The organism is Pseudomonas sp. P8_229 (genome assembly GCF_034008635.1).
Classification (GTDB): domain Bacteria; phylum Pseudomonadota; class Gammaproteobacteria; order Pseudomonadales; family Pseudomonadaceae; genus Aquipseudomonas.
This window is the reverse complement of record NZ_CP125378.1, coordinates 4,241,587-4,299,257: the sequence shown is the minus strand read 5'-3', so window position 1 is coordinate 4,299,257 and position 57,671 is coordinate 4,241,587. Positions and strand designations below refer to the sequence as shown.

Sequence of the window (57,671 nt, the reverse complement as noted above, 5' to 3'; positions counted from 1 at the left end):
TGAATCCGCGAATCGCTGGCGCACGCCAGGTTTGGCCAATAAGGATCATCTACAGCAAGACTGACCACCAGGCCCTTGAGGCTCGGGTGGTCAAGGAAACAGCCGAGGCTGTGTTCGAGAATTGTGCGTCCGCCCAGTTGCAGGTATTGCTTGGGACGGTCCGCAGCCATTCGGGCACCGACGCCCGCGGCAGGAATCACGGCCCAGAAGGCCGGAAGGGAATTGATCATTGGGCCAACTGGTAAAGGGTTTCGCCGTCTTTGACCATGCCCAACTCGTGACGAGCCCGCTCTTCAACGGTCTCCATGCCCTTTTTCAACTCGCTGACTTCAGCATCCATCACTCGGTTGCGCTCCAGCAAACCTTCGTTCTCGGCGTGTTGATCAGCAATCTGCTGATTCAGCTCGGCGACCTGCGCCAGACTGCCATTGCCCACCCACAGACGGTACTGCAGACCGGCCAGCAGCAAGAGCAAAACGAGAAACAACCAGTAAGGACTGCGCATCGAATATCAGGTATCCAGTGAAAAAAGACAGCCACGCCAAAACTTTGAAACGTCTGATAGCACGAAGCCTGGAAGATCCAGGCTTGTGCATATAAGGCATCAGATTAGTGGCAAATCCATCGCTGTCACGACTTTTCCGACACAATCCGGTGTCTTTTTTACCACGTACTTATCAGCCGCGGAACTCGGAGCGACCGTTGTACTTGGCTTTGCCATTCAACTGCTCTTCGATTCGCAGCAGTTGGTTGTACTTGGAAACGCGGTCGGAACGGCACAGCGAACCGGTCTTGATCTGGCCAGCCGAGGTGCCCACAGCCAGGTCGGCAATGGTCGAATCTTCGGTTTCGCCCGAACGGTGCGAGATCACGGCGGTGTAACCGGCAGCCTTGGCCATCTGGATGGCTTCCAGGGTTTCGGTCAGGGTGCCGATCTGGTTGAACTTGATCAGGATCGAGTTGGCGATCTTTTTATCGATGCCTTCTTTCAGGATCTTGGTGTTGGTCACGAACAGGTCGTCGCCCACCAGTTGAGTCTTCTCGCCGATCTTGTCGGTGAGAATCTTCCAGCCTGCCCAGTCGGACTCGTCCAGACCGTCTTCGATCGAGATGATTGGATAACGCTCGGTCAGACCTTTGAGGTAATCAGCGAAACCTTCAGCGGTGAACACCTGACCTTCGCCGGACAGGTTGTACTTGCCGTCTTCGTAGAATTCGCTCGCTGCGCAGTCCAGTGCCAGGGTCACGTCGGTGCCCAGCTTGTAACCGGCGTTGGCCACAGCTTCGGAGATCACTTTCAGCGCGTCTTCGTTGGACGCCAGGTTCGGTGCGAAACCGCCTTCGTCGCCAACGGCGGTGCTCAGGCCACGAGCCTTCAGCACAGCTTTGAGGTGATGGAAAATCTCGGTGCCCATGCGCAGACCTTCCGAGAAAGACTTGGCGCCAACCGGCTGCACCATGAATTCCTGGATATCGACGTTGTTATCGGCGTGCTCGCCACCGTTGATGATGTTCATCATCGGCACCGGCATCGAGTACACACCCGGGGTGCCGTTCAGGTTGGCGATGTGTGCGTACAACGGCAGATCCTGATCCTGTGCAGCCGCCTTGGCCGCAGCCAGGGACACGGCGAGGATGGCGTTGGCGCCCAGGGTCGCTTTGTTTTCGGTACCGTCGAGCTTGATCATCGCGTGATCCAGCGCCTTCTGGTCGCTTGGGTCGGTGCCCAGCAGCAGATCGCGGATCGGACCGTTGATGTTGGCGACTGCTTTCAATACGCCTTTGCCCAGATAACGGCTCTTGTCGCCATCACGCAGCTCAAGCGCTTCACGCGAGCCAGTGGATGCACCGGACGGCGCGCAAGCGCTGCCGATGATGCCGTTGTCGAGAAGCACGTCCGCTTCCACGGTGGGATTGCCACGGGAGTCGAGGACTTCACGACCTTTGATGTCGACGATTTTTGCCATTGTTGTAAACACTCCAAAGTTGACGAAAACGACGCAGCTAGAGGAAATCTTTTTACCGTCGGCAAGTGGTGTGCAGCGGGCAGCTTGCAGACGACAACGCACATGCCCGAGGGCATGTGCGACAAATCGTGCGGTACTTTACCGGAGAAATGAGCTTTACGCGGTTTCTACCGTCGGAAAACTCTTCACCAGTTCGTCCAAGGCTTTGAGCTGGGCCAGGAATGGCTCCAGTTTGTCCAGACGCAAGGCGCAAGGGCCGTCGCATTTGGCGTTGTCCGGGTCCGGGTGTGCTTCGAGGAACAGCCCCGCCAGCGACTGGCTCATGCCCGCCTTGGCCAGATCGGTGACCTGTGCACGGCGACCGCCGGCGGAGTCGGAACGACCGCCAGGCATTTGCAGCGAATGGGTCACGTCGAAGAATACCGGGTACTCGAACTGCTTCATGATGCCGAAGCCGAGCATGTCCACCACGAGATTGTTGTAGCCGAAGCTCGAACCACGCTCGCAGAGGATCAATTGATCGTTACCCGCTTCCACGCACTTGTTCAGGATATGTTTCATTTCCTGAGGCGCGAGGAACTGGGCTTTCTTGATGTTGATGACTGCATTGGTCTTGGCCATCGCGACGACCAGATCGGTCTGGCGCGACAGGAAGGCCGGCAGCTGGATGATGTCGCAGACTTCAGCGACGACCGCGGCCTGGTCAGGCTCGTGGACGTCGGTGATGATCGGCACGCCGAAGGCTTGTTTGATGTCCTGGAAGATGCGCATGCCCTCTTCCAGGCCAGGACCACGATAAGAGGTCACAGAAGATCGGTTGGCCTTGTCGAAACTGGCCTTGAACACGTAAGGGATACCGAGTTTCTCGGTGACCTTCACGTACTCTTCGCAAACTTGCATGGCCATGTCGCGGCTTTCCAGCACGTTCATGCCGCCGAACAGCACCATGGGCTTGTCGTTGGCGATCTCGATGTTGCCAACGCGGATGATCTTCTGTGCCATCGGGTTACGCCTTCTTCTGGTGTTGTGCCAACGCTGCCTTGACGAAACCGCTGAACAGCGGGTGACCGTCACGTGGCGTCGAGGTGAACTCAGGGTGGAACTGGCAAGCGACGAACCATGGATGATCCGGGGCTTCGACCACTTCAACCAGCGCGGCGTCAGCGGAGCGACCGGAGATTTTCAGGCCGGCTTCGATGATTTGTGGCAGCAGGTTGTTGTTCACTTCGTAGCGGTGACGGTGACGCTCGACAATCACATCCTTGCCGTAGCAATCGTGCACCTTGGAGCCAGCTTCGAGCAGGCATTCCTGAGCACCCAGGCGCATGGTGCCGCCCAGATCGGATGTTTCGGTACGCACTTCAACAGCGCCGGTAGCGTCTTCCCACTCGGTGATCAGACCCACGACCGGGTGACCGCTGGCGCGATCGAACTCGGTGGAGTTGGCGTCTTTCCAGCCCATGACGTTACGAGCGAACTCGATGACCGCCACTTGCATGCCCAGGCAGATACCCAGGTACGGAACCTTGTTTTCGCGAGCGTACTGAACAGCAGTGATCTTGCCTTCAACGCCACGCAGACCGAAGCCGCCCGGTACGAGGATCGCGTCGACACCTTCGAGCAGCGCAGTGCCCTGGTTCTCGATGTCTTCGGAATCGATGTAACGCAGGTTGACCTTGGTGCGGTTGCTGATACCGGCATGACTCATCGCTTCGATCAGCGACTTGTAGGCGTCCAGCAGTTCCATGTACTTGCCGACCATGGCGATGGTCACTTCGTGTTCCGGGTTCAGCTTGGCGTCAACCACTGCTTCCCACTCGGACAGATCAGCGCTGCCGCATTGCAGACCGAAACGCTCGACGACGAAATCGTCCAGACCCTGCGAGTGCAGGATGCCCGGGATCTTGTAGATGGTGTCGGCGTCTTCCAGCGCGATCACCGCACGCTCTTCAACGTTGGTGAACTGAGCGATCTTGCGACGCGACGAGACGTCGATCGGGTGATCGGAACGGCACACCAGCACGTCTGGCTGCAGGCCGATCGAACGCAGCTCTTTTACCGAGTGCTGAGTTGGCTTGGTCTTGGTCTCGCCAGCGGTGGCGATGTAGGGCACCAGCGTCAGGTGCATCAGCATCGCGCGCTTGGCGCCGACTTCGAAACGCAGTTGACGGATGGCTTCGAGGAACGGTTGCGACTCGATGTCACCCACGGTGCCACCGATTTCAACCATCGCCACGTCAGCATCGCCAGCACCCTTGATGATGCGGCGCTTGATTTCGTCAGTGATGTGCGGAATCACCTGGATGGTTGCACCCAGGTAGTCACCACGACGCTCTTTGCGCAGCACGTGCTCGTAGACACGACCGGTGGTGAAGTTGTTGTTCTGGGTCATGGTCGTGCGGATGAACCGCTCGTAGTGGCCCAGGTCCAGGTCGGTTTCGGCGCCGTCGTGGGTGACGAACACTTCACCGTGCTGGAACGGGCTCATGGTGCCCGGGTCGACGTTGATGTACGGATCCAGCTTAAGCATGGTGACCTTAAGCCCCCGCGCCTCCAGGATGGCCGCCAATGAAGCCGAGGCAATGCCTTTCCCCAATGAAGAAACAACACCGCCCGTGACGAATATGTAGCGCGTCATGAAAAACCCTAGAAGTCTGCGTTAAAGCGGTACGAGCCGCCGGGGAAAGCGAAGGAAGGCCGAAGCCCCCGATCACCTGCATTAATCACAGTGCACCTTTCAAAAAAACCGCCGCGTTGGGACAGACCGGCAGATGAAACACCGGTACGTTGCTCGCTACACATTTTTTGGAATCGCCCAGCAAAGACTGCTTGGTAATCGGCAACTCCTGCAATTCAGGCGAATCCACAGAAGTTGTATCAAGAAGGGAGCGTAGTCTACCGGAATGCTCCTTTCAGCTCAAACCTTGATCTTCGCCTGTTGGCTGCCAATGCAAACTCCAGTCGTCCTGCCCATGCCTGTCAAGGCCCGGCAGGTTCGCCACCGCAAGCAATTCTGCACCGCGAAACAGCAGCGGCAATCTGCCACGGACGAAGGCCGGCACCGCGCGTTCATTGAGCAGGCGCTTGAGATCGCGGTGGCCGCGCTCCGCCAGATGCATCACTTCGCCGCCCTGCCGATAACCAATCCGCAACGGCCCGACGGGAGTCTGCCCGCTGAACATGACACGCCCGTTATTCGGCAAGCGTAGCGCTGCCGACGGGTCACGCCAGTCAATGGTGACCGCTGGCGCGTGCAGCCAGTCGCCGCTTAGCCACCATACCCGGCCGGCGCTGCGATGCAGCTCGCCATCGGCCAGACGCCACACTGGGGAAGCATCAATGGCTGCGTCGCAAAGATTTGCCCAACCCGACCAATGGTCAGTGTCCGGCAAACGGGTCAGCGGTTCGAGCCAGTGGCTGAGCGCATTGCGCTGACGTGCAGCAGACAGCGCGGTCAGCGGCGCCAACTCCAGCGACGGCAATCGCAGCCATTGGAAATCATGGGCGGTCGAGGCCTGCGCGAGATCCATCTGCGCCAGTTCATCGAGCAGCCCCTGAGCCTCACGCAGATGCGCTGCGCTACGGGCCATGCTCGCCTGCGCTTGCGGCCAGCGTCCGCTCAGCAGCGGCATGACCTGATGGCGCAGGTAGTTGCGCGAGAACTGCCGGTCCTGGTTTGACGGGTCTTCGATCCAGCGCAACTGGTGAGCCTTTGCGTAACGTTCAAGCTCGGTTCGAGCAACATCCAGCAACGGGCGAATCAGCGTGCCCTGCCCCACCGGACGCTGCTGCGGCATCGCGCCAAGCCCCCTGACACCGGCGCCACGCAACAGGCGAAATAACAGCGTTTCCGCCTGATCATCGCGATGCTGGCCGGTGAGCAGTACGTCATCAGCTTGCGTCAGCGCACTGAACACCGCGTACCGCGCATCCCGCGCCGCCCGCTCAAGGCTCGCCCCCGGTTGCACGCTCACGCGCTCGATCAGCAGCGGCACGCCCAGCGTGTCGCAAACCAACTGGCAATGTTGCGGCCACGCATCAGCCACAGCCTGGAGGCCGTGATGGATATGGATTGCGCTGAGCGCCGGCAGGGAATGGTGTTTGGCGAGATCGGCAAGCAGATGCAGCAGGACGGTGGAGTCCAGGCCACCGGAGAACGCGATATGCCAGGTCCTGGCATTGCGCCAGGCTGCAAGGTTCAGCAGAAGCCGGGTAGGCAGATCACTCACGGACTGACCTCTATCTAACTCTTTGCCCAAATCAAATGTGGGAGCGGGCTTGCTCGCGAAGGCGTTTCAACATTCAACACATCTGTCGACTGTTATACCGCTTTCGCGAGCAAGCCCGCTCCCACATTGGGTATTGCGAGATCTCTTAGAGACCGTAGCTCATCAGTCGATCGTAACGGCGCTTGAGCAGCGCTTCGTTGTCGAACTTTTGCAGCATCGCCAGTTGCGAGCTCAGTTCGGCACGGATCGACGCAGCGGCAGCAGCCGGGTCACGGTGGGCGCCGCCCAGTGGCTCGCCGATGACTTTATCGACGATGCCCAAGCCTTTCAGGCGCTCGGCGGTGATGCCCATCGCCTCAGCAGCGTCCGGCGCTTTTTCTGCGGTTTTCCACAGAATCGAAGCGCAACCTTCAGGCGAGATCACCGCGTAGGTCGAGTACTGCAGCATGTTCAGTTGATCGCACACGCCGATGGCCAGTGCACCGCCGGAACCACCTTCACCGATAACGGTGGCGATGATCGGGGTTTTCAGGCGCGACATCACACGCAGGTTCCAGGCAATCGCTTCGCTCTGGTTGCGCTCTTCGGCGTCGATGCCAGGGTAAGCACCCGGGGTGTCGATGAAGGTCAGGATCGGCATCTTGAAACGCTCGGCCATCTCCATCAGACGGCAGGCCTTGCGGTAGCCTTCCGGACGCGGCATGCCGAAGTTGCGGCGTACCTTCTCGCGCACTTCACGACCCTTCTGGTGACCGATGATCATCACCGGTTGATCATCCAGACGTGCCACACCGCCAACAATGGCCGCATCGTCGGAGAAGTGACGGTCGCCGTGCAGTTCGTCGAACTCGGTGAAGATGTGCTCGATGTAATCCAGGGTGTACGGGCGTTTCGGGTGACGCGCCAGGCGAGCGATCTGCCAGCTGGTCAGCTTGCCGAAGATGTCTTCGGTCAGCGTGCGGCTCTTGTCCTGCAGGCGGGAGATCTCATCGCCGATATTCAGCGAATTGTCATTACCGACCAAGCGCAACTCTTCGATCTTGGCTTGCAGGTCGGCGATCGGCTGTTCGAAATCTAGAAAATTCGGGTTCATAGGCGTCCGTCTTGGGTCGTGTCCCAAGTGAGCTTGGGCCGGCCGGTTGTCTATTCGCGCCCTACCTTAAGGGAGAGGCGCGCTGAGGTCGAGATTAAAAATTCAGGTTGTGGACAAGCGCAATGATGGCACTTGCCGGTCAACGGTATTGGAGGAAGACGTTGTCTCGCCCGAACTGGTCACGCAGGGCTTGAATCAAGGCATCCGCCGGATCGATTCGCCAGGTCTCGCCGAACTGCAGCAAGGTCTTCGCATCGGGGCTGGTGTACTCCATGGTGACCGGACACGCGCCGCGATGACGCTTGAGCAGCTCACCCAACCAGCGTAGCTGATCACCCTTCAGGTCCTGAGTCTGCAGCTTCAGACGCAGGCTTTCGGCCAGGTTGGTCCGGGCGTCTTCCATGCTCATCACGCGCTTGACCCGCAGCTTCAGGCCGCCGGAGAAGTCGTCATTGCTGACCTCGCCTTCGACGACCACCATCGCGTCAGTCTGCAACAGCGACTGCGCCGCATGGAACGACTCGGAAAACAGCGAGGCCTCGATGCGTCCAGAGCGGTCATCCAGGGTGATGAACCCCATCTTGTCGCCCTTCTTGTTCTTCATGACCCGCAGCGCAATGATCATGCCCGCGACGGTCTGGGTATCACGCGCCGGTTTCAGATCAATGATGCGCTGGCGGGCGAAACGACGGATTTCACCTTCGTATTCATCAATCGGGTGACCGGTCAGGTACAGGCCCAGGGTGTCTTTCTCCCCTTTGAGCCGCTCCTTGAGCGTCAACTCCTTGGCCTTGCGATGGTTGGCGTAAACGTCAGCGTCTTCTTCGACGAACAGACCACCGAACAGGTCCGAGTGCCCGCTGTCCTGAGTACGTGCAGTTTGTTCGGCGGCCTTGATCGCCTCTTCCATGGCCGTCAGCAGCACCGCGCGGTTGCGGTCGATGTTGGCCTGGTAGGCTTTTTGCTCATCGTGGAAGTACGGGCCAAGGCGATCCAGAGCGCCGCTGCGGATCAAGCCGTCGAGCGTGCGTTTGTTGATGCGCTTGAGGTCGACCCGGGCGCAGAAATCGAACAGATCCTTGAACGGCCCCGCCAGACGCGCCTCAGTGATCGCCTCAACCGGCCCCTCGCCTACGCCTTTGATCGCGCCCAGGCCATAGATGATCCGGCCCTCATCGTTCACCGTGAACTTGAACTCCGAGGTGTTCACGTCCGGCGCGTCGAGGCGTAGCTTCATCGTGCGCACTTCCTCGATCAAGGTCACGACCTTGTCGGTGTTGTGCATATCCGCCGACAGCACCGCGGCCATGAACGGCGCCGGGTAGTGAGCCTTCAGCCAGGCAGTCTGGTACGACACCAGGCCGTAGGCGGCGGAGTGGGATTTGTTGAAGCCGTAACCGGCGAATTTCTCTACCAGGTCGAAAATGTTACCGGCGAGGTCGGCGTCGATATTGTTGGTCGCGCAACCTTCAATGAAACCGCCGCGCTGCTTGGCCATTTCCTCGGGTTTCTTCTTGCCCATAGCTCGCCGCAGCATGTCCGCACCACCGAGGGTGTAACCGGCCATGACCTGGGCGATCTGCATCACCTGTTCCTGATACAGGATGATGCCGTACGTCGGCGCCAGTACCGGCTTGAGGCCTTCGTACTGGTAGTCGGAGTGCGGGTACGCCAGTTCGGCGCGACCGTGCTTACGGTTGATGAAGTCGTCCACCATGCCCGACTGCAGCGGGCCCGGACGGAACAGCGCCACCAGTGCGATCAAGTCTTCCAGGCAGTCGGGCTTGAGCTTTTTGATCAGCTCTTTCATGCCGCGCGATTCAAGCTGGAACACCGCGGTGGTTTCGGCTTTCTGCAGCAGGCTGTACGTCGGCTTGTCGTCGAGCGGGATAAACGCGATGTCCAGCGGCGGCTCATTGACCTTGGCGCGGTCGCGGTTGATCGTTTTCAGCGCCCAGTCGATGATCGTCAGGGTCCGCAGGCCGAGGAAGTCGAACTTCACCAGACCGGCTGCCTCCACGTCGTCCTTGTCGAACTGGGTTACCAGGCCGTCACCGGCCTCGTCGCAATAGATCGGCGAGAAGTCGGTCAACTTGGTCGGGGCGATCACCACACCACCGGCGTGCTTGCCGACGTTACGCACCACGCCCTCGAGCTTGCGCGCCATCTCCCAGATTTCCGCCGCTTCTTCATCGACCTTGATGAAGTCACGCAGGATTTCTTCCTGCTCGTAGGCTTTTTCCAGGGTCATGCCGACTTCGAACGGAATCATCTTCGACAGACGATCCGCCAGGCCGTAGGACTTGCCCTGCACCCGCGCAACGTCGCGCACCACAGCCTTGGCGGCCATGGAACCGAAAGTGATGATCTGGCTTACCGCGTTGCGACCGTATTTCTCGGCCACGTAGTCGATCACCCGGTCACGACCGTCCATGCAGAAGTCGACGTCGAAGTCGGGCATCGATACCCGTTCCGGGTTAAGGAAACGTTCGAACAGCAGGTCGTATTCCAGCGGATCAAGGTCGGTGATCTTCTGCACATAGGCCACCAGCGAGCCGGCACCCGACCCCCGGCCAGGCCCCACCGGCACGCCGTTATTCTTGGCCCACTGGATAAAGTCCATCACGATCAGGAAGTAACCGGGGAAGCCCATCTGGATGATGATATCCAGCTCGAAATTCAAGCGGTCGACATAGACCTGACGCTTGGCTTCGTAGTCTTCAGTGGTGTCCTTGGGCAGCAGCACCGCGAGGCGTTCTTCGAGACCATCGAAAGAGACTTTGCGGAAGTATTCGTCGATGGTCATGCCATCGGGAATCGGGAAGTTGGGCAGGAAGTGCGTACCCAGCTTCACTTCAATGTTGCAGCGCTTGGCAATCTCGACGGTGTTTTCGATGGCGTCGGGAATGTCGCTGAACAGCTCGGCCATTTCCTCGGCGCTTTTGAGGTATTGCTGGTCGCTGTAATTCTTCGAGCGCCGCGGATCGTCGAGGGCGCGGCCCTCACCGATGCACACGCGGGTTTCGTGGGCTGCGAAATCTTCCTGCTTGATAAAGCGCACATCGTTGGTTGCCACCAGCGGTGCGCCAAGCTTGTCGGCCAGGGCCACGGCGCCGTGCAACTGTTCTTCATCGTTGGGGCGATTGGTGCGCTGGATTTCCAGATAGAAACGGTCCGGGAACACCGCCATCCATTCCCGCGCCAGCGCTTCGGCCTCGGCCGGGTTGCCGCCAATCATGGCCATGCCGATCTCGCCTTCTTTGGCGGCGGACAGCATGATCAGGCCTTCGTTGGCCTCGGCGACCCATTCGCGCTCGATGATGATCATGCCGTTGCGCTGACCGTCGATGAAGCCGCGCGAGATCAGCTCGGTAAGGTTGCGATAGCCCTTGGCGTTCATCACCAACAGGCTGATCCGGCTCAGTGGCGCGTCCGGATCCTTGTTCGACAGCCACAGGTCGGCGCCGCAGATCGGCTTGATGCCTGCGCCCATGGTGTTTTTATAGAATTTGACCAGAGAACACATGTTGTTCTGATCAGTGACCGCCACGGCCGGCATGTTCATGCCGGTCAGCGCCTTGACCAGTGGCTTGATCCGCACCAGCCCGTCGACCAGGGAGTATTCAGTGTGCAGGCGTAGATGAACGAATGAAGCCGGCATAGTGATCCTGTCCAGTTACATAGAGACAACAAGGCCCGGATTGTACCGGGCCTCGAACAAAACATCAGCCTTGCGACTAAACCTGCGTCAGGCCTTCGAGCGCCTCGTAAGCCTGACGCACCGGGGCGAACGAGCGCCGGTGAATCGGTGTCGGCCCGAGCCGTGCCAACGCTTCCAGATGAACGGGCGTCGGGTAGCCTTTGTGGCCACCGATGCCGTAGCCCGGGTAGATCAATTCGAACGCAGCCATTTCACGGTCGCGGCTGACCTTGGCCAGAATCGACGCAGCAGCGATGGCCGGCACCTTGCCGTCGCCCTGTACCACCGCTTCGGCGCGCATCGGCAGTTTCGGGCAGCGGTTGCCATCGATCATCGCCAGTTTCGGCTGCACATGCAGTCCGGCCACCGCACGCTGCATGGCGAGCATGGTCGCGTGCAGGATGTTCAGCTCGTCGATTTCCTCGACTTCGGCACGGGCGATGCACCAGCTCAGGGACTTCTCGATGATCTCGTCGTAGAGCTTCTCACGCTTGGCTTCGGTGAGTTTCTTCGAGTCATTGAGGCCGAGAATCGGCCGGTTCGGATCGAGAATCACCGCCGCCGTCACCACTGCACCGCACAACGGGCCGCGACCGACTTCATCGACACCGGCTACCAGTTCTTCGACTTCGGCGACCAGGGTGAAATCCAGGCCCATCTGCATATCTTTCTTGCTCATCGTGATTGACCGATCAGGTTGAGGACGGCGTCCGCCGCCTGATTGGAGGCGTCCAGCCGCAGCGTGCGATGAATCTCGTCGAAGCCACGGGTCTGCTCTTCGCCACCTTCGATCAGCGGCGACAGGGTCTGCGCCAGGGCCTCGACCGTTGCATCATCCTGCAACAATTCCGGGACCAGCAGACGCTGGGCCAGCAGGTTTGGCAAAGACACATACGGACTCTTGACCATGCGCTTGAGAATCCAGAACGTCAGCGGCGCCAGGCGATACGCGACGACCATTGGCCGCTTGTACAGCAACGCTTCAAGCGTGGCCGTGCCGGAAGCGATCAACACCGCGTTGCACGCCGCTAGGGCCAGATGGGATTTGCCGTCGAGCAGGGTTACCGGCAAGTCGCGACCCGCGAGCAGCTCCTCGAGCTGAGCGCGACGCTCGGCATTGGCGCACGGTATGACAAAGCGCAGTCCCGGACGCATGGCCCGCAGGCGCTCGGCCGTATCGAGGAACAATGCGCCCAGGCGACCAACTTCGCCACCACGACTGCCAGGCATCAATGCCACCAGCGGACCGTCGGGCAAGCCCAGTTCGGCACGCGCAGCGGCGCGATCAGCCTGCAGCGCAATGGTATCGGCCAACGTATGACCGACGAACCGTACCGGCACGCCTTTCTCTTCGTAGAATTTCGCTTCGAACGGCAACAGCGTCAGCATCAGGTCGCAGCCTTCGCGAATCTTCAGCACGCGCTTCTGGCGCCACGCCCACACCGAAGGGCTGACGTAGTGCACGGTCTTGATCCCGGCCTGCCGCAGCTTGAGTTCGATATTGAGATTGAAATCCGGGGCGTCGATGCCGATGAACACATCCGGTTTCTCGGAAATCAACGTGGCGATCAGGTCCTTGCGGCGCTTGAGCAACTCGCGTAGCCGCCCGAGCACTTCCACCAGCCCCATGACCGACAAACGTTCCATGGGGAAGTAGGACGTCAGGCCTTCGGCCTGCATCAACGGACCGCCGACACCGATGAACTCGACCGCCGGATGTTGCGCCTTGAGGGCGCGCATCAGACCGGCGCCCAAAATATCACCGGAAGCCTCGCCCGCCACCAGCGCAATACGCAGATTGGCCATGATCAGCGGGTGATGCCGCGAGTCGATGACTGAATCGAGTCACGAAACAGCGCGACTTCCGGGAACTGCGCAGCAGGTTCGGCCAGTTCGGCCAGCGCCTGTTCCACGGTCAGCCCTTGGCGATACACGGTTTTATAGGCGCGACGCAGGGCGTGAATGGCGTCTTCACTGAAACCGCGACGGCGCATACCTTCGAAGTTCATGCTGCGCGCTTCAGCCGGGTTGCCGAATACGGTCACGAACGCCGGAACGTCCTTGCCGATGGCGGTGCCCATGCCGGAAAAGCTGTGGGCGCCGATGTGGCAATACTGATGAACCAGGGTGAACCCGGAAAGGATCGCCCAGTCGTCGACATGTACATGTCCGGCCAACGCCGTGTTGTTGACCAGAATGCAGTTGTTGCCGATCACACTGTCGTGACCGATGTGGGCATAGGCCATGATCAGGTTGTGGTCGCCCAGCGTTGTTTCGGAGCGATCCTGAACAGTGCCACGGTGAATGGTCACGCCTTCGCGGATGACATTGTGGTCACCAATCACCAGACGGGTTTCTTCACCTTTGTATTTCAGATCGGGCGTATCTTCGCCTACCGAGGAAAACTGGTAGATGCGATTGTGCTTGCCAATCCGGGTCGGGCCTTTGAGGACCACATGCGGCCCGATTACGGTACCCTCGCCGATTTCCACACCTGCGCCGATGATCGACCACGGGCCGACCTCGACGCCGTCAGCCAGAACGGCCGACGGATCGATGATTGCGCGAGGGTCAATCAAACTCATAGCTTGCGTTCCGCACAGATGATTTCAGCGGAGCAGACCGGCTTGCCGTCGACCGAAGCCTGGCACTCGAACTTCCAGATCTGACGCTTGCAACTGATGAACCTGGCCTCAAGGATCAGTTGGTCACCCGGCAGAACCGGCTGACGGAAACGCAGTTTGTCGGAACCGACGAAGTAATACAGCGTGCCGTCGGCAGGCTTCACATCGAGCATTTTGAAACCGAGGATCCCGGCAGCCTGAGCCATCGCTTCGATGATCAACACGCCCGGCATGATTGGATGCGCCGGGAAGTGACCATTGAAGAATGGTTCGTTGATGCTGACATTCTTGTAGGCGCGAATGCGCTTGCCTTCAGTGTCCAGTTCCACCACCCGGTCCACCAGCAGGAACGGGTAACGGTGAGGCAGGTATTCGCGAATCTCGTTGATGTCCATCATTTCGGGGGGAAGCCTATGTAAAGATTGGGAGCGCGACTGACGCGCACTCCTCTAGCAAATCAAGGAGGCAGTCTAGAGGCTGTGCACACTTGATATGGAAATGGTATCAGCCATCAGATGAAGCATTGCCGCCGGGGGTCACTTCCCCAACGCGCTTTTCCAGCTGTTTCAAACGTCGCGCAAGGTCATCGAGCTGACGGATGCGGGCCGCGCTTTTGCGCCATTCGGCCGCCGGTTGCATGGCTGTACCGGAAGAATAGGCACCCGGCTCGGTAATCGAGTGGGTCACCATGGTCATCCCGGTGAGGAAAACGTTGTCGCAAATATCAATGTGACCCACCAGACCGACGCCGCCAGCGAGCATGCAGTGCTTGCCGATCTTGGTGCTGCCGGAGATACCGACGCACGCTGCCATGGCGGTGTGATCACCGACCTGGACGTTGTGCGCAATCTGAATCTGGTTGTCGAGCTTCACGCCATTGCCGATCACGGTATCGGCCAAGGCACCGCGGTCGATAGCGGTATTCACGCCAATCTCCACGTCATCGCCGATGGTCACGCCACCGATCTGGGCGATTTTCTGCCAGATGCCTTTTTCGTTGGCAAAGCCGAAGCCCTCACCGCCGAGCACCGCGCCAGACTGGATCACCACACGCTTGCCGATGCGCACGTCGTGGTACAGCGTCACTCGCGGAGCGAGCCAGCCGCCCTCACCGATTTCACTGCGGGCACCGATGACGCAATGTGCGCCCAGGGTGACCTGCGCGCCGATTCGCACACCGGCCTCGATCACCACGAACGGGCCGATGCTGGCGCTTGGATCAACCACCGCATCCGGCGCAATCACTGCTGTGGGATGAACACCCGCAGTAGCTTTTGGCTTGGGATCGAACAGGTGCGAGATGCGTGCGTAAGCCAGGTAAGGATCCGGCACCACCAGCGCATTGCCGGCAAAACCGTCGGCATCGGCCTCTTTGAGCAATAGCGCAGCCGCCTGGGAACTTGCCAGGTATTTGCGGTATTGAGGATTTGCCAGAAAGCTCAACTGAGCTGGGCCAGCCTCCTGCAAGGTGGCTAGCCCAGTAATTTGCGTCTCGGGGTCGCCACGAAGGGTGGCGCCGAGGAACTCGGCCAACTGGCCGAGCTTGATAGTCACGGTCATGGGTTACTTCAGCTGATTCATGCGCTCGATAACCTGGCGCGTGATGTCGTACTGAGGTTTGACATCGATCACTGCGCCACGCTCGAACACCAGGTCAAAACCACCTTTCTTGATGACTTCTTCCACTGCGCTATCCAGTTTCGGCTTCAGTTGCTTGAGCATTTCGCGGTCGGCAACAGCCTTGGCTTCGTTCAGTTCCTTGGACTGGAACTGGAAGTCACGGGCCTTTTGCTTGAATTCAAGCTCCAGACGCTCACGCTCGCCCTGCTGCATCTTGTCGCCACCGGCCATCAGACGGTCCTGAATGCCCTTGGCGCTGCTTTCCAGCGTCTTGAGTTTGGTCAGTTGCGGACCGAACTTCTTCTCGGCATCCACGGCGTACTTCTTGGCCGCATCGGATTCCAGCAGCGCCATCTGATAGTTCAGAACAGCGATTTTCATGTCGGCGAACGCCGGGCCTGCCACCAGTACGGAGGCCAGGAGAACCAATTGAGTCAACTTACGCACGATGCACTCCTACAAAATCCATTGTCGTTATCTTGGGTCAGACGCTTAGAACGTCTGGCCGAGGGAGAATTGGAACACTTGAGTTTCAGCGTTATCCGGTTTCTTGACCGGCATCGCCAGAGCAAAACTCAGCGGACCCAGTGCGGTGACCCAGGTCACACCCACACCAACGGAACTGGCCATGTTGCTCAGACTGATGTCGTTGCACTTGGTGTTGGACGTCGAGCCATTTGTGTTGGTGGTGTCCTTGCACTGCGAATCGAAAACGTTACCCACGTCCCAGAATACCGAGGTACGCAGGGATCGCTGATCCTTGACGAACGGCAGCGGGAACAGAACCTCCGCACCACCCTGGATCAGTACGTTGCCACCGAACGGCAGCGGATCCTGATCCGGGTCAACGGAGGTACCCGGGTTAGTGCCACGACTCGGAGTACTGCGAGGACCCAAGGTGCTGTCCTTGAAGCCACGAACCGAGTTGAAACCACCAGCATAGTAGTTTTCATAGAACGGCAAGCCGTCGGTCGAACCATAACCATCGCCATAACCCAGCTCAGTGTGCAGACGCAGGGTGTAGTTTTCGGTAATCGGCTGGAACAACTGACCACGATAGTCGAGTTTGTAGAACGACAGGTCGCTGCCCGGAATCGTGGTTTCCAGGGTCAGGCTCTGGGAACGGCCACGGGTCGGCAATACGCCCTTGTTCAGGGTCGACTCGGACCAGCCGGCCGACGCCTTGAAGTTCAGATACTGGTCGCCTTCCTTGTTAACGAAGTCGAAGATCTCGTCAACGGTGTACTGACCGGTCTTGATCTTGTCCTGTTGAGCGGACAGACCGAAGGTCAGACGCGAAGTCTCGCTGATCGGATAGCCAACGTTGACGCCGGCACCCAGGCTGTCTACCGCATAGCTCGCTACGTCGATGTTGAGATCTTTGTAGTCGGTGGTGCGATAGAACGCGTTGTAACCCAGGCTCACGCCATCGGCGGTCCAGTACGGGTCAACGTAGCCGAAGTTGTAGCGGCTCTGGTATTCGCTGCGGGTCAGGCCGACGCTGACGCGGTTACCGGTACCGAGGAAGTTGTTCTGGGTGATCGAACCGCCGAGGATCAGACCGGCACTCTGGGCGAAACCGACACTGGCGGTGATCGAACCGGACGCCTGTTCTTCAACGGCGTAGTTCACGTCTACCTGGTCGTCGACACCCGGAACGGCCGGAGTTTCAACGTTTACTTCTTTAAAGAAGCCCAGACGCTCAAGACGGGTCTTGGACTGGTCGATCAGGTAGGTCGAAGCCCAACCACCTTCCATCTGGCGCATTTCGCGACGCAGCACTTCGTCTTCGGACTTGGTGTTGCCACGGAAGTTGATGCGGTTGACGTAGGCACGCTTGCCCGGATCGACGGCGAACAGGATGTCCACGGTGTGATCGTCGTCATGCGGCTGAGGAACGCCGTTGACGTTGGCGAAGGTATAACCTTCGTTACCCAGGCGACGGGTGATCAGTTCGGACGTGGTGGTCATCAGTTTGCGCGAGAACACCTGGCCTTTCTGCACCAGCAGCAGGGACTTGATCTGGTCTTCAGGGACTTTCAGGTCACCGCTGAGCTTGACGTCACGTACGGTGTACTTCTCGCCTTCGGTGATGTTGACGGTGATGTAGACGTGCTTCTTGTCCGGGGTGATGGACACCTGGGTCGAAGCGATATCCATGTTGATGTAGCCGCGGTCCAGGTAGTAGGAACGCAGACGCTCCAGGTCACCGGAGAGTTTTTCGCGGGCGTACTTGTCATCGTTCTTGAAGAACGACAGCCAGTTGGTAGTTTTGAGCTCGAACAGGTCGATCAGGTCGTCATCAGGGAAGACCGTGTTACCCACCACGTTGATGTGCTGGATCGCAGCCACGGTGCCTTCGTTGATCTTCACTTTCAGCGCAACGCGGTTACGCGGCTGCGACACCACTTCGGTATCGACCGAAGCCGAGTAGCGGCCCTGGGCAACGTACTGGCGTTGCAGCTCGTTACGAACACCTTCAAGGGTGGCGCGCTGGAAGATTTCACCTTCGGACAGACCGGACTGCTTGAGGCCCTTCATCAGGTCTTCGGTGGAGATCGCCTTGTTGCCTTCGATCTCGATACTGGCGACGGACGGACGTTCGACGACCGTGATCACCAGAACGTTGCCTTCGCGGCCCAGCTGGATATCTTGAAAGAAACCGGTTTTGAACAACGCACGAGTGGATTCCACCAGGCGACGATCATCCGCCTGCTCGCCGACGTTCAACGGCAAGGCACCAAAGACGCTACCCGCAGAGACCCGCTGGAGGCCATTGACGCGAATATCAGAGATAGTGAAGGACTCGGCGTGAACTTCGGCGATCATCAATACGGTGAGAACCGCAGTTAGCAGCAGACGTTTCATGAAGTCCTTTCTTATTCCAACTGGCAATAAACAAACTGCCGCAAAATGCGGCAGATTCGCAATTCAGCGAAGCTTTACAGTCGACCCAGATCATTGACCAGAGCAAGCAACATCACTCCGACCACCAAACTGATACCGATCTGCACCCCCCAACCTTGCACCCGATCCGACAAGGGGCGACCACGCACCCACTCAATCAGATAAAACAACAAATGCCCCCCATCCAATACAGGAATGGGCAGCAAATTCAGAACCCCCAGGCTAATACTCAGATAAGCAAGGAAATTCAGGAAATCAGCGACGCCCGACTGGGCAGAAGCGCCCGCCACTTTAGCAATGGTTATCGGTCCACTCAAGTTTTTTACCGAGAGCTCGCCGAACAGCATTTTCTTCAGTGAGTCCAGCGTCAGAACGCTCATGGTCCAGGTACGACGGGCACCCTCGCCAATCGCGGCCAGCGGACCATAGCTGACCTCACGGATCATCTCCGGCGGCCAGTCTACGGCTTTTACACCAGCACCGAGATAACCGCCAGGCGACTTGCTTTCGCCGCGTGCCGCCAAGGTCACCGGGATGTCGATTTGAGCACCGTCGCGCTCGATACGCAGCATGATTTTGGTATCAGGACGCGTACGAACAGTATCGACCACCTGCTGCCAGTCACCCAGCGCCAGGCCGTCAAGCGACAGCAGACGGTCACCGGTTTTCAGACCAGCGGCCTGCGCCGGACCTTTTGGATCAAGTTCCGCCAGCACCGGCGGCAACGCCGGGCGCCATGGGCGAATGCCGAGCGAGCGGATCGGATCGGGCTCGTCGGCTCCTTTGAGCCAATGATCCAGCGCCAGCTCACGAGGCGTGTCGGCGCTGGAGCCCTGCTCGCGCACGAGCAATTGCAGGGAACCACTTTCGCCAAGACGACGCACCAACTGCAAATTGACCGCCGCCCAACCGGAGGTCGGCTCGCCATCGATGGCGACGATTTCCTGGCCAGCACTCAAGCCAGCCTTGGCCGCGAGACTGCCGGACTCGACTGCACCAATGACAGGGCGGATCTGCTCGCTGCCGAGCATGGCCAGCACCCAGAAGAACACCAGGGCCAGCAGGAAGTTGGCAATCGGCCCCGCCGCCACAATGGCGATACGCTGGCGAACCGATTTGCGATTGAAGGACTGATGAAGCTGATCGACCGGCACTTCGCCTTCACGCTCATCGAGCATCTTGACGTAGCCGCCCAACGGAATCGCGGCGATAACAAACTCGGTGCCCTGCTTGTCGTGCCAGCGCAACAGGGGCATGCCGAAGCCCACGGAAAAACGCAAAACCTTGACGCCACAGCGACGAGCGACCCAGAAGTGGCCGAATTCGTGAAAGGTGACCAGCACACCCAATGCGATCAGGGTGCCGGCAATCATATAGAGCGCGCTCATCTACTTTCTCCGCAATCCTGTTCAGTGTCGCGTGACGCCAGGGTCCTGCAACGGCTATCGGCCGTGACGACTCAGCCATCGTTCGGCCAGAATCCGCGCTTTCGCGTCTGCGGTAAACACCGCATCCAGATCTTCCAGCGCAACCACAGGCTCGAGATTCAACACGTCCTCGATGATACTCGCGATTTCCAGATAACCCACGCGTGCGTCGAGAAACGCCGCGACCGCCACTTCGTTGGCCGCATTGAGCATGGCTGGTGCGCTGTTGCCGGCCTCAGCCGCCTGTCGCGCCAGGCGCAGACACGGGAAGCGTTCTTCGTCCGGCGCCTCGAAATCCAGACGCGCAACGGCAAACAGATCCAGCGGCGCCACGCCCGAGTCGATACGCTCAGGCCAGGCCAGCGCATTGGCAATCGGCGTGCGCATGTCGGGATTACCCAACTGCGCCAACACCGAACCATCCACATAGTCGACCAATGAGTGAATCACACTCTGCGGATGGATCACCACCTCGACCTGCGCAGGCTTGGCGTCGAACAACCAGCAAGCCTCGATCAACTCCAGGCCCTTGTTCATCATGCTGGCCGAGTCCACCGAGATCTTGCGCCCCATGGACCAGTTCGGGTGCGCACACGCCTGATCCGGCGAAACATGCGCCAATTCGCTCATCGGCGTTTGCCGGAAAGGACCACCCGACGCCGTGAGCAAAATCCGCCGCACGCCGACGGCGCCCAGCCCACGGGCAAAATCCTGCGGCATGCACTGGAAGATCGCGTTGTGCTCGCTGTCGATCGGCAGCAGCACCGAGCCGCTCTTGTGCACGGCCTCCATGAACAGCGCGCCGGACATCACCAGCGCTTCTTTATTGGCCAGGAGAATCTTCTTGCCAGCCTCCACCGCTGCCAATGTCGGGCGCAAGCCCGCAGCACCGACGATGGCCGCCATCACGGCATCGACTTCTGGCGCGGAAGCGACCTGGCACAGGCCCTCCTCCCCTACCAGCACGCGAGTGGGCAGGCCAGCCGCTCGCAAATCATCCTGCAGACCGCGAGCCGCAGCCACTTCGGGCACCACCGCGAACTGCGGCACATGGCGAATGCACAGGGCCAGCAACTCGCTCAGGCGCGTGAAGCCGCTCAGCGCGAAAACCTGATAACGCTCAGGATGACGAGCGATGACATCCAGGGTACTCAGACCGATCGAGCCGGTAGCCCCCAGAACGGTAATCTGTTGAGGACCGCTCACGGTGCAGCCATCCACAGCAATACAGCGAAAATCGGAATCGCAGCGGTCAGACTGTCGATGCGATCAAGCACACCGCCATGACCGGGCAGCAGGTTGCTGCTGTCCTTGATACCGGACTGGCGCTTGAACATGCTTTCGGTAAGGTCGCCCACCACCGAAATGAAGACGATCAGCGCAGCACCGATCAAGCCTTTGAGCAACTCGCCCACGGTCCAGTCACGAACCAGGCCGACGACAGCGGTAATGACCAGACTCAGCGCCAGACCACCGTAAACGCCTTCCCAGCTTTTACCGGGACTGACTTGCGGCGCCAGTTTGCGCTTGCCGAAGGCACGGCCGGAGAAATAGGCACCGATGTCGGCACCCCAGACCAGCACCATCACCGCCATGATCAGCCAGTTACCCAGCGGGTACTGTTTGATCTGCATCAGCCCTTGCCAGGCCGGCAGCAGGATCAGCAAGCCGATCACCAGTTTGGTGGCCGCCGTGGACCAGTGCTCGCTCGAGCGCGGATACGTCAGCACCAGATACGTCGCCACCGCCCACCACAGCACCGAAGCGCCCAGCACCCAAGGGGCGAGGCTCGGCAGGACGTACATGACGAACAGCATCAGCGCGACGACAGCGGCATAGCCGACACGGAACGACTGCGCGGTAAAGCCCGCCAGACGCGCCCATTCCCAGGCGCCCAGGCTTACGACCAGACCGATGAACAGCGCGAAACCGGAACCCTCGAGCAGGAAAAACCCGCACAGAGCGATCGGTAGCAGGATCAGCGCAGTGATGATTCGTTGTTTAAGCATTAAACCCGGGCTCCAGCTTCGACCTGCTCGCTCGTTTTACCGAAGCGACGCTGACGCGAAGCGAAATCGGCCAGCGCAGTGCGCATGGCTTCGTGTTTGAAGTCCGGCCAGAACAGGTCGGAGAAGTACAACTCGGCGTACGCCAGTTGCCACAGCAAGAAGTTGCTGATGCGGTGCTCGCCACCGGTGCGGATGCACAGGTCCGGCAGCGGCAGGTCACCGGTCGCCAGACACGTTTGCAGCAGATCCGGAGTGATGTCTTCCGGACGCAGATGCCCGGCCTGAACTTCACGCGCCAGACGCTGCGCTGCCTGTGCAATATCCCACTGACCGCCGTAGTTGGCGGCGATCTGCAGAATAAAACGGTTGGCACCGGCCGTCATGGCCTCAGCCTCGCGCATCGCCGCCTGAAGTTCAGGATGGAAGCGCGAGCGATCGCCAATGATGCGCAGGCTGATATTGTTGTCGTTGAGGCGCTTGGCCTCACGACGCAACGCCTTGAAGAACAGATCCATCAAGGCACTGACTTCATCGGCCGGGCGCTGCCAGTTTTCACTGGAAAAGGCGAACAGGGTGAGCACTTCAACCTTGGCCTCAGCGCACACCTCGATTACCGCCCGCACAGCATCCACACCCGCTTTATGACCGGCGACACCCGGCATAAAGCGCTTTTTCGCCCAGCGATTATTGCCATCCATGATGATCGCGACATGGCGCGGCACCGCGGACGGCGCAGACTGCTTGGTCTTGTCCATTTAAAACTCGACCCTTATACGGCCATCAGATCCGCTTCTTTTGCCTTGGTGGCCGCATCGATATCAGCCTCAGCCTTGTCAGTGATTTTCTGAATGTCGGCTGCAGCACGACGCTCTTCGTCTTCGCTGATTTCTTTATCCTTGACCAGCTTCTTCAGCTCGCCCAAGGCGTCACGACGAATGTTGCGCACGGCAACACGAGCGTCTTCGGCGGCACTGCGCGCCTGCTTGGTGAAGCCCTTGCGGGTCTCTTCAGTCAGGGCAGGCATGGAGATCAGCAGCAACTCGCCAAGGTTGGTCGGGTTGAGGTTCAGACCAGCGCTCTGAATGGCCTTGTCGACTGCCGCGAGCATATTGCGCTCGAAGGCAACGACTTGCAGGGTGCGCGAGTCTTTTACAGTGATGTTGGCCACTTGGGTGATGGAGGTGTCTGCGCCGTAGTACGGCACCATCACGCTGCCCAGGATGCTTGGGTGAGCCTTGCCGGTACGAATCTGACCAAATGCATGAGCCAGAGAGTCCAGGGATTTCTGCATGCGCTCTTGAGCGTCTTTCTTGATTTCGTTGATCATTGTTGACCTTCCTCGATCAGGGTGCCTTCAGCGCCGCCATGCACGATGTTCAGCAGGGCGCCCGGCTTGTTCATGTTGAATACGCGCAACGGCATCTTGTGGTCGCGGCACAGGCAAATAGCAGTCAGATCCATTACACCCAGCTTGCGATCCAGCACTTCATCATAAGTCAGATGATCGAACTTCTCGGCATGCGGGTCTTTGAACGGGTCTGCGGTGTAGACGCCATCGACCTTGGTCGCCTTCAGAACAACGTCGGCATCGATTTCGATTGCACGCAGGCAGGCTGCCGAATCCGTGGTGAAGAACGGATTACCGGTACCGGCCGCGAAAATCACGACGTCCTTGGAGTTCAGGTGGCGCATGGCTTTGCGACGATCATAGTGATCAGTAACACCAACCATGGAAATGGCCGACATCACGATGGCCGAGATATTGGCACGTTCCAGCGCATCGCGCATGGCCAGAGCATTCATCACAGTGGCCAGCATGCCCATGTGGTCGCCTGTTACCCGATCCATGCCAGCCTTGCTCAAGGCCTCGCCACGGAACAGGTTGCCACCGCCGATCACCAGACCGACCTGTACGCCGATACCGACCAGTTGGCCGACTTCCAGCGCCATGCGATCCAGTACCTTCGGATCGATCCCGAACTCTTCCGAGCCCATCAGGGCCTCGCCGCTAAGCTTGAGTAGAATGCGTTTATAGCGAGCCTGATAACCACTGCCCTGCTGAGCCATTGCGAATCTCTCCTGCGGCGTATTTAAAAATTCTTTGCGAGCTGTTTACAGCTGGCGTTCACTCTAGCTTGGCGCTGCTTCAGCGCCATCGGAACATGGCTTTGTAAGTCAGTTCCAAGCGGAAACCAATTAAAAATTGGTAACCCCATCTGAAAAGAGGCTGCGCGCGTGAGCGGGCAGCCTCTTTCGGGCGACAGTTGAAAAACCGTCTTATTGCTTGGCGGCAGCCAGCTGGGCAGCAACTTCTTCAGCGAAGTTGTCGACCGGCTTCTCGATGCCTTCGCCTACTTTGTAGTAAGTGAAGGAAACGATTTCTGCGCCGCCTTTCTTGGCCAGCTCGCCAACCTTGATTTCAGGGTTCTTGACGAACGCCTGCTCAACCAGGCTTGCTTCTGCCAGGAACTTGCTGATACGGCCTTTGACCATGTTCTCAACAATGTTTTCTGGCTTGCCTTTGATTTTTTCTTCGTTCAGCTGCAGGAACACAGCTTTTTCACGCTCGATCGCTTCAGCCGAAACTTGCGAAGGCAGCAGGAACTCAGGGTTGCTTGCAGCTACGTGCATCGCGATGTCTTTGGCCAGCTCGACGTCACCGCCTTTCAGAGCCACAACAACACCGATCTTGTTGCCGTGCAGGTACGAACCTACAACGTCACCTTCGATACGGGTCAGACGACGGATGTTGACGTTCTCGCCTACTTTGGCAACCAGTGCTTCGCGAGCGGCTTCTTGAGCAGCGATCAGCGGAGCAGCGTCGGTCAGCTTGTCAGCGAAGGCTTTTTCAACGCTGGCAGCAACAAAGTTTTTGAAGTCGTCTTGCAGGGCCAGGAAGTCGGTCTGCGAGTTCACTTCCAGGATAACGGCAGCTTTACCGTCGTCCTTGATTGCGATTGCGCCTTCAGCGGCAACGTTGCCAGCCTTTTTCGCAGCCTTGATCGCGCCCGAAGCACGCATGTCATCAATGGCTTTTTCGATGTCGCCGTCAGCCTTTTCCAGGGCTTTCTTGCAATCCATCATGCCTTCGCCGGTACGCTCGCGCAGTTCTTTAACCAACGCTGCAGTAATTGCTGCCATTTTCAAATTCCTCTTGGATAGGTTTTCAACCATTCCACCCGATCGAACGGGCGTTCAATTCTTCCCGAATCACCTTGTACCCGCCGCACGTTACAGATGCAGGGGGTGCGCCACCACAAGTGGGCGCCAACAAACGGTTTTCGAGGTGGCAAAAAGGGGGCCAAGCCCCCTTTTTGCTTACTGAGTCAACGCCAGGGCGTCAATTACTCAGCTGCAGCCTGAGTTTCTTCAGCTGCGAATTCAACAGTACCGCCAGCAACGTTGTTGCGACCGCGGATCACTGCGTCAGCCATCGAACCCATGTACAGCTGGATAGCGCGGATTGCGTCATCGTTGCCTGGGATGATGTAGTCAACGCCTTCCGGGCTGCTGTTGGTGTCGACAACGCCGATTACCGGGATGCCCAGCTTGTTGGCTTCGGTGATCGCGATGCGCTCGTGGTCAACGTCGATCACGAACAGTGCGTCAGGCAGACCGCCCATGTCCTTGATGCCGCCCAGGGAGCGATCCAGCTTTTCCAGGTCACGGGAGCGCATCAGCGCTTCTTTCTTGGTCAGCTTGGCGAAGGTACCGTCTTCGGCTTGAACTTCAAGGTCACGCAGACGCTTGATGGAAGCACGAATGGTTTTGAAGTTGGTCAGCATGCCGCCCAACCAGCGGTGATCGACGTACGGCGAACCGCAACGTGCTGCTTCTTCAGCAACGATCTTGCCAGCGGAACGCTTGGTGCCGACGAACAGAATCTTGTTTTTGCCCTGGGCCAGACGCTCTACGAAAGTCAGAGCTTCGTTGAACATTGGCAGGGTTTTTTCAAGGTTGATGATGTGAATCTTGTTACGCGCGCCGAAAATGTACTTACCCATTTTCGGATTCCAGTAACGGGTTTGGTGACCGAAGTGCACACCGGCCTTCAGCATATCGCGCATGTTGACTTGGGACATGATAGTTCCTTAATAAGTCGGGTTTGGCCTCCACGTATCCCAATGACCAACCAGTGGCATAAAGCCAAAAGCACCCAGGTCATCGTGTCGACACGTGTGTGGATTTAAGCTTTTCGGGGTATCCCCGGAAAGCGGCGCATTTTATACCACAGGGTGCGCAGAAACGGAACCCGGAATCTGCAATCGCACCAAGGACATGGGCGCAGCCCCCCTGGAATCGCCTTCAGGCACGCCATTGTATAGAGAGAGACGATGAACGCAGGCGCGGATTTGCTCCTTTCGTCTGTTAGAATCGGGTTTTTCAGGGTCGCAAAAAGAACACTTGCCACCCAATCCGTATCAGCAAGCGCCGCCGAGCGCAGAGAGAGCCTGTATGACCGTCAACCTCAAAACCCCCGAGGACATCGCTGGCATGCGTGTCGCCGGCAAACTGGCCGCCGATGTGCTGGAAATGATTGCCGAACACGTCAAACCGGGCGTGACCACCGATCAACTGAACCAGATCTGCCATGACTACATCGTCGACGTGCAGCAGGCCATCCCTGCCCCGCTCAACTACAAGGGCTACCCGAAGTCGATCTGCACTTCGATCAACCATGTGGTGTGCCACGGCATCCCGAACGACAAGCCGCTGAAAAACGGCGACACCCTGAACATCGACGTCACCGTGATCAAGGACGGCTACCACGGTGACACCAGCCGCATGTTCCACGTCGGCGAAGTACCGGTCTGGGCCGAGCGCCTGTCGCAGGTCACTCAGGAATGCATGTACAAGGCGATCGAAATCGTCAAACCCGGCTGCCGCCTCGGCGACATTGGCGAAGTGATCCAGAAGCACGCCGAAAAGAACGGCTTCTCGGTGGTTCGCGAGTTCTGCGGCCACGGCATCGGCAAGGTCTTCCACGAAGAACCGCAGATCCTGCACTACGGCCGCGCCGGCACCGGCATGGAACTGAAGGCCGGCATGACCTTCACCATCGAGCCGATGATCAACCAGGGCAAAGCCGACACCAAGGTGCTGGGCGACGGCTGGACCGCCATCACCAAGGACCGCAAGCTCTCGGCACAGTGGGAACACACCCTGCTGGTGACCGATACCGGCTACGAGATCTTCACCCTGCGCGCCGACGACACCATCGCGCGCATCTCGGCCTGATCCCAAGAACGCTCCCAGCCTTATAAAAGGAAAGCCAATCGATGCCGCAGGTGGATCCCGAACTCTTCGACCGCGGCCAGTTCCAGGCTGAACTGGCCCTGAAAGCGAGTCCCATCGCGGCGTTCAAGAAAGCGATCCGCCAGGCTCGCGAGGTCCTCGACACGCGTTTTCGCAATGGCCGCGACATCCGTCGCCTGATCGAAGACCGTGCCTGGTTCGTCGACAACATCCTGCAAAAGGCCTGGGAACAGTTCAACTGGAGCGAAGACGCCGACATTGCGCTGGTCGCGGTCGGTGGCTACGGCCGCGGTGAGTTGCATCCTTATTCCGACATCGACTTGCTGATCCTGCTGGACAGCGCCGATCACGAAGTTTTCCGCGATTCCATCGAGCGTTTCCTGACGCTGCTGTGGGACATCGGCCTGGAAGTCGGCCAGAGCGTGCGCTCGGTCGACGAATGCGCCGAGGAAGCGCGGGCCGACCTGACGGTGGTCACCAACCTGATGGAAAGCCGCACCATCTGCGGCCCCGAGCGCCTGCGCCAGCGCATGCTCGATGTCACCAGCACAGCACACATGTGGCCGGCCAAGGAGTTCTTCCTGGCCAAACGCGCCGAGCAGAAGGCCCGTCACCACAAGTACAACGACACCGAATACAACCTGGAACCCAACGTCAAAGGCTCGCCCGGCGGCCTGCGGGATATCCAGACGATTTTGTGGGTAGCCCGTCGTCAATACGGCACCCTGAACCTGCGCGCCCTGGCCGGCGAGGGCTTTCTGGTCGAGAGCGAAAACGCACTGCTGGCCTCTTCCCAGGAGTTTCTGTGGAAAGTGCGCTACGCCCTGCATATGCTCGCCGGCCGCTCCGAAGATCGCTTGCTGTTCGATCATCAACGGACCATTGCCGGCCTGCTGGGGTTTGAAGGTGACGACGCCAAACAGGCGGTCGAAAACTTCATGCAACAGTATTTCCGCGTGGTGATGAGCATCGCCCAGCTCAGCGACCTGATCATTCAGCATTTCGAGGAAGTCATCCTCGCCCCGGAAGACGAAGCGCCGCCGCAGCCGATCAACTCGCGCTTCCAACTGCATGACGGTTATATCGAAGCACGCAACGACAACGTATTCCGCCGCACGCCGTTCGCCATGCTCGAAATCTTCGTGCTGATGGCCCAGCAGCCGGAAATCAAAGGCGTGCGCGCCGACACCATTCGTCTACTGCGGGAAAACCGTCACCTGATCGACGACAACTTCCGCAACGACATCCGCAACACCAGCCTGTTCATCGAGCTGTTCAAGTGCAAGATCGGCGTCCACCGCAACCTGCGGCGGATGAACCGCTACGGCATCCTCGGGCGTTACCTGCCGGAGTTCGGTTTCATCGTCGGGCAGATGCAGCACGACCTGTTCCACATCTATACAGTCGATGCGCACACACTGAACCTGATCAAGCACCTGCGTAAGTTGCAGTACACCCAGGTATCGGAAAAATTTCCGTTGGCTGCCAAGCTCATGGCCAAACTGCCCAAGCCCGAGCTCATCTACATGGCGGGTCTGTACCACGACATCGGCAAGGGCCGGCATGGCGATCACTCGGACATCGGCGCGGTCGATGCCGAAGCGTTCTGCCAGCGCCATCAGTTGCCGCTGTGGGACAGCCGCCTGATCGTCTGGCTGGTGCAAAACCATCTGGTGATGTCGACCACTGCGCAGCGCAAGGATCTGTCCGATCCGCAGGTGATCCACGATTTCGCCCAGACCGTCGGCGACGAAACCCGTCTGGACTACCTGTACGTGCTGACCGTGGCCGACATCAACGCGACCAACCCGACCCTGTGGAACTCGTGGCGCGCCAGCCTGTTGCGCCAGCTCTACACCGAGACCAAGCGCGCCCTGCGCCGAGGTCTGGAAAACCCGGTGGATCGCGAAGAGCAGATTCGCCAGACCCAGAGCGCGGCGCTGGATATTCTGGTGCGCGGCGGCACCGACCCGGACGACGTCGAGCAGTTGTGGGCACAGTTGGGCGATGACTATTTCCTGCGCCACACCGCAGGCGACGTGGCCTGGCACAGTGACGCGATCCTGCAGCAGCCGGCCGATGGCGGCCCACTGGTGCTGATCAAGGAAACCACCCAGCGCGAGTTCGAGGGCGGCACGCAGATCTTCATTTATGCCCCGGATCAGCACGACTTCTTCGCCGTGACCGTGGCCGCGATGGACCAGCTCAACCTGAACATTCACGACGCCCGGGTCATCACCTCGAGCAGCCAGTTCACCCTCGACACCTACATCGTGCTCGACAACGACGGTGAATCCATCGGTGACAACCCGGCACGGATCAAGCAGATCCGCGACGGCCTGACCGAAGCCCTGCGCAACCCGGACGATTACCCGACGATCATCCAGCGCCGGGTGCCGCGCCAGCTCAAGCACTTCGCCTTTGCGCCGCAGGTGACGATCCACAACGACGCCCAGCGCCCGGTGACGGTGCTGGAACTGACGGCACCGGATCGCCCGGGCCTGCTGGCGCGGATCGGCGGGATCTTCCTCGAATTCGACCTATCGCTGCAGAACGCCAAGATTGCGACCCTGGGCGAACGGGTGGAAGACGTGTTCTTCATCACCGACGCCCACAACCAGCCGCTCTCCGACCCGCTGCTGTGCAGCCGCTTGCAGGATGCAATCGTCGAACAACTGAGCGTCAATCAGGAACCGGATATCAAGCTTTCGCGTATCAGTATCTGAATTAACAAACTATCCCTGTGGAGGCAGATATAGCTGTCCGGGGCTTTAGTGGTGAGGGGATTGATCCCCGATGGGTTGCGAAGCGGCCCCAAAAACCTGCAATCGCGGTGTATTCGCTACACCGCACGCGATGGTTTTGCGACTGCTGCGCAGCCGATCGGGGATAAATCCCCTCGCCACGGAGTTCTCTCCACATTGAACGAGGCATCCATGAACAACGCTCTGAACCAGCTCCAGCCCTACCCGTTCGAAAAGCTCCGCGCCCTGCTCGGCACCGTGACCCCGAACCCGGACAAACGCCCGATCGCCCTGTCGATCGGTGAGCCGAAACATCGCTCGCCAAGCTTTGTCGCCGAAGCGCTGGCGAACAATCTGGATCAGATGGCGGTATACCCAACCACCCTCGGCATCCCGGCCCTGCGCGAAGCGATCGCTGGCTGGTGCGAGCGTCGTTTCGGCGTGCCGAGCGGCTGGATTGACCCGGCGCGCAACGTGCTGCCGGTCAACGGCACTCGCGAAGCGCTGTTCGCCTTCACCCAGACCGTGGTCAACCGTGGCGACGACGCCCTGGTGGTCAGCCCCAACCCGTTCTATCAGATCTACGAAGGCGCAGCGTTCCTCGCTGGCGCCAAGCCGCACTACCTGCCTTGCCTGGACGAAAACGGCTTCAACCCGGATTTCGACGCGGTATCACCAGACATCTGGAAGCGCTGCCAGATCCTGTTCCTGTGCTCGCCGGGCAACCCGACTGGCGCGCTGATCCCGGTAGATGTGCTGAAAAAACTGATCGCTCTGGCTGACGAACACGACTTCGTGATCGCCGCCGATGAGTGCTACAGCGAGCTGTACTTCGACGAACAGACTCCGCCGCCAGGCCTGCTCAGTGCCTGCGTCGAACTGGGCCGCAAGGACTTCAAGCGCTGCGTGGTGTTCCACAGCCTGTCCAAGCGCTCCAACCTGCCTGGCCTGCGTTCCGGTTTCGTCGCCGGAGATGCCGATATCCTCAAGGGTTTCCTGCTGTACCGCACCTACCACGGCTGCGCGATGCCGGTACAAACCCAACTGGCCAGCGTTGCGGCGTGGAATGACGAAGTCCACGTGCGCGCCAACCGTGCGCTGTACCGCGAGAAGTTCGACGCGGTGCTGGAAATCCTCAGCCCGGTGATGGACGTGCAGCGCCCGGATGGCAGCTTCTATCTGTGGCCGAATGTGCAAGGTGATGATGCGGCGTTCTGCCGGGATCTGTTTGCCGAAGAGCACGTGACCGTGGTGCCTGGCTCGTATCTGTCCCGAGAAGTGGACGGTGTGAACCCGGGGGCCGGTCGTGTGCGGATGGCACTGGTTGCGCCATTGGCTGAATGTGTGGAAGCGGCTGAACGGATTAAAAACTTCATTACGCGCCACTTGTCTTAATCGCCAGTTCTCGCGCGATGCAATATCGCGCGAGAACAATGAAACAACGAAATACACTTCTACACTTTAAAACTTCCCGCACCTGGCCTATCCGCCTGCTCTTCCCATCGCAACTTACCGCTACATACAAAAGCCAACGAACAACACGAAAGTCTAAAGCATGGCCTATCCGCACCCGGTAGTGGAGAGCGAATAAGCCGGGTCACGGTTATTTGATCGCACCCAGGTGGGCCTCACTCAAATCCAGCTCAACCAATACCTCTGTGAGCACGTCATCTCCAATCTGGTGGTGGTGGCGGCTCATTCCTTCCTGGCAATACCCGCGCCAAAAATTGTCACCGGGTTTTCCCAATTTTCCAGTTACTCTGCTCTGCGTGCCTCACTCCATTGCACAAGTACGCCCTACCAACATCAAGCAACATCATTCATCAGAATCAAACTTAACAACAACTTCAAAACACATTAGCCTTAAAAAACCAATCAAACATCAAACCCTCACAACAAGCCTTTATACATATTGGTACTCCCGATGAACATCGCCACCCCATGCAAACTTATTCACCCCGACAATCAACTAGCTTCTTATCAGGTCGCTGTCAACGAGAACCCTCACAACGAACGTCCCTCCTTACAGGGTGCCCGCAGCAAACGCGCCATTGGTAATTGGCAAAAATTCTGGGGTCATGGCCGAGTATTGACTATCAGCTTTATGGAAAACTTGCCTGTCAATCTCAAGCAGCGTATCGAAAGGTTGATCCGACAATGGGAGCCTGCCACCAATCTGACATTCAAGTTCGTTGATGGCGTCGCCGGGGAAATACGCATTTCCACAACGGGCGACGTATCCAATTCATACCTTGGAACTGACGCACTTTTGGTGCCATCGGACCTGCCCACCTTGAGGCTGGGGATCGCTCCGGATCATGCGGAGTTCGATCCGACAGTGCTCCACGAGTTTGGTCACGCATTGGGAATGCAACATGAGCATCAGCACCCAGCCGCCAACATCCCTTGGGACGTGCCAAAAGTTTATGAATACTTCAACCTGCACCATCAATGGACCAAGGAAGACGTCGACAACAATCTTTTCAACACGTTTGATGCCAACACTTCATTGAACGGACCTTACGACAAGACGTCCATCATGCATTACGTAATTCCCAACGAGTTGACCGTCGGCGATTGGCAAGCGGGACTTAACACCAAGATCAGCAAACTTGATCGGCGCAATATGCGCAAGGCTTACCCTAAACCCTAAACCCTAAACCCTAAACCCTAAACCCTGACACCCTGTATTTTTATATATGGAGCTTTCTGATTATGGACAATCTGAACCCCTGCCAACTCGTCACGCCAAATGACGTTAATACCTCTTATGAAACTGCCATCAGGGAAAACCCTGACAATCGCAACACCGCCACCGGCAGTCGAAGGAAACGTGCCGTCGCCCGGCACACAAAATTCTGGACACCCGGTCGCCTGTTACGCATCCGGTTTCTGAACGGCAGTTCGTCCTTCAAAGAGGCGACAAAAGCAGCACTCGCGAATTGGACACCTCACGTCAACCTGAACGTTCAGTACATTGAAGAGGGTGAAGCCGAGATTCGCATTTCCAGTGAGCCGGGAGCTTACTGGTCGATGATCGGGACTGACGCATTGACCATTGACGATCAAACCGAAGCAACATTGAATCTGTCTCCGGATCAGGATCTTTCAATCAAATTTTTCATGGCCCAGGCCACCCATGAATTCGGTCACATGCTCGGGGCCGAACACGAGCACTTGCACCCTGAAATGACCATTCCCTGGGACAAGGAAGCTGTTTACCAACATTTCGACGCAACGAGTGATCTGGAACGTAGCCGGATAGACCTGACTTATTTCAACCTTCTTGATGCCAGCGAAGTCAACCATTCTCCTTACGATCCGAAATCCATCATGCATTACGCCATTCGCCAGAACTGGACCAAGGGTGACTTTCAGATATACCTCAATCCAGTCCTCAGCGAGAAAGACAAGGCATTCATGACGACCGCTTACCCTCATCCCGAAGCCTGACAGGAAGAAGGTTCAACTTGAAATCATCAATATTTCCGGCATCACTTCACTGAGCCAAGGTTGGCCTCACTCAAATCCAGCTCGCCCAGCACTTCGCGCAGCACGTCATCACCAATCTGGTGATGACGACTCAGGCTGTACAACTCAAGGCGTTGCGCTCGCAACGCCTTCAAACGCAAGCGGCGCTCCAGCAGATCCATCTGGAACGCCAACGCCTGGGCTTCGGCCGAATCATTGAAAACTTCGAGTTGATGGCGATACTCGGACATGATCCGCGCCTTGAGTTCTGCCGAGAGCGCGGCCTGCGCAGCATCCTGCGGGCCGACCTCTTCGGTTTCCAGCGCATGAATCGCCGCCTCGGCGGTCTTGCGCCAGGCATCGCGCACTTCCTGGCGACGCTTGTCGTCCGGACTTTTCTCGATGCCGCGCAACAGCAACGGCAAAGCGATGCAGGCGCAAATCAGCGACAACAGAATCACCCCGGCGGCGATGAAGATCAGCAGGTCACGCTCGGGGAACGCCTCGCTGCCCATCAACATCGGCACCGACATCACACCGGCCAGCGTCACCGCCCCGCGCACACCGCCGACGGTCAGCAGCCAGCAGGATCGGGCCGTGGGCACTTGCGTCAGGTCGCCCTTGCCGCGCAAACGCCGCAACAGCACCGACAAGCGCCAAATGCTCTGCACCCAGATAAACCGCAACAGTACCAACGCGAGAAAAATCGCCACCACGTCAAGGCCGCGATACAGCAGCGTCGGCCACAGCGTCGGTTCGTGGCTGACCACCGCTTTGATGATGTCCGGCAGTTGCAGACCGAGCAGCAGAAAGATCAGACCGTTGAAGGCGAACTCCAACAACGACCAGACGCTGCGATTGAGCAAGCGGGTGCTGGTCTGCCGTGGCAGCAGATCGAGCCAGCTCTGCATCATTCCCGCCGCCACCGCCGAAAGAATGCCCGAAGCCCCCAGTCGTTCGGCCAACACGTAGGCGGCGAACGGCAGCAGCAACATAAACACCACGTGGGTGGCCGGATCGTCCCAGCCCCTGGCGATCATCCACGCGCGCAAGCGTCCGACCAGCCAGCTCAGCGCCACGCCGACCGCCAGTCCGCCGACCGCCACCAGCACGAACGTCAGGCTGGCATTGGCCAGCGAGAACACCCCGGTCACCGCGGCCACCAAGGCGAACTTGAACGTCACCAGACCCGACGCATCGTTCATCAGCGCCTCGCCTTGCAGGATATGCATCAGCGGCGTCGGCAAGCGGTTCTGCGAAATGGCTGAAACCGCCACGGCGTCAGTCGGCGACAGCACGGCGGCGAGTGCGAAGGCGACCGCCAGCGGAATGCTCGGCAACAGCCAGTGAATGAAGTACCCGGCGCCAACCACGGTGAACAGCACCAGACCGACGGCCAGCGTCAGGATCGGGCCGCGCAGATGCCAGAACTCACGCTTGGGCATGCGCCAACCATCTGAAAACAGCAGCGGCGGCAGGAACAGAAACAGGAACAATTCAGGGTCCAGCGCGACGTGCAGGCCCAGTGTCGGCCAGGCCAGCAGCGCACCGGCGGCGATTTGCACGAGGGGCAGCGGCAGCGGGATGACCCGTCCGACCAGCCGCGAGACGCTGACCAGCATCAACAGGATCAGCACGGTATAAGCGGTTTGCATAAAGCGGAATTCTCAGACAATCGACAGCGTTGAACTGCCATATTAGCCGCTTAGGATGCGTCTGGCGTTTGCACCTATGTCGCAACCTCCCGCACATTCCCTTGCAGGAGTGAGCCTGTTCGCGATAGCAGCGTGTCCGTCAATTGCAGCTTGAACATGAAAAAGCCATCGCGAGCAGGCTCACTCCTACAGGTGTTTTGCGTATTAGCTGAAGGGTCATGGCATAATCCGACACCATTTTTTTCCAGCACCTGTAAAGGGGGCGATTCCTTGACCGTTTCAAGTAAAACGTTGCACCTTTTCGGCATCAAAGCCTGCGACACCATGAAGAAGGCGCGCACTTGGCTCGATGAACACGCTGTCAGCTACGACTTCCATGACTACAAAACTGCCGGTATCGACCCTGAGCATCTGACCCAATGGTGTGACGAGCACGGCTGGCAAACGGTGTTGAACCGTGCAGGCACGACCTTTCGCAAACTCGACGACGAACGTAAAGCCGATCTCGACCAGTCGAAAGCCATCGAACTGATGCTCGCTCAACCCTCGATGATCAAGCGTCCGGTGCTCGATCTCGGTGACCGAACCCTGATTGGCTTCAAGCCAGACATCTACGCGGCCGCACTCAAGTAAGCAGCCCGTCACTTATTGCTAGAGGTATTCACATGTCCAATTCCCTGTTCAGCATCGCCTTTGGTGTCGGCACTCAGAACCGTCAAGGCGCCTGGCTGGAAGTGTTCTACGCTCAGCCACTGCTCAACCCTTCGGCCGAACTGGTCGCCGCCGTTGCGCCGATCCTCGGTTACACCGAAGGCAACCAGGCCATCACTTTTACCACTGCACAGGCTGCGCAACTGGCTGAAGCGGTCAAAGGCATCGACGCCGTTCAAGGCAAACTGCTGACCCGTCTGGCCGAGAGCCACAAGCCGCTGGTCGCCACCCTGCTGGCCGAAGACGCACAGCTGACCTCGACACCCGAGGCCTACCTCAAGCTACACCTGCTGTCCCACCGCCTGGTCAAGCCGCACGGCGTGAGCCTGGCCGGGATCTTCCCGCTGCTGCCGAACGTTGCCTGGACCAGCCAGGGCGCGATCGACCTGAGCGAACTGGCCGAACTGCAACTCGAAGCCCGTCTGCGTGGCGAGCTGCTGGAAGTGTTCTCGGTGGACAAGTTCCCGAAAATGACCGACTACGTGGTACCGGCCGGCGTGCGTATCGCTGACGCGGCACGTCTGCGTCTGGGTGCGTACGTGGGCGAAGGCACCACCGTGATGCACGAAGGCTTCATCAACTTCAACGCCGGCACCGAAGGCCCGGGCATGATCGAAGGCCGCGTCTCCGCTGGCGTGTTCGTCGGCAAGGGTTCGGACCTGGGCGGCGGCTGCTCGACCATGGGCACCCTGTCGGGTGGCGGCAACATCGTGATCAAGGTTGGCGAAGGCTGCCTGATCGGTGCCAACGCCGGTATCGGTATTCCGTTGGGCGACCGCAACACCGTCGAATCGGGCCTGTACGTGACCGCCGGCACCAAGGTCGCGCTGCTGGACGAGCACAACAACCTGGTCAAGGTTGTGAAGGCGCGTGAACTGGCCGGTCAGACTGACCTGCTGTTCCGTCGCAATTCGGAAACCGGTGCCGTGGAGTGCAAAACCCACAAATCGGCGATCGAACTGAACGAAGCGCTGCACGCTCACAACTAAGTGCTTTAAGCACCTGTGGGAGCGACGGCTCGACGATTCGACCTGCTCGCGAAGCTCTTGGCGTTCTCAGGGACGTCTTCGCGAGCAGGCTCGCTCCCACAAGGTTTGGCGTACATCCCGCCCCTCTTCACCAGGGCTAAAAACTGTGATGATTCCCTCTCCCTGGCGCGCCGATTTTCCGGCCATCGCCGCCCTGCAACGGCAAGACCAGACCTATCTGGACAACGCCGCCACCACGCAAAAACCCCAGGCCCTGCTCGACGCACTGACGCATTACTACGCCAACGGCGCAGCCAATGTGCATCGCGCGCAGCACCTGCCCGGCGCCCACGCCACGCAGGCGTTCGAAGACAGTCGGCTCAAGGTTGCCCAGTGGCTGAATGCCGGTGACAGCGGGCAGATCATCTTCACCCACGGCGCCACCAGTGCGCTGAATCTCCTGGCGTATGGCCTGGAACATCTTTTCCACCCGGGCGATGAAATTGTCATCAGCGCCCTGGAGCATCACGCCAACCTGCTGCCGTGGCAGCAACTGGCGCAGCGTCGCGACCTGAAACTGGTGATCCTGCCGCTGGACGCCGACGGCGTGATCGACCTCGGCGCCGCCGTACGCCTGATCGGTCCGCGCACTCGCTTGCTGGCGGTCAGTCAGTTGTCCAATGTGCTCGGTGCCTGGCAGCCGCTGCCGGCACTGTTGGCGATGGCCAAGGCGCAGAACGCGCTGACCGTGGTCGATGGCGCGCAAGGTGTGGTGCATGGTCGCCACGACGTGCAGGCGCTGGGTTGCGACTTCTATGTGTTTTCCAGCCACAAGCTGTACGGCCCCGATGGCCTCGGCGTGCTGTTCGGGCGCAACACAGCGCTTGAGCAACTGCAGCCGTGGCAGTTCGGCGGCGAAATGGTGCTGGAAGCCAACTATCACGACGCGCGTTTCCGCCCTGCCCCGCTGGGTTTTGAAGCGGGCACGCCGCCGATTGCCAGCGTGATCGGATTGGGTGCAACCCTCGACTATCTGGCCGGGCTCGATCAGGACGCGGTATCCGCCCATGAAGCAGCGCTGCACGACTATCTGCTGCAAGGCCTCGCCGCCCGTAACGGCATTCGCCTGCTGGGCAAACCGCAGCTGGCGCTGGCAAGTTTTGTCGTCGAGGGCGTGCACAACGCTGATCTGGCGCACCTGTTGACCGAGCAAGGTATCGCCGTGCGCGCCGGGCATCATTGCGCCATGCCGTTGCTCAAAAGCCTTGAGCTGGCCGGGGCGATTCGCGTGTCGCTGGCGTTGTACAACGATTCCGAGGATCTGGAACGCTTCTTCGAAGCACTGGATCAGGCGCTGGAGTTGTTGCGATGAGCCTGCCGGTCGAAGCCGCCGAGGCGTTGCAGACTTTTCAGAATGCGGCTGGCTGGGAACAGCGCGCGCGGTTGTTGATGCAGTTTGGTGATCGTTTGCCGCCGCTGGATGACGCGGACAAGTGCGAGGCCAACCGGGTGCATGGCTGTGAGAGTCAGGTGTGGCTGGTTGGGGAATTGCGTGACGGTCATTGGCAATTCAGCGCCAGCAGCGATGCGCGGATGATTCGCGGGTTGGTGGCGTTGTTGCTGTTGCGGGTTAACGGCTTGTCGGCGGCTGAGTTGCAACAGGTTGATCTGCCAGACTGGTTTAATCAACTCGGCCTTTCGCGCCAGCTATCGCCATCGCGCAGCAATGGCTTGAATGCCGTGCTCCAGCGAATGAATGAGTTGGCCGGTTAATCGCCTTCGCGAGCAAGCCCGCTCCCACAGGGGATTTGTGAACACCACAGATCCAATGTGGGAGCGGGCTTGCTCGCGAAGGGGCCAGCAGCCACAACATCAAACCTGAGGTTTAATGCGATCCGCCGGGCGCCGAACGCCCGCCACAATCTTGTCCACAGCCTTGGTCGCCGCGACCATGCCGAACGTCGCCGTCACCATCATCACCGCGCCAAACCCGCCCGCGCAGTCGAGCTTCACGCCATCGCCGACAAAACTCTTCTGCAGACAGATGCTGCCATCGGGTTTCGGATAGCGCAGCTGTTCAGTGGAGAACACGCACGGCACGCTGTAATGGCGGGTCACGGTGCGCGAGAAGCCGTAGTCACGACGCAGGGTCGAACGCACTTTCGAGGCCAGTGGATCGTTGAACGTACGGTTGAGGTCGCAGACCTGAATCAGCGTCGGATCAATCTGCCCGCCGGCACCGCCGGTGGTGATGATCTGGATCTTGCGGCGTTTGCACCAGGCAATCAGCGCAGCCTTGGCGTTGACCGCGTCGATGCAGTCGATCACACAATCGATGTTCGGCGTGATGTACTCGGCCATGGTGTCGCGGGTGACGAAATCGGCCACCGCGTGCACCGTGCAGTCCGGGTTGATCCCGCGCAGACGCTCGGCCATCACTTCGACCTTGGGTTTGCCGACAGTGCTGTCCAGCGCATGCAACTGCCGGTTGGCGTTGCTGACGCAGACGTCGTCGAGGTCGAACAGCGAAATCTCGCCCACGCCACACCGGGCCATGGCTTCCGCCGCCCAGGAACCGACGCCACCGACGCCGACAATCGCCACATGGGCCGCACGCAGGCGCTCGAGGCCCTCGATGCCATACAAACGGGCGATGCCTGCAAACCGTGGATCTTCTGTACTCATGACCATTACCCCAAAAACCGGCGCGCATTATAGGGCCGTCGGCGGCCAAGAGCATCTTTGACGCTATGAACGGTGAACGCAGCCGTTTTATACAAACCCTGTGGCGAGTGAGCTTGCTCCCGCTGGGTCGCGAAGCGGCCCTCAAAAAAGCGGCCTGCGTCGCAGTCCAGCGGGAGCAAGCTCCCTCGCCACAGGAAATTGATGCCACACTGAACAAAGTTTTCTCTTACAAGCTGTTACTAAAGAACTTAAATCAGGTTGGACTGCCCAATGTCCGGCATTTCCCTGTCCGGTGTACGAGCAGTGAACTGCCGGTGTAGGATTCGCGCCCTTTGCTAGTCAGAAAGCCGCAATACCAACCGATCCTTCGTTCCACAGCCTTTGGAACCCGAAATAGCTATGTCATCGCGTAAATTTGGTCTCAACCTGGTGGTGGTTCTGGCAATCGCCGCCCTGTTCACCGGTTTCTGGGCGCTGATCAACCGCCCGGTCTCCGCGCCCAACTGGCCGGAGCAGATCTCCGGTTTCTCCTATTCGCCATTCCAGCAGGGTCAATACCCACAGAAGGATCAGTATCCGACTGACGATGAAATGCGCCGCGACCTGGAGATCATGAGCAAGCTGACGGACAACATCCGTATCTACTCGGTCGACGGTTCCCTGCAGGACATCCCGAAACTGGCGGAAGAGTTCGGTCTGCGCGTGACCCTCGGGATCTGGATCAGCCCCGACCAGGAACGCAACGAGCGGGAAATCCAGCGCGCCATCGAACTGGCCAACACTTCGCGCAGCGTGGTTCGCGTGGTGGTCGGCAACGAGGCGATCTTCCGCAAGGAAATCACTGCCGAACAACTGAGCGTGCTGCTTGATCGCGTGCGTTCAGCGGTGAAGGTGCCGGTGACCACTTCCGAGCAGTGGCACGTCTGGGAAGAACACCCGGAACTGGCCAAACACGTCGACCTGATCGCTGCTCACGTGCTGCCGTACTGGGAATTCATCCCCGTCGACAAGGCCGGGCAGTTCGTCTTCGACCGCGCCCGCGACCTGAAAAAGATGTTCCCGAAAAAACCGTTGCTGCTGTCCGAAGTCGGCTGGCCGAGCAACGGTCGCATGCGCGGTGGCGCCGATGCGTCGCCGGCGGATCAGGCAATCTACCTGCGCACCCTGGTCAACAAGCTTAACCGCCAGGGCTTCAACTACTTCGTGATCGAAGCCTTCGACCAGCCGTGGAAGGCCAGTGACGAAGGTTCGGTAGGCGCCTACTGGGGCGTGTTCAACGCTGCGCGCCAGCAGAAATTCAACTTCGAAGGCCCGGTAGTGGCGATCCCGCAATGGCGCGTGCTGGCCATCGGTTCGGTGGTGCTGGCGCTGCTGTCGCTGACCCTGCTGATGATTGACGGCTCGGCGCTGCGCCAGCGTGGCCGTACCTTCCTGACCTTTATCGCGTTCCTCTGCGGTTCAGTGCTCGTGTGGATCGGCTACGACTACAGCCAGCAATACAGCACCTGGTTCAGCCTGACGGTGGGTTTCCTCCTAGCGCTGGGTGCGCTCGGGGTGTTCATCGTATTGCTGACCGAGGCGCATGAACTGGCCGAAGCGGTCTGGACCCACAAGCGCCGGCGTGAATTCCTGCCGGTGGTGGGCGACTCGGACTACAGACCGAAAGTCTCGATCCACGTACCTTGCTACAACGAGCCACCGGAGATGGTCAAACAGACCCTCGACGCCCTGGCCGCCCTCGATTACCCGGACTATGAAGTCCTGATCATCGACAACAACACCAAGGACCCGGCCGTGTGGGAGCCGGTGCGCGACTACTGCGAAACCTTGGGCCCGCGCTTCAAGTTCTTCCACGTATCGCCCCTGGCCGGCTTCAAGGGCGGCGCGCTGAACTACCTGATTCCGCACACCGCCAAGGACGCCGAAGTCATCGCGGTGATCGACTCCGACTACTGCGTGCACCCGAACTGGCTCAAGCATATGGTGCCGCACTTCGCCGATCCGAAAATCGCCGTGGTGCAGTCGCCGCAGGATTACCGCGACCAGAACGAAAGCACCTTCAAGAAGCTCTGCTACGCCGAATACAAAGGCTTCTTCCACATCGGCATGGTCACCCGCAACGACCGCGACGCGATCATCCAGCACGGCACCATGACCATGACCCGGCGTTCGGTTCTGGAAGAGTTGGGCTGGGCCGACTGGTGCATCTGTGAAGACGCCGAGCTCGGTCTGCGCGTGTTCGAAAAAGGTCTGTCGGCGGCGTATTACCACGACAGTTACGGCAAGGGTCTGATGCCGGATACCTTCATCGACTTCAAGAAGCAGCGTTTCCGCTGGGCCTATGGCGCGATCCAGATCATCAAGCGCCACACCGGCAGCCTGTTGCGCGGCAAGGACACCGAGCTGACCCGTGGCCAGCGCTACCACTTCCTCGCCGGCTGGTTGCCGTGGGTCGCGGACGGCATGAACATCTTCTTCACCGTCGGCGCGCTGTTGTGGTCGGCGGCGATGATCATCGTGCCGCAACGGGTCGATCCGCCGCTGCTGATCTTCGCGATCCCGCCTTTGGCGCTGTTCGTATTCAAGGTCGGCAAGATCATCTTCCTGTACCGTCGCGCCGTCGGCGTGAACCTCAAGGATGCGTTCTGCGCGGCGCTCGCGGGCCTGGCGTTGTCGCACACCATCGCCAAAGCGGTGCTGTACGGCTTCTTCACCAGCAGCATCCCGTTCTTCCGCACGCCGAAAAACGCCGACAACCACGGCTTCTGGGTGGCGATTTCCGAAGCGCGCGAAGAGCTGTTCATCATGCTGCTGTTGTGGGGCGCGGCACTGGGGATCTACCTGGTGCAAGGCATTCCGAGCAACGACATGCGCTTCTGGGTGGCGATGCTGCTGGTGCAGTCGCTGCCGTACCTGGCAGCGCTGATCATGGCGTTCCTCTCGTCGCTGCCAAAACCGGCAACGGAGCCTGAACCGGCGCCTGTCGTCTAATTCCTCGACGAAGCACTAAACGGCGGCCAATGGTCGCCGTTTTGCTTTAAGATAACCGCCATTTTGCAGGGCTTGGCGGCGTTCGGCTCATTGGCCGAACCCAATTCCTACAGTTAGTCCGCGCCCACATTCATGATCTCCGGAGTTTTCCATGACGGCCCACGCCGACCTTTCGCCGACCCTCCAACTCGCCATCGATCTGATCCGCCGTCCGTCCGTGACGCCGGTCGACGCCGATTGCCAGAAGCAGATGATGCAGCGCCTGGGCGATGCCGGTTTCACCCTCGAGCCGATGCGCATCGAAGATGTGGATAACTTCTGGGCCACCCACGGCAACGACGACGGCCCGGTGCTGTGCTTCGCCGGCCACACCGACGTGGTGCCGACCGGTCCGGTAACGGCCTGGCAGATCGACCCGTTCAACGCGCTGATCGATGAACACGGCATGCTCTGCGGCCGTGGCGCAGCGGACATGAAAGGCAGCTTGGCGTCGATGACCGTGGCCGCCGAGCGTTTCGTCGCCGACTACCCGAACCACAAGGGCAAGGTCGCGTTCCTGATCACCAGCGACGAAGAAGGCCCGGCGCACCACGGCACCAAAGCGGTGGTTGAACGTCTGGTGGCGCGCAAGGAACGTCTGGACTGGTGCATCGTCGGAGAACCGTCGAGCACCACGCTGGTCGGTGACGTGGTGAAAAACGGTCGTCGCGGCTCGCTGGGCGCCAAGCTCACCGTGCGCGGCGTGCAGGGTCACGTGGCCTACCCGCATCTGGCGAAGAACCCGATCCACCTCGCGGCCCCGGCGCTGGCCGAGCTGGCCGCCGAGCACTGGGATCACGGCAACGATTTCTTCCCGCCGACCAGTTTCCAGATTTCCAACCTCAATTCCGGCACCGGCGCGACCAACGTGATCCCGGGTGATCTGGTGGCGGTGTTCAATTTCCGTTTCTCCACCGAATCCACCGTCGAAGGCCTGCAGAAACGCGTGGCCGACATCCTCGACAAGCACGGTCTGGACTGGCACATCGACTGGGCGCTGTCCGGTCTGCCGTTCCTCACCGAACCGGGCGCGCTGCTCGACGCGGTGTCGTCGAGCATCAAGGACATCACCGGCCGCGAGACCAAGGCGTCGACCAGTGGCGGTACTTCCGACGGTCGCTTCATCGCGACCATGGGCACCCAAGTGGTTGAGCTGGGCCCGGTCAACGCGACCATTCACCAGGTCAACGAACGCGTGCTGGCGACCGATCTCGATGTACTGACCGAGATCTACTACCAGACCCTGATCAAGTTGCTCGCCTGATGCTCGCGTGCCCGATCTGCAGTGAACCGCTGAACAGCGTGGACAACGGCGTGGTGTGCCCTGCCGGCCACCGCTTCGACCGCGCGCGCCAGGGTTACCTGAACCTGTTGCCGGTGCAGCACAAGAACAGCCGCGATCCTGGCGATAACCAGGCGATGGTCGAGGCTCGCCGTGACTTCTTGAATGCCGGGCACTACGCGCCGGTGGCCAAACGTCTGGCCGAGCTGGCGGCGGGTTATGCGCCGGCGCGCTGGGTCGATATCGGGTGCGGCGAGGGTTACTACACCGCACAGATCGCCGATGCCCTGCCGGACGCCGATGGCTACGCGCTGGACATCTCCCGCGAGGCGGTCAAACGCGCCTGCAAGCGCAACCCCTCGCTTACCTGGTTGATCGCCAGCATGGCCCGCGTGCCCCTGGCGTCGGGCAGTTGCCAGTTTCTTGCGAGTGTTTTCAGCCCGCTGGACTGGGAAGAAGCCAAGCGCCTACTGAGTGTCGGCGGCGGCCTGATGAAGGTCGGCCCGACCAGCGGCCACCTGATGGAACTGCGCGAACGGCTGTACGACGAAGTGCGCGAATACACCGACGACAAGCATCTGGCCCTGGTGCCCGAAGGCATGGCGCTGGCGCACAGTGAAACCCTGGAATTCAAACTGACGCTGGACAAACCCGAGGATCGCGCCAACCTGTTGGCGATGACGCCCCACGGCTGGCGCGCCAGTGCCGAACGCCGCGCCGCAGTGATCGAACAGGCCGAGCCGTTCGTGACCACCGTGTCGATGCGCTACGATTATTTCGTTCTTCAATAACTTTTGGTCTCGGGCAAGTGCCCGGGGCCGGCTAAATCCGCGAATGGATTTTTCAGACCCGCAGTGAGGACATCCATGCGCCAACCGGATATCGAGATTTACCTGAAAGACGCCGACGTCGACCACAAGGCCATTTCCGCCTGGCTCGGCGCCGCGCTGGGCCCGTGCAGCGACTGGGTTCAGAAAGGCCAGACCTACAAGTGCAAGGCCGGCAACATCCCAGTGACCTGGCTGCCAAAAGCCGTCGGCAAATGGAACAGCCTGTACCTGGAAAGCGATGCGACCCCATGGGACGACGACATCGCCTGCGCCCGCGCAGCCTTTGCCGCGCTGAACGTCGAAGTGCGTTGCGCGCCGGGAACGTGGATCGAGGAAGAAGGTGAAGAGACCGCCGATCGCTGGATCCGGATCAGCGAAGACGGTGAAGAAGAGATCACCTGGAAAACCGCATAACAACAGGCGACGCAGATCCAAATGTGGGAGCGGGCTTGCTCGCGAATGCGGTGTATCAGTCCATATCAATATTGACTGATACACCGCATTCGCGAGCAAGCCCGCTCCCACAGTGGTTTTGGGTGTTTTGGAGATTTGTATTACAGACCTACCACATCCTCAGCCTGCAACCCCTTCTCCCCCGTCACCAGCGCATATTCAACCTGCTGCCCTTCAGTCAGCGAGCGATGCCCTTCACCGCGAATCGCGCGGTAGTGCACGAACACGTCCACCCCGTCGTCGCGCTGAATGAAGCCGTAGCCCTTGGCGTCGTTGAACCACTTCACGTTGCCGGTTTCACGTGTTGCCATCTGTTCATACTCCTTTTTTATTATTGAACAGGCTTTTCGCAGGAAAGCCTTTGCGGAACGTCAGCCTGCGCCCGACGTCCATAAAGGCCCCCGGCGACAGATTGCCGAGTATATGACAGGCGCGAAAACTCTCAACAGGAGATTACTTCGCCGCTTTTTTGCCGATTTTCAGCGAATCCGGCACACTATCGACCGCCCGAGCAAATGCTCGGTTTTATTCACTCACGCAGAAGCCGTATGACCCGTTCCCCGTTCCGCCGTCTTGTGTTTGGCACCTTGCGCCGACTGTTGTACCTCTGGGTTCGCTCGGAGACGATCAACCAGTCGTCGTTCACCCTCAACCTCGACCGCAGTCGTCCGGTGTTCTACGTCCTGCAAAACCCCTCGCTCACCGATCTGGCGGTGGTTGACACCGAGTGCACCAAGGCCGGGCTGCCGCGTCCGGTGCTGCCGGTGTCGGTGGGGTCGCTGATCGAACCGGCGGCGTTCTTCTACCTGACGCCGGACCCGGACTGGCTCGGCCGTCAGGACAAGCGCGGTGCGCCGCCGACCCTGACCCGACTGGTCAGCGCCCTCACCCAGAACGCCGCCGAAGACGCGCAGATCATTCCGGTCAGCGTGTTCTGGGGCCAGTCGCCGGACAGCGAAAACAGTCCGTGGAAGCTGCTGTTCGCCGACAGCTGGGCGGTCACCGGGCGCTTGCGTCAACTGCTGAGCATCATCGTCCTCGGGCGCAAAACCCGCGTGCAGTTCTCGGCGCCGATCCACCTGCGCGAACTGATCGAGCACAACAAGGGCCACGAGCGCACCGTGCGCATGGCCCAACGCATCCTGCGCGTGCACTTTCGCAACCTGAAGGCGGCGGTGATCGGCCCGGACATCTCGCACCGGCGCAATCTGGTCAAAGGCCTGCTCAACCAGCCACTGGTCAAGCAAGCGATCCTCGACGAAGCCGAACGCGAAAACATCTCTGCGGAAAAGGCCAAGGCCCAGGCCCTGCGCTACGGCAACGAGATCGCCTCGGACTACACCTACACCGCGATCCGTTTCCTCGAAGTGGTGCTGAGCTGGTTCTGGAACAAGATCTACGACGGGATCAAGGTCAACCACATCGAAGGCGTGCAAAAGGTCGCCCAGGGTCACGAAGTGATCTACGTGCCGTGCCACCGCAGCCACATCGACTACCTGCTGCTCTCGTATTTGCTGTTCCGTAACGGCCTGACCCCGCCGCACATTGCCGCCGGGATCAACCTGAATATGCCGGTGATCGGCAGCCTGCTGCGGCGCGGCGGCGCGTTTTTCATGCGCCGCACGTTCAAGGGCAATCCGCTGTACACCTCGGTGTTCAACGAATACCTGCACACTCTGTTCACCAAAGGCTTCCCGGTCGAGTACTTCGTCGAGGGCGGCCGCTCCCGTACCGGGCGCATGCTGCAACCGAAAACCGGCATGCTCGCGATCACCCTGCGCAGCTTCCTGCGTTCGTCGCGGATGCCGATCGTCTTCGTGCCGGTGTACATCGGTTACGAGCGCGTGCTGGAAGGTCGTACCTACCTTGGCGAACTGCGCGGGGCGAGCAAGAAAAAAGAGTCGATCTTCGACATCTTCAAAGTCATCGGCGCGCTCAAGCAGCGCTTCGGTCAGGTCGCAGTGAACTTCGGTGAGCCGATCAAACTCGCGGAGTTCCTCGACAGCGAACAACCGGACTGGCGCCAGCAGGAACTCGGCCCGCAGTACAAACCGGCGTGGCTCAACGAAACCACCAATCGCCTTGGCGAGAAAGTCGCGCAGCACCTGAACGAAGCGGCGGCGATCAACCCGGTCAATCTGGTGGCGCTGGCACTGCTGTCGACCACCCGCCTGGCACTGGACGACCGGGCCATGGCGCGGGTGCTGGATCTGTATCTGGCATTGCTGCGCAAAGTGCCGTATTCGCCGCACACCACCTTGCCGCAAGGCGACGGCCGTGCGCTGATCGAGCACGTGAAGGACATGGATCTGCTGTCCGAGCAGAACGATGCGCTGGGCAAGATTCTGTATCTGGACGAGCAGAACGCCGTCCTGATGACCTACTACCGCAACAACGTGCTGCACATCTTCGCCCTGCCGGCGCTGCTGGCGAGCTTCTTCCAGAGCACCTCGCGCATGAGCCGCGAACAGATCCTGCGCTACACCCGTGCGCTGTATCCGTACCTGCAGGCGGAGCTGTTCATTCGCTGGAGCCTGGACGAACTCGACGCCGTGGTCGATCAATGGCTGGAAGCGTTCGTCGAACAAGGCCTGCTGCGTTTCGAGAAGGACGTGTACCTGCGCCCCGCTCCGAGTTCGCGGCACTTTGTGCTGCTGACCCTGCTGTCGAAAAGCATCGCGCAGACCCTGCAGCGCTTCTACATGACGGTCTCGCTGCTGCTCAACGCCGGGCAGAACAGCATCAGCGCCGAAGAACTGGAAGACCTGTGCACGGTCATGGCCCAGCGCCTGTCGATCCTGCACGGCCTGAACGCCCCGGAGTTCTTCGACAAGAGCCTGTTCCGTCACTTCATCCAGACCCTGCTGGATCTCGACGTGCTGCACCGCGACGAGGCCGGCAAGCTGAGTTACCACGAACTGCTCGGCGAACTGGCCGAGGGCGCGGCCAAGCGCGTATTGCCGGCGGAGATTCGCTTGTCGATTCGTCAGGTGGCGTTGCATCGCAGTGAAGATGCTGCGGAAACCGCTGTAACGCCGCCAGTCTGAAATTTGCCGACAACTAACGGGCGTACCGTTCGGTTCCCCCGTTAGTTGATCCATGAATTAATAGGCTCTCTCAAACAATCACGATAAGGATATCGAGATGAGCCTGTTAAACGACCACACTTCGGCAGTCACTTTAAACTTCAGTTTACCAGCAGCCTTTCAAATCCCCCTCGATGGTGACAATGAAACCATTGTCACCATCGAGGTGGTTAATCCGAAGCTGTCGACGCCCATCAAGGAACAGCGCTTTGCAAGGCTGTTCGAAGGCGACTGGAAGTTCGAATTCCTCCATCCCTATACAGATATCGGCGTGAAGTACCGAATTACCGTCCGGATGTTCCACAAGCACCAACCCTTGCTGCTTGATCAGGAATACTTTGTCATCGTCAACAAGCTGCCTCATCGCCAGACCGTGCACCTGAGCCCGATCGGGCTGTTATATGTTGAAGTTCAAGAGCCGGAAAACTTCCCGACCGAAGAAGCAGTCACCATCAGCCTGCATGAGGCCGACAGTCCCGAAGTTGAACTGGTGCGGGTCAGCCACGACGAACAGACCGCCACTTCGTTCTATCTGAAATATGACCCGGCCAGTGTCACTCCCGGCAAGCGTTATGCACTCAGCGGCATCGAAAACCGCTACCACCAACGCATTCCGGTCAGTCCCGGGCGAATAGAACTTTCCCCGCCGCCACGCGAACAACGCTCGTGGTTAATTCAGGCCATGGCGCAGTGGTTGGAAAAACCCTTACGTTTGTTCACTGACGCTGACAGCAAAATCCGCTAGATTTCCTTCGGCGCCGGGATTCTTCCGGCGCACATGTCTCAGAGGTCCCGATGAAAAAACTCACCCTTCTCGCCGCTGCCACCCTGTTGAGCGCCTGCCAGTCGACCACCCCCGCCGGTAAAGTCGGCCTCGACGGCGAAGTGTTCTACCTGCAACGCATCGCCCTGCCACCGAGCGCGACCTTGAGCGTGAGCCTGCAAGACGTATCGCTGCCCGACGCCCCGGCGGGGGTCCTCGACGAACAGAAAGGCCCGGTCAAAGGCCAGGTGCCGCTGCCGTTTCATTTGAGCTACGATCCGGCGCAGGTCAAACCCGGCCACCGCTACTCGGTCAGCGCGCGCATCGAAGTCAACGGCGAGTTGATGTTCATCACCACCGAAAACCACGCCGTGCAACTGGACGGCAACGATCCGCAGCCGCTGAAAATCCGCGTCGACGCCATTCGCTAATTATCTATCAAGGAAGCTGCCATGTTCCGCCCTACCCTTCGCTTCGCCGGCCTGTGCGCGGGCTTGATGATCTGCGCCAACGCACTGGCGCTGTCGCTCAGCGACCTGTCACAACAAGACGCCAGCGGCGGCCTCAAGGACGCCCTGACCCAAGGCGCGCAACTGGCCGTCAAACAACTCGGCACCCCGGGCGGTTTCAGCAACAACCCGCAAGTGAAAATCGAACTGCCGGGCAAACTCGGTAAAGTCGCCGGCAAGATGAAAGCCTTCGGCATGGGCGCCCAGGTCGACGAACTCGAAACCGCGATGAACAAGGCGGCGGAAAACGCCGTGACCCAGGCTCAGCCGATCCTCGTCGACGCCGTGAAGAAGATGACCGTGGCCGACGCCAAAGGCATCCTCAGCGGCGGCACCGACTCGGCTACCCAATACCTGGACAAATCCAGCCGCGAACAGATCCGCGCCAAGTTCCTGCCAATCGTCAAACAAGCCACCGACAAAGTCGGCGTAGCACAAAAGTACAACGCCTTCGCCGGCCAGGCCGCGACCCTGGGCGTGGTGGATGCGAAGAGCGCCAACGTCGAAAACTACGTCACCGAACAAGCGCTGAACGGCCTATTCGAAATGATCGGCAAACAGGAAGAAACCATTCGCAAGAATCCGGCTGCTGCGGCGACCGGTCTTGCGAAAAAGGTGTTCGGGACTTTGTAAGCGATCCCGATGCAAACAAAAGCCCGCTGAACCTGTGAAGGTCAGCGGGCTTTTTGTTGCCTGTCAGTCTTGCGGATCGACTTGATCAAGGACGCGGTTTACCGACAGCTCAGCGAGCGAAATCATCTGCTGGATGCCGAGAAGCTGACTGCACGTCGGGACGCTCAGGGTAAACGCCAACGCACTGGCCATGACATTGGCCGAGGCGAGTGTTTCACAGGCATGGGCCAGCAGGGTTTCGGAATCGACTTCGGGGAGGACGGTGAAGATTGTGCTGGGCTGACTGACGGGCTTGGGGTGTTTTTCAGCCTGGGGCAGCAGGTAGTGATCGAGCGCGCGCAGCGCTGCGTCGTGGAGCTTGAGCGAATCGAGGAAGGCGTAGGGGGAGACGGGGTCGGTTGGTCGTTCAAGGGTGGTTTCGGGTTCGGATTCGGGGGGATTGGGGGGTGTCGGAGATTGGTCGGCTCGTAGGCCGCCTTCGCGAGCAGGCTCGCTCCCACAGTGGGATTGGGTGCAGGCAGTTGGAGAGTGGTCGGCTGTCTGGTCGCCTTCGCGAGCAAGCCCGCTCCCACAGTGGGATGGGGTGCAGGCAGTTAGAGAGTGGTCGGCTGTCTGGTCGCCTTCGCGAGCAAGCCCGCTCCCACAGTGGGATGGGGTGCAGGCAGTTGGAGAGTGGTCGGCTGTCTGGTCGCCTTCGCGAGCAAGCCCGCTCCCACAGTGGGATGGGGTGCAGGCAGTTGGAGAGTGGTCGGTTCGCAGGCCGCCTTCGCGAGCAGGCTCGCTCCCACAGTGGGATTGGGTGCAGGCAGTTGGAGATTGGTCGGCTGTCAGGCCGCCTTCGCGAGCAGGCTCGCTCCCACAGTGGGATTGAGTGCAGGCAGTTGGAGAGTGGTCGGCTGTCTGGTCGCCTTCGCGAGCAAGCCCGCTCCCACAGTGGGATGGGGTGCAGGCAGTTGGAGAGTGGTCGGCTGTCTGGTCGCCTTCGCGAGCAGGCAGGCTGGCTGGCTCCCACAATTTTGAACTGTGTGCATCGCACGCGGCGCAGCCGCCCCACTCAACAGGATGAGCGCAAGCTCGGCTGCAGCTGTTGATCTGCTGGCCCCATCGGCAGGCTGAGTGGAGGGGGTCATCCGGGGGGGGGGAGCGCAGCGACCGTTTGGCGAAGCCAAACACATCGAGAGGAGGTGCAGCGAAGCAAACCGTAGGCGATGCCCCCGGATGAACCCCGCAACGAAGGAACCCGAGCCTAAGCGAGGGCTGTACGCCGGGGCCCAGCCTTTTGGTTACTTTTTGGCGTCTGAAAAAGTGACTCGCCGTAAGGGCGAAACCGCCAGCCGCAACCCCCGAACCAACGGATAAACCCCCAACCCCCCCCAAAACCCCCAAAACCCCCAAAACCCCCAAAACCCCAGGAGCATGGTCGGCCCAAAGGCCGCCAAGTCCAAAAGCCTCAACCCTCCCGACGAACCCTGAACCAAGCCGCATACAAAGCCGGCAAAAACAGCAGAGTCAAAGCCGTAGCCACAATCAACCCGCCCATGATCGCCACCGCCATCGGCCCGAAAAACACACTGCGCGACAACGGAATCATCGCCAACACCGCCGCCAAAGCGGTCAAAACAATCGGCCGAAACCGCCGCACAGTCGCCTCGATAATCGCCTGCCAAGGCTTAAGCCCAGAAGCAATATCCTGCTCGATCTGATCCACAAGAATCACCGAGTTACGCATGATCATCCCCGACAACGCGATCGTCCCCAGCATCGCCACAAACCCGAACGGCTGACGGAACACCATCAGAAACAGCACCACACCGATCAACCCCAGCGGCGCCGTCAGAAACACCATCGCCGTACGCGAGAAACTGCGCAGTTGCACCATCAGCAACGTCAGCACTACCACAATGAACATCGGCACCCCGGCGTTCACCGACTTCTGCCCACGCTCCGAATCCTCCACCGTGCCGCCAACATCCAACAGATACCCATCGGGCAATTCGGCACGAATCGGATCAAGCGTCGGCTGAATCTGCTGCACCAGCGTCGCCGGCTGCTCCTTGCCATAGATGTCGGCACGCACGGTCACAGTCGGCAGGCGATTGCGATGCCAGATGACCCCCTCCTCAAAGCCATATTCCAGCGTGGCAATCTGCGACAACGCCACACTGCGACCGTTATCGGTCGGCACCGCCAGACTCGGCAGCAACGACAACTCGGTACGCTCATGCACCGTGCCGCGCAGCAGAATCTCGATCAACTCGTTGTCCTCGCGGTACTGGCTGACGCTGGAACCGGTCAACGAACTCTGAAGGAATTTCGCCAGATTGGCGGTGCTCACGCCCAAGGCACGGGCACGGTCCTGATCGATGTTCAGGTACACCACCTTGCTCGGTTCTTCCCAGTCCAGGTGCACATTGACCACGTGCGGGTTCTCGCGCACCTTGGCCGCCACTTTGCGCGCCAGCGCGCGGACTTCCTCGATGTGTTCACCGGTGACGCGGAACTGCACCGGATAGCCAACCGGCGGGCCGTTTTCCAGACGCGTGACCCGCGAACGCAGGGCCGGGAATTGCTCGTTCAACGTGCTGATCAACCAGGTGCGCAGGGTCTCGCGCTCCTCGATGTTTTTCGCCAGCACCACAAACTGGGCAAAGCTCGCCGCCGGCAGTTGTTGATCCAGCGGCAGGTAGAAACGCGGTGAACCGGTGCCGACATACGCCACATAATTGTCGATGCCGGCGTGATCCTTAAGCATCGCTTCCAGGCGTTTGACCTCGGCCGTGGTGTTGGCCAGCGACGCGCCTTCGGCCAGTTTCAGATCGACCATCAACTCCAGTCGATTGGAGGCCGGGAAGAACTGCTGCGGCACGAAACGGAACAGCATCACCGAAGCGATGAACAGCCCCACCGTCAGCACAATCACGGTCTTGCGGTGCGCCACGCACCACTGCACCAGACGTCGCACCCGTTGATAGAACGGCGTGCCATACGGGTCCGCCTGGCCATCAGTCGTGCCGTGTCTGGCGGCGTGAATCTTCGCCAGATCCGGCAGGAGTTTTTCCCCCAGATACGGCACGAACATCACCGCCGCCACCCATGAGGCGAGCAACGCAATAGTCACCACCTGAAAGATCGAACGGGTGTATTCGCCGGTACCGGACTGCGCCGTGGCAATCGGCAGAAAGCCGGCGGCGGTGATCAGCGTGCCGGTGAGCATCGGGAACGCGGTACTGGTCCAGGCGAAGCTCGCCGCCCGGATCCGGTCGAAGCCCTGCTCCATTTTGATCGCCATCATTTCCACGGCGATGATCGCATCGTCCACCAGCAAGCCCAGCGCCAGCACCAGCGCGCCGAGGGAGATCTTGTGCAGGCCGATGCCGAGGTAATACATGCAGGCGAAGGTCATCGCCAGCACCAGCGGAATGGTCAGCGCGACGACCATGCCGGTGCGCACGCCGAGGGAGAAGAAGCTCACCAGCAACACGATTGCCAGCGCCTCGACCAGCACCTGGACGAATTCGCCGACACCGGTTTTCACCGCCGCCGGTTGGTCGGACACCTTGCGCAGTTGCATGCCGGCCGGAAGGCCTTTCTGCAGGCGCGAGAACTCGCCTTCCAGCGCCTTGCCCAGCACCAGAATGTCACCGCCGTCCTTCATTGCCACCGCAAGGCCGATGGCGTCTTCGCCCATGAAGCGCATGCGCGGCGCCGGTGGATCGTTGAAACCGCGATGCACATCGGCGACATCGGAGATGCGGAACGTCCGATCGCCGACCCGGATCGGAAAATTCTTGATCTCGTCGACGGTCTGAAAATTCCCCGAGACCCGCAGCTGCACACGCTCGCTGCCGGTTTCGAAGAAGCCGGCGGTGGACACCGCGTTCTGCTCTTCCAGTGCTTGCTGTACAGCCGCCAGCGGCAAACCGAGGGTCGCGAGTTTGACGTTGGACAGCTCGACCCAGATTTTCTCGTCCTGCAAACCGAGCAAATCGACCTTGCCCACATCCTTGACCCGCTGCAGCTGGATCTGGATACGGTCGGCGTAATCCTTGAGCAGCGCGTAGTCGAAACCGTCGCCGGTCAGCGCATAGATATTGCCGAACGTGGTGCCGAATTCATCGTTGAAAAACGGCCCCTGAATTCCCGGTGGCAAGGTCTGGCGAATGTCGCTGACCTTCTTGCGCACCTGATACCAGAGGTCGGGGATGTCCACCGAATGCATCGAGTCGCGGGCAATGAACGTGACCTGGGATTCGCCCGGGCGGGAGAACGACACAATGCGTTCGTACTCACCGGTTTCCATCAGTTTCTTTTCGATGCGTTCGGTGACCTGACGCGAGACTTCCTGCGCGGTCGCCCCCGGCCAGCGAGTCTGGATCACCATGGCCTTGAAGGTGAACGGCGGGTCTTCGCTCTGGCCCAGCTTGGTGTAGGACAAGGCGCCGACGATGGCCAGCAAAAGCATCAGGAACAGTACGATCTGGCGATTACGCAACGCCCATTCGGAAAGGTTGAAGCGCATCGGGACTTACTCCTTGTCCGCCAGATTGACCATACGGTTGGAGCGATCCACGGGACGCACCTGCTGACCATCGAGCAACACGTGAACGCCGGCGGCGACCACCCAGTCGCTGGCGTTCAGGCCTTCGAGCACCGGCACGCTTTTCTCGCCGAACGGGCCAATGCGCACCGGGGTCTTTTTCAAGGTGTTGTTGGCGCTGACGACCCAGACGTAGGTCGCACCGTTTTCCGCAGTCAGCGCCGAGAGCGGCACCGACAGCGGTACGGCATCGGCCGACTGCACAAACACCCGGGCGCTCTGGCCGAGCTCGGCCGGGACTTTGCCACTGGTAAACGAGATGCGTGCGGCGAAGGTGCGGGATTTCGGATCGGCTGCCGGCGACAGCTCACGAATCTGCCCGGCGAAGCGCTGGTTCTGCTGCGTCCACAATTCAACGGTGACTGGCTGGCCGACCTTGAAACGTCCGAAGCTCTGCTCCGGCAGGCTGATCGACACTTCGCGCTCGCCATCGGTGGCGAGGGTGAACACGGTTTGTCCGGCGGCGACCACCTGCCCGACTTCCACCGATCGCTTGGCCACCACGCCATCCTGCGGCGCACGCAGCACAGCGTAACTGGCCTGGTTGGTCGAGACGTTGAATTCGGCCTTGATCTGCTTGAGGCGGGCTTCGCCGGAGCGGTAGAGATTTTCCGCGTTGTCGTAGGCCGAACGGCTGACCATCTGCCGCTCCATCAAGGTCTTGTAGCGATCACGCTCGGCGCGCACCAGGTTCAGATTGGCTTCGGCGGCAGCGACTTGCGCGCGCGTGGCTTCGAGTTGCAGGCGCACGTCCTGCGGATCGAGTTCGGCGAGTGGCTGATCAGCCTTCACGCGCTGACCTTCTTCGACCAGTCGTCGGCTGACTTTGCCGCCGATGCGGAATGCCAGATCGGGTTCGTAGCGGGCGCGAACCTCGCCCGGATAACTTTCCATCGCCTGCGCCGAAGGCTCTGGCTGCACCACCATGGCCGGTCGAATGCTGACTTGCGCCGCCTCTTCCTGACCGCATGCTGCCAACAAAAAAGCCAGGCTGACTGGCAATGCAAATGGCCACATGAGGTGCAGTGCATGACGGAACATGGTGACGGACCTTTCGCTAATGGTGCTTGGAATATTTATACTGGCCGGTATGGTATTAATAGCAAACTCACCAGTCCAGTATTAAAAGCGAAGAATGTCGAACAATCTTTCAGCTCCAAACGGCCCGGGCCGTCCGAAGGATCCGGCCAAGCGCCGGGCGATCCTCGATGCGGCGAAAATCCTGTTTCTGAGTCAAGGCTACGCCAACACCAGCATGGACGCGGTCGCCGCCGAGGCTGGTGTGTCGAAGTTGACGGTCTACAGCCACTTCAACGACAAGGAGACGCTGTTCTCTTCCGCCGTGATGGCCAAATGCGAGGAGCAGTTACCGCCGCTGTTCTTCGAACTGCCCGCCGGCATCGCCGTGGAAAATGTGTTGCTGAACATTGCCCGAGGCTTTCACCAACTGATCAACAGCGATGAATCGGTAAATTTGCACCGTTTGATGATGGCGCTGGGCACGCAGGATCCGAAGCTCTCGCAGATCTTCTTCGAAGCCGGTCCCGAGCGCATGGTGCAAGGGATGGAGCGGCTGCTCAAGCGCATCCACGAAACCGGCGCGTTGAGCATCGACCAACCACGTAATGCGGCCGAGCACTTCTTCTGCCTGATCAAGGGCGCGGGGAATTTTCGCTTGCTGTATTGCTGCGGTGAGCCGCTGAGCGAAGAAGCGGCAGAGAGTCATGTGCAGGAGGTGGTGGGGTTGTTCATGCGGGCGTATCGGCCGTGAGTTTTCAGCGTCTGTTCTGACGCCTTCGCGAGCAAGCCCGCTCCCACACTGGATTTGTGAACGACACAGATCAAATGTGGGAGCGGGCTTGCTCGCGAATGGGGCGACGCGGTCTCAGGCCTTGAGCGCTTTCTTCGGGTAGATGTCATACCGGCTCGACTTGCCATCCAGCGCATGGCTCGGTTTCGGCCCGTCGATGCACGGCGCCTTGCGCGGACGCTTGACCACCACGCGGTGGGTCGCCAATGCCAGCGCCGCTTCCAGCAGCGCCGGTGCATCCGGATCATCACCGACCAGTGGCCGGAACAGGCGCATCTCTTTCTTCACCAGTGCGGTCTTCTCGCGATGCGGGAACATCGGGTCAAGGTAGATCACCTGCGGTGGCTCGCCTTCCCAGTTGCGCATGACCTCGATCGAGTTGCCCTTGAGCAGCTTCATCCGCGCGACAATCGGCGCCACGTCGAAATCTTCCGCCGCCCGCGCCAGACCGTCCTCCAGCAGTGCGCCGATCAGCGGCTGGCGTTCGATCAGGCTCATCTCGCAGCCCAGACTCGCCAGCACGAACGCGTCCTTGCCCAGCCCGGCCGTGGCGTCCAGCACCCGTGGACGCACGCCTTGGGCGACGCCGACCGCCTTGGCGATCATCTGCCCGCTGCCGCCACCGTACAAACGCCGGTGCGCCGCGCCACCCTCGACAAAATCCACCCGCACCGGCCCCGGTGCATCCGGGCCGAGCTGTTGCAACTGCAAACCTTGCTCGCCCAGTTGCAAGGCGAACTCGCCGTCGGCCATCTCCATCGGCAGGCCCAGACGCTCGGCCCACTGCTCGGCTTGCGCTTCAAACGTCGGGCTCAAGGCCTGGACATGGATGCGGCAGGCCGCGGGTTGCTCAATCATGAAAACACGCTCAAAAAAGTTAAGGATCGGCAAAAAGTGGCCGATAAACCAATCAACGCGCATTTTGCCAGAGCTGAGCGTCAACCGAAAAAAATGTCAGGCATTCTTCCCACATCGATTGGCTACATTTCGCCCAAGGGCGACTTCAGCCGTCATAACACTCAAGCATTGGGCGGCGTCAGTCACCTGTGGCAGGATTTCTTTGCCCAGGCCCTGGCCGAACAATCGAGTGATGTGGTGCCGGCCTGTGGCACGTTTCCGCCGGTTGACCTGAACAGCCCTGAAGAGCCGACCCTGGGCAGCGAGCTCCACGCGCACATCGTCGAACAGCGTCAGTGCGACGTGGTCGACACCGAAGTGCGTCCGCCGGAGCCGCTGTTCCTGCCGATCGCCGAGTTCGAAACCGATCTGCTGGACAAGCCGTTCCCACCGTTCCCGCCAGAAGAACTCAAGGCTCAGCAAGGGCAACAGGACTTCGACAGCAGTTGGGTCCGCCCGATCGTGATCAACAATGGTCAACCGTTGCCAGAGCCTGGTCCGGCACCGCAGAAGAAGCCGCTGTACCTGCCGATTGCCGAATTCGACCTCGATCTGCTGCAAAAACCTTATCCGCCGTTCCCGCCGGAAGAAATCGTCGAGCAGCAAAAAGCGCTGGACTTCGATAATGGTTGGGCGCGTCCGATCGTTCTGCAAAACCTGCGCCTGGCCGCCTGATACCTCAGTAATACATTCCCCAGCGCCCCACACTCAGCCT

The 57,671-nt window shown here is 59.8% G+C and carries 49 protein-coding genes and 1 pseudogene (2 of these 50 only partly in view); 19 read left to right on the top strand and 31 right to left on the bottom strand.

The genetic code is table 11. The features are described from left to right. From ispD to rpsB, 23 genes are all read right to left on the bottom strand, one after another. Window positions 1–230, bottom strand: the 5' end (the start) of a protein-coding gene (gene ispD, locus QMK55_RS19275; protein WP_320329761.1) for a 2-C-methyl-D-erythritol 4-phosphate cytidylyltransferase. Its footprint begins 478 nt before the window's first position; only the first 230 of its 708 coding nucleotides appear in the window; its start codon is at window positions 228–230; its stop codon lies beyond the left edge, outside the window. Beyond that, window positions 227–505 carry a cell division protein FtsB gene (gene ftsB / locus QMK55_RS19270; protein ID WP_007908838.1) on the bottom strand — a complete coding sequence of 93 codons (279 nt, stop codon included), beginning with the start codon at window positions 503–505 and terminating at the stop codon, window positions 227–229. The genes ispD and ftsB overlap by 4 nt, the downstream gene beginning before the upstream one ends. A 172-nt stretch (window positions 506–677) precedes the next feature. Then, a complete protein-coding gene (gene eno, locus QMK55_RS19265; protein WP_093436567.1) occupies window positions 678–1,967 on the bottom strand; it encodes a phosphopyruvate hydratase in 1,290 nt (429 codons plus the stop codon). Between the two features lie 156 nt (window positions 1,968–2,123). After that, window positions 2,124–2,969 carry a 3-deoxy-8-phosphooctulonate synthase gene (gene kdsA, locus QMK55_RS19260; RefSeq protein WP_098967470.1) on the bottom strand — a complete coding sequence of 282 codons (846 nt, stop codon included), beginning with the start codon at window positions 2,967–2,969 and terminating at the stop codon, window positions 2,124–2,126. Window positions 2,970–2,973: 4 nt separating this feature from the next. Continuing rightward, the gene (locus QMK55_RS19255; protein WP_102355667.1) at window positions 2,974–4,605 is read right to left on the bottom strand and encodes a CTP synthase; all 1,632 of its coding nucleotides are present in this window, start codon (window positions 4,603–4,605) and stop codon (window positions 2,974–2,976) included. A 274-nt stretch (window positions 4,606–4,879) separates the two neighbouring features. Further along, window positions 4,880–6,196, bottom strand: coding sequence for a tRNA lysidine(34) synthetase TilS (tilS, locus tag QMK55_RS19250; protein ID WP_320329760.1), 1,317 nt, complete (start codon window positions 6,194–6,196; stop codon window positions 4,880–4,882). A 145-nt stretch (window positions 6,197–6,341) separates the two neighbouring features. After that, window positions 6,342–7,289: an acetyl-CoA carboxylase carboxyltransferase subunit alpha gene (locus tag QMK55_RS19245; RefSeq protein ID WP_102355665.1), complete on the bottom strand. Its 948-nt coding sequence runs from the start codon at window positions 7,287–7,289 to the stop codon at window positions 6,342–6,344. A 139-nt stretch (window positions 7,290–7,428) separates the two neighbouring features. Further along, entirely contained in the window at window positions 7,429–10,950 is a 3,522-nt protein-coding gene (gene dnaE, locus QMK55_RS19240; protein ID WP_102355664.1) for a DNA polymerase III subunit alpha, read from the bottom strand. Window positions 10,951–11,026: 76 nt separating this feature from the next. Next, window positions 11,027–11,653 (bottom strand): ribonuclease HII, encoded by a 627-nt coding sequence (gene rnhB, locus QMK55_RS19235; protein ID WP_064586190.1) that lies wholly within the window; start codon window positions 11,651–11,653, stop codon window positions 11,027–11,029. Window positions 11,654–11,664: 11 nt separating this feature from the next. Continuing rightward, window positions 11,665–12,795: a lipid-A-disaccharide synthase gene (gene lpxB, locus QMK55_RS19230; RefSeq protein ID WP_320329759.1), complete on the bottom strand. Its 1,131-nt coding sequence runs from the start codon at window positions 12,793–12,795 to the stop codon at window positions 11,665–11,667. 2 nt (window positions 12,796–12,797) lie between these two features. Beyond that, on the bottom strand, window positions 12,798–13,574 hold the full coding sequence (lpxA, locus tag QMK55_RS19225; protein WP_102355662.1) for an acyl-ACP--UDP-N-acetylglucosamine O-acyltransferase: 777 nt from the start codon (window positions 13,572–13,574) through the stop codon (window positions 12,798–12,800). Continuing rightward, the gene (gene fabZ, locus QMK55_RS19220; RefSeq protein WP_025110881.1) at window positions 13,571–14,011 is read right to left on the bottom strand and encodes a 3-hydroxyacyl-ACP dehydratase FabZ; all 441 of its coding nucleotides are present in this window, start codon (window positions 14,009–14,011) and stop codon (window positions 13,571–13,573) included. The genes lpxA and fabZ overlap by 4 nt, the downstream gene beginning before the upstream one ends. A 106-nt stretch (window positions 14,012–14,117) precedes the next feature. Beyond that, entirely contained in the window at window positions 14,118–15,173 is a 1,056-nt protein-coding gene (lpxD, locus tag QMK55_RS19215) for a UDP-3-O-(3-hydroxymyristoyl)glucosamine N-acyltransferase (protein ID WP_102355661.1), read from the bottom strand. A gap of 3 nt (window positions 15,174–15,176) precedes the next feature. Continuing rightward, a complete protein-coding gene (locus QMK55_RS19210; RefSeq protein ID WP_003222140.1) occupies window positions 15,177–15,680 on the bottom strand; it encodes an OmpH family outer membrane protein in 504 nt (167 codons plus the stop codon). Between the two features lie 45 nt (window positions 15,681–15,725). Beyond that, window positions 15,726–18,101 (bottom strand): outer membrane protein assembly factor BamA, encoded by a 2,376-nt coding sequence (gene bamA / locus QMK55_RS19205; protein ID WP_102355660.1) that lies wholly within the window; start codon window positions 18,099–18,101, stop codon window positions 15,726–15,728. A gap of 74 nt (window positions 18,102–18,175) precedes the next feature. Continuing rightward, window positions 18,176–19,528 (bottom strand): sigma E protease regulator RseP, encoded by a 1,353-nt coding sequence (gene rseP / locus QMK55_RS19200; RefSeq protein ID WP_102355659.1) that lies wholly within the window; start codon window positions 19,526–19,528, stop codon window positions 18,176–18,178. Window positions 19,529–19,582: 54 nt separating this feature from the next. Further along, window positions 19,583–20,773: a 1-deoxy-D-xylulose-5-phosphate reductoisomerase gene (gene ispC / locus QMK55_RS19195; protein ID WP_320329758.1), complete on the bottom strand. Its 1,191-nt coding sequence runs from the start codon at window positions 20,771–20,773 to the stop codon at window positions 19,583–19,585. Then, the gene (locus QMK55_RS19190) at window positions 20,770–21,576 is read right to left on the bottom strand and encodes a phosphatidate cytidylyltransferase (protein WP_320329757.1); all 807 of its coding nucleotides are present in this window, start codon (window positions 21,574–21,576) and stop codon (window positions 20,770–20,772) included. Before QMK55_RS19190 ends, ispC begins: the two co-directional genes overlap by 4 nt. Continuing rightward, entirely contained in the window at window positions 21,576–22,331 is a 756-nt protein-coding gene (gene uppS, locus QMK55_RS19185) for a polyprenyl diphosphate synthase (RefSeq protein WP_003222128.1), read from the bottom strand. Before uppS ends, QMK55_RS19190 begins: the two co-directional genes overlap by 1 nt. 14 nt (window positions 22,332–22,345) lie before the next feature. Further along, on the bottom strand, window positions 22,346–22,903 hold the full coding sequence (frr, locus tag QMK55_RS19180; protein ID WP_102355656.1) for a ribosome recycling factor: 558 nt from the start codon (window positions 22,901–22,903) through the stop codon (window positions 22,346–22,348). Beyond that, complete coding sequence (gene pyrH, locus QMK55_RS19175) at window positions 22,900–23,643, bottom strand: UMP kinase (RefSeq protein WP_003222124.1); 744 nt, start codon at window positions 23,641–23,643, stop codon at window positions 22,900–22,902. Before pyrH ends, frr begins: the two co-directional genes overlap by 4 nt. Window positions 23,644–23,853: 210 nt before the next feature. Then, window positions 23,854–24,717: a translation elongation factor Ts gene (gene tsf / locus QMK55_RS19170; protein ID WP_102355655.1), complete on the bottom strand. Its 864-nt coding sequence runs from the start codon at window positions 24,715–24,717 to the stop codon at window positions 23,854–23,856. A 203-nt stretch (window positions 24,718–24,920) separates the two neighbouring features. Continuing rightward, complete coding sequence (gene rpsB, locus QMK55_RS19165) at window positions 24,921–25,658, bottom strand: 30S ribosomal protein S2 (protein WP_003222119.1); 738 nt, start codon at window positions 25,656–25,658, stop codon at window positions 24,921–24,923. Between the two features lie 373 nt (window positions 25,659–26,031). On the opposite strand from rpsB, the gene map reads away from it, so the two are divergent. The 5 genes from map (at window position 26,032) to QMK55_RS19140 (ending at window position 33,029) form a co-directional block, all read left to right on the top strand. After that, window positions 26,032–26,814, top strand: coding sequence for a type I methionyl aminopeptidase (gene map / locus QMK55_RS19160; RefSeq protein WP_102355654.1), 783 nt, complete (start codon window positions 26,032–26,034; stop codon window positions 26,812–26,814). A gap of 41 nt (window positions 26,815–26,855) precedes the next feature. Further along, entirely contained in the window at window positions 26,856–29,558 is a 2,703-nt protein-coding gene (locus QMK55_RS19155) for a [protein-PII] uridylyltransferase (RefSeq protein ID WP_320329756.1), read from the top strand. Between the two features lie 210 nt (window positions 29,559–29,768). After that, a complete protein-coding gene (gene dapC, locus QMK55_RS19150) occupies window positions 29,769–30,971 on the top strand; it encodes a succinyldiaminopimelate transaminase (RefSeq protein ID WP_102355652.1) in 1,203 nt (400 codons plus the stop codon). A gap of 529 nt (window positions 30,972–31,500) precedes the next feature. Beyond that, window positions 31,501–32,229, top strand: coding sequence for a M12 family metallopeptidase (locus QMK55_RS19145; RefSeq protein WP_102355651.1), 729 nt, complete (start codon window positions 31,501–31,503; stop codon window positions 32,227–32,229). A 62-nt stretch (window positions 32,230–32,291) separates the two neighbouring features. Beyond that, complete coding sequence (locus QMK55_RS19140; protein ID WP_102355650.1) at window positions 32,292–33,029, top strand: M12 family metallopeptidase; 738 nt, start codon at window positions 32,292–32,294, stop codon at window positions 33,027–33,029. A gap of 41 nt (window positions 33,030–33,070) precedes the next feature. Here the strand turns inward: QMK55_RS19140 and QMK55_RS19135 are convergent, their stop codons facing one another. Further along, complete coding sequence (locus QMK55_RS19135) at window positions 33,071–34,702, bottom strand: Na+/H+ antiporter (RefSeq protein WP_025110895.1); 1,632 nt, start codon at window positions 34,700–34,702, stop codon at window positions 33,071–33,073. Window positions 34,703–34,972: 270 nt separating this feature from the next. Between QMK55_RS19135 and QMK55_RS19130 the strand changes: the two genes are divergently transcribed. The 4 genes from QMK55_RS19130 (at window position 34,973) to QMK55_RS19115 (ending at window position 38,154) form a co-directional block, all read left to right on the top strand. Beyond that, a complete protein-coding gene (locus QMK55_RS19130; protein WP_320329755.1) occupies window positions 34,973–35,335 on the top strand; it encodes an ArsC family reductase in 363 nt (120 codons plus the stop codon). Window positions 35,336–35,367: 32 nt separating this feature from the next. Next, complete coding sequence (dapD, locus tag QMK55_RS19125; RefSeq protein WP_007954762.1) at window positions 35,368–36,402, top strand: 2,3,4,5-tetrahydropyridine-2,6-dicarboxylate N-succinyltransferase; 1,035 nt, start codon at window positions 35,368–35,370, stop codon at window positions 36,400–36,402. A 145-nt stretch (window positions 36,403–36,547) separates the two neighbouring features. Beyond that, complete coding sequence (locus QMK55_RS19120) at window positions 36,548–37,753, top strand: cysteine desulfurase (protein ID WP_320329754.1); 1,206 nt, start codon at window positions 36,548–36,550, stop codon at window positions 37,751–37,753. Then, on the top strand, window positions 37,750–38,154 hold the full coding sequence (locus QMK55_RS19115) for a SufE family protein (protein ID WP_102355647.1): 405 nt from the start codon (window positions 37,750–37,752) through the stop codon (window positions 38,152–38,154). The genes QMK55_RS19120 and QMK55_RS19115 overlap by 4 nt, the downstream gene beginning before the upstream one ends. A 99-nt stretch (window positions 38,155–38,253) precedes the next feature. On the opposite strand, the gene tcdA is transcribed toward QMK55_RS19115, so the two are convergent. Further along, window positions 38,254–39,072: a tRNA cyclic N6-threonylcarbamoyladenosine(37) synthase TcdA gene (gene tcdA, locus QMK55_RS19110; RefSeq protein ID WP_102355646.1), complete on the bottom strand. Its 819-nt coding sequence runs from the start codon at window positions 39,070–39,072 to the stop codon at window positions 38,254–38,256. Window positions 39,073–39,465: 393 nt separating this feature from the next. On the opposite strand from tcdA, the gene QMK55_RS19105 reads away from it, so the two are divergent. The 4 genes from QMK55_RS19105 to QMK55_RS19090 all read left to right on the top strand — a co-directional run bounded on the left by QMK55_RS19105 (window position 39,466) and on the right by QMK55_RS19090 (window position 44,622). Next, window positions 39,466–42,057, top strand: coding sequence for a glycosyltransferase (locus QMK55_RS19105; protein WP_320329753.1), 2,592 nt, complete (start codon window positions 39,466–39,468; stop codon window positions 42,055–42,057). A gap of 151 nt (window positions 42,058–42,208) precedes the next feature. After that, complete coding sequence (gene dapE, locus QMK55_RS19100; RefSeq protein ID WP_102355644.1) at window positions 42,209–43,360, top strand: succinyl-diaminopimelate desuccinylase; 1,152 nt, start codon at window positions 42,209–42,211, stop codon at window positions 43,358–43,360. Continuing rightward, window positions 43,360–44,169, top strand: coding sequence for a putative RNA methyltransferase (locus tag QMK55_RS19095; protein ID WP_102355643.1), 810 nt, complete (start codon window positions 43,360–43,362; stop codon window positions 44,167–44,169). Before dapE ends, QMK55_RS19095 begins: the two co-directional genes overlap by 1 nt. Before the next feature lie 75 nt (window positions 44,170–44,244). After that, window positions 44,245–44,622 (top strand): hypothetical protein, encoded by a 378-nt coding sequence (locus QMK55_RS19090; RefSeq protein WP_102355642.1) that lies wholly within the window; start codon window positions 44,245–44,247, stop codon window positions 44,620–44,622. A gap of 140 nt (window positions 44,623–44,762) precedes the next feature. On the opposite strand, the gene QMK55_RS19085 is transcribed toward QMK55_RS19090, so the two are convergent. After that, complete coding sequence (locus QMK55_RS19085; RefSeq protein ID WP_102355641.1) at window positions 44,763–44,972, bottom strand: cold-shock protein; 210 nt, start codon at window positions 44,970–44,972, stop codon at window positions 44,763–44,765. 237 nt (window positions 44,973–45,209) lie between these two features. Here QMK55_RS19085 and plsB point away from each other — a divergent pair, with 237 nt between their 5' ends. From plsB to QMK55_RS19065, 4 genes are all read left to right on the top strand, one after another. Next, window positions 45,210–47,708 carry a glycerol-3-phosphate 1-O-acyltransferase PlsB gene (gene plsB / locus QMK55_RS19080; RefSeq protein WP_320329752.1) on the top strand — a complete coding sequence of 833 codons (2,499 nt, stop codon included), beginning with the start codon at window positions 45,210–45,212 and terminating at the stop codon, window positions 47,706–47,708. A gap of 97 nt (window positions 47,709–47,805) precedes the next feature. Then, the gene (locus QMK55_RS19075; protein WP_320329751.1) at window positions 47,806–48,492 is read left to right on the top strand and encodes a hypothetical protein; all 687 of its coding nucleotides are present in this window, start codon (window positions 47,806–47,808) and stop codon (window positions 48,490–48,492) included. 50 nt (window positions 48,493–48,542) lie between these two features. Further along, a complete protein-coding gene (locus QMK55_RS19070; RefSeq protein WP_320329750.1) occupies window positions 48,543–48,941 on the top strand; it encodes a YbaY family lipoprotein in 399 nt (132 codons plus the stop codon). Window positions 48,942–48,962: 21 nt separating this feature from the next. Further along, window positions 48,963–49,652, top strand: coding sequence for a DUF4197 domain-containing protein (locus QMK55_RS19065; protein ID WP_102355638.1), 690 nt, complete (start codon window positions 48,963–48,965; stop codon window positions 49,650–49,652). A gap of 63 nt (window positions 49,653–49,715) precedes the next feature. On the opposite strand, the pseudogene QMK55_RS19060 reads toward QMK55_RS19065, so the two are convergent. The 3 genes and pseudogenes from QMK55_RS19060 to QMK55_RS19050 all read right to left on the bottom strand — a co-directional run. After that, window positions 49,716–50,096, bottom strand: a pseudogene (locus QMK55_RS19060) (DUF6124 family protein); the annotation flags it as partial. 1,006 nt (window positions 50,097–51,102) lie between these two features. After that, window positions 51,103–54,171: an efflux RND transporter permease subunit gene (locus QMK55_RS19055; RefSeq protein WP_320329749.1), complete on the bottom strand. Its 3,069-nt coding sequence runs from the start codon at window positions 54,169–54,171 to the stop codon at window positions 51,103–51,105. A gap of 6 nt (window positions 54,172–54,177) precedes the next feature. After that, window positions 54,178–55,290 (bottom strand): efflux RND transporter periplasmic adaptor subunit, encoded by a 1,113-nt coding sequence (locus tag QMK55_RS19050; RefSeq protein WP_320329748.1) that lies wholly within the window; start codon window positions 55,288–55,290, stop codon window positions 54,178–54,180. Window positions 55,291–55,384: 94 nt separating this feature from the next. Here QMK55_RS19050 and QMK55_RS19045 point away from each other — a divergent pair, with 94 nt between their 5' ends. Further along, window positions 55,385–56,020 (top strand): TetR/AcrR family transcriptional regulator, encoded by a 636-nt coding sequence (locus QMK55_RS19045; RefSeq protein WP_102358492.1) that lies wholly within the window; start codon window positions 55,385–55,387, stop codon window positions 56,018–56,020. A 114-nt stretch (window positions 56,021–56,134) separates the two neighbouring features. On the opposite strand, the gene QMK55_RS19040 is transcribed toward QMK55_RS19045, so the two are convergent. Next, window positions 56,135–56,917: a class I SAM-dependent methyltransferase gene (locus QMK55_RS19040; protein WP_102358491.1), complete on the bottom strand. Its 783-nt coding sequence runs from the start codon at window positions 56,915–56,917 to the stop codon at window positions 56,135–56,137. A gap of 93 nt (window positions 56,918–57,010) precedes the next feature. Between QMK55_RS19040 and QMK55_RS19035 the strand changes: the two genes are divergently transcribed. Beyond that, window positions 57,011–57,631: an energy transducer TonB gene (locus tag QMK55_RS19035; RefSeq protein WP_320330267.1), complete on the top strand. Its 621-nt coding sequence runs from the start codon at window positions 57,011–57,013 to the stop codon at window positions 57,629–57,631. A gap of 33 nt (window positions 57,632–57,664) precedes the next feature. Here QMK55_RS19035 and QMK55_RS19030 read toward each other — a convergent pair whose 3' ends face one another. After that, a protein-coding gene (locus QMK55_RS19030) for an isocitrate lyase/phosphoenolpyruvate mutase family protein (RefSeq protein WP_320329747.1) crosses the window boundary here: on the bottom strand, window positions 57,665–57,671 show its 3' portion. Its footprint extends 830 nt past the window's final position; only the last 7 of its 837 coding nucleotides appear in the window; its start codon lies beyond the right edge, outside the window — the gene reads right to left on this strand; the stop codon is at window positions 57,665–57,667.

What these genes read in the sequence shown, in the direction of transcription:
- ftsB (WP_007908838.1), bottom strand. Translation starts at nt 505, where the DNA reads ATGCGCAGTCCTTACTGGTTGTTTCTCGTTTTGCTCTTGCTGCTGGCC.
- eno (WP_093436567.1), bottom strand. Translation starts at nt 1,967, where the DNA reads ATGGCAAAAATCGTCGACATCAAAGGTCGTGAAGTCCTCGACTCCCGT.
- kdsA (WP_098967470.1), bottom strand. Translation starts at nt 2,969, where the DNA reads ATGGCACAGAAGATCATCCGCGTTGGCAACATCGAGATCGCCAACGAC.
- QMK55_RS19255 (WP_102355667.1), bottom strand. Translation starts at nt 4,605, where the DNA reads ATGACGCGCTACATATTCGTCACGGGCGGTGTTGTTTCTTCATTGGGG.
- QMK55_RS19245 (WP_102355665.1), bottom strand. Translation starts at nt 7,289, where the DNA reads ATGAACCCGAATTTTCTAGATTTCGAACAGCCGATCGCCGACCTGCAA.
- dnaE (WP_102355664.1), bottom strand. Translation starts at nt 10,950, where the DNA reads ATGCCGGCTTCATTCGTTCATCTACGCCTGCACACTGAATACTCCCTG.
- rnhB (WP_064586190.1), bottom strand. Translation starts at nt 11,653, where the DNA reads ATGCAGATGGGCCTGGATTTCACCCTGGTCGCCGAAGTCGAAGAACTG.
- lpxB (WP_320329759.1), bottom strand. Translation starts at nt 12,795, where the DNA reads ATGGCCAATCTGCGTATTGCGCTGGTGGCGGGCGAGGCTTCCGGTGAT.
- lpxA (WP_102355662.1), bottom strand. Translation starts at nt 13,574, where the DNA reads ATGAGTTTGATTGACCCTCGCGCAATCATCGATCCGTCGGCCGTTCTG.
- fabZ (WP_025110881.1), bottom strand. Translation starts at nt 14,011, where the DNA reads ATGATGGACATCAACGAGATTCGCGAATACCTGCCTCACCGTTACCCG.
- lpxD (WP_102355661.1), bottom strand. Translation starts at nt 15,173, where the DNA reads ATGACCGTGACTATCAAGCTCGGCCAGTTGGCCGAGTTCCTCGGCGCC.
- bamA (WP_102355660.1), bottom strand. Translation starts at nt 18,101, where the DNA reads ATGAAACGTCTGCTGCTAACTGCGGTTCTCACCGTATTGATGATCGCC.
- rseP (WP_102355659.1), bottom strand. Translation starts at nt 19,528, where the DNA reads ATGAGCGCGCTCTATATGATTGCCGGCACCCTGATCGCATTGGGTGTG.
- QMK55_RS19190 (WP_320329757.1), bottom strand. Translation starts at nt 21,576, where the DNA reads ATGCTTAAACAACGAATCATCACTGCGCTGATCCTGCTACCGATCGCT.
- uppS (WP_003222128.1), bottom strand. Translation starts at nt 22,331, where the DNA reads ATGGACAAGACCAAGCAGTCTGCGCCGTCCGCGGTGCCGCGCCATGTC.
- frr (WP_102355656.1), bottom strand. Translation starts at nt 22,903, where the DNA reads ATGATCAACGAAATCAAGAAAGACGCTCAAGAGCGCATGCAGAAATCC.
- pyrH (WP_003222124.1), bottom strand. Translation starts at nt 23,643, where the DNA reads ATGGCTCAGCAGGGCAGTGGTTATCAGGCTCGCTATAAACGCATTCTA.
- tsf (WP_102355655.1), bottom strand. Translation starts at nt 24,717, where the DNA reads ATGGCAGCAATTACTGCAGCGTTGGTTAAAGAACTGCGCGAGCGTACC.
- rpsB (WP_003222119.1), bottom strand. Translation starts at nt 25,658, where the DNA reads ATGTCCCAAGTCAACATGCGCGATATGCTGAAGGCCGGTGTGCACTTC.
- map (WP_102355654.1), top strand. Translation starts at nt 26,032, where the DNA reads ATGACCGTCAACCTCAAAACCCCCGAGGACATCGCTGGCATGCGTGTC.
- QMK55_RS19155 (WP_320329756.1), top strand. Translation starts at nt 26,856, where the DNA reads ATGCCGCAGGTGGATCCCGAACTCTTCGACCGCGGCCAGTTCCAGGCT.
- dapC (WP_102355652.1), top strand. Translation starts at nt 29,769, where the DNA reads ATGAACAACGCTCTGAACCAGCTCCAGCCCTACCCGTTCGAAAAGCTC.
- QMK55_RS19145 (WP_102355651.1), top strand. Translation starts at nt 31,501, where the DNA reads ATGAACATCGCCACCCCATGCAAACTTATTCACCCCGACAATCAACTA.
- QMK55_RS19140 (WP_102355650.1), top strand. Translation starts at nt 32,292, where the DNA reads ATGGACAATCTGAACCCCTGCCAACTCGTCACGCCAAATGACGTTAAT.
- QMK55_RS19135 (WP_025110895.1), bottom strand. Translation starts at nt 34,702, where the DNA reads ATGCAAACCGCTTATACCGTGCTGATCCTGTTGATGCTGGTCAGCGTC.
- dapD (WP_007954762.1), top strand. Translation starts at nt 35,368, where the DNA reads ATGTCCAATTCCCTGTTCAGCATCGCCTTTGGTGTCGGCACTCAGAAC.
- QMK55_RS19115 (WP_102355647.1), top strand. Translation starts at nt 37,750, where the DNA reads ATGAGCCTGCCGGTCGAAGCCGCCGAGGCGTTGCAGACTTTTCAGAAT.
- tcdA (WP_102355646.1), bottom strand. Translation starts at nt 39,072, where the DNA reads ATGGTCATGAGTACAGAAGATCCACGGTTTGCAGGCATCGCCCGTTTG.
- QMK55_RS19105 (WP_320329753.1), top strand. Translation starts at nt 39,466, where the DNA reads ATGTCATCGCGTAAATTTGGTCTCAACCTGGTGGTGGTTCTGGCAATC.
- dapE (WP_102355644.1), top strand. Translation starts at nt 42,209, where the DNA reads ATGACGGCCCACGCCGACCTTTCGCCGACCCTCCAACTCGCCATCGAT.
- QMK55_RS19095 (WP_102355643.1), top strand. Translation starts at nt 43,360, where the DNA reads ATGCTCGCGTGCCCGATCTGCAGTGAACCGCTGAACAGCGTGGACAAC.
- QMK55_RS19090 (WP_102355642.1), top strand. Translation starts at nt 44,245, where the DNA reads ATGCGCCAACCGGATATCGAGATTTACCTGAAAGACGCCGACGTCGAC.
- QMK55_RS19085 (WP_102355641.1), bottom strand. Translation starts at nt 44,972, where the DNA reads ATGGCAACACGTGAAACCGGCAACGTGAAGTGGTTCAACGACGCCAAG.
- plsB (WP_320329752.1), top strand. Translation starts at nt 45,210, where the DNA reads ATGACCCGTTCCCCGTTCCGCCGTCTTGTGTTTGGCACCTTGCGCCGA.
- QMK55_RS19075 (WP_320329751.1), top strand. Translation starts at nt 47,806, where the DNA reads ATGAGCCTGTTAAACGACCACACTTCGGCAGTCACTTTAAACTTCAGT.
- QMK55_RS19070 (WP_320329750.1), top strand. Translation starts at nt 48,543, where the DNA reads ATGAAAAAACTCACCCTTCTCGCCGCTGCCACCCTGTTGAGCGCCTGC.
- QMK55_RS19065 (WP_102355638.1), top strand. Translation starts at nt 48,963, where the DNA reads ATGTTCCGCCCTACCCTTCGCTTCGCCGGCCTGTGCGCGGGCTTGATG.
- QMK55_RS19055 (WP_320329749.1), bottom strand. Translation starts at nt 54,171, where the DNA reads ATGCGCTTCAACCTTTCCGAATGGGCGTTGCGTAATCGCCAGATCGTA.
- QMK55_RS19050 (WP_320329748.1), bottom strand. Translation starts at nt 55,290, where the DNA reads ATGTTCCGTCATGCACTGCACCTCATGTGGCCATTTGCATTGCCAGTC.
- QMK55_RS19045 (WP_102358492.1), top strand. Translation starts at nt 55,385, where the DNA reads ATGTCGAACAATCTTTCAGCTCCAAACGGCCCGGGCCGTCCGAAGGAT.
- QMK55_RS19040 (WP_102358491.1), bottom strand. Translation starts at nt 56,917, where the DNA reads ATGATTGAGCAACCCGCGGCCTGCCGCATCCATGTCCAGGCCTTGAGC.
- QMK55_RS19035 (WP_320330267.1), top strand. Translation starts at nt 57,011, where the DNA reads ATGTCAGGCATTCTTCCCACATCGATTGGCTACATTTCGCCCAAGGGC.